Here is a 57,671-nt window from a genome sequence, read left to right as displayed (position 1 = left end):
CTTAGAAGCCTCCCTGTCCGCCTTTACATTCTCTGTAAAGGCTTTCAGCGATGTTTCGCCTTCGAAGCTGTCAGCGATCACCTTATGGACAAGCTCAGGAGCCTCCATCGCCACATTGATCGCCACCAGGGCGCCTCCGCTGCTGCCGATGATGTTGACATCCTTATATTGTTTCTCACGTAAAAAGGCAATGACCTGTTCTGCCTCGTAAAACCAGAGGTCTGCAGGGAATTCCTTAAGCCTGTCGGATTTTCCATGTCCGAGAAAATCCATCAAGATCACCTTGAAGCGTTTGGCATAATCCTCAGCGACCAGGGCAAACATATTTGAGGAGGCTGTATTGCCGTGAAGAAGCAGTAAAGGCGTACCTTCGCCAAGTTCCGTGTAGTAAATCCGTTTATTATCAAAATTAAAATAGCTCATGTTTAAGCCCTCCTTGAAATTGTGTTTCAGTTTCACCGGCAAGGCTTTTTACGCCCTGCGATCAGATCATCCTCATGTTATCCACCTCATCTCGTAATTATTTGAATCTATCTCATTAACTATAACACAGATCTGTTTCCCAGTCACTCCCAGCCGCACATTTCATTCAAAACCCTTGCATTTTCCTCCCGAGTCCTGTATAATACCACCATAATAAAGATTATACAAAAGTGAGGTGTGTTTTTGTTAATTGCAGCAGTGACCGCAGGAAGCAACTAAATAGTTGTAAAGGCAGGATAGTTTTCACGCTACCAGTCTGCCCATATGCCGTCATACTGACATAACAAACACATTCCAGGAACCGGAGCCATAGATCAGATCCGTTTTAACGATAACTTATGGAACCGCAGGAGCAGTATGCCCATGATGGGACGCTCCTGCGGTTTTTTATTGGAATAAATCAGACATTTATCATTGAGAGGAAAGAACAAAAATGAATCAATCACTTTATTTATTAGGATATCAGGAGATCATAGAACGATTAAAAAACCATGCGGTGACGGCTCAGGCAAAAGAGCGGTGCGCCGCATTAGAACCATATTTGTCGGAGACAGAGCTTAAGAAAAATATGAGGGAGACCACTCAGGCAAGACAGATGCTGGATCTTTTCGGAGTGCCTCCAATGCCGCTTATGGAACAGGTGGAACAGCATGTGGAGCGGGCGCTGGTGGGAGAACTGCTGCTTCCGGAGCAGATTGCCGAGGTGGGGTCATTCCTGGTGGGAGTGCGCCGGCTGAAGAGCTATCTTGATAAAGGCAGGAGCAGCCAGCTCGGAGTTGCCTTTTATGGGGAAAATATAAGTCTTCTAGAGGAATTGAGCGGTGAGATCGAACGCTGTATCCGTATCGATATGATTGACGATTATGCCTCCGCCGCCCTGCGTGATATCCGCAGGCAGATCCAGCTTCTGGGAGAAAAGGTGCGGGAGAAGGCAGAGCGGGCATTGAAAGCAAACCAGGCATATGTCAATGATTCTTTTGTGGTGAAACGCAGCGGAAGGTTGTGCATCCCGGTAAAAGCTGAATATAAGTCCAGGGTACAGGGGGCGGTGATCGACAAATCCTCCACCGGGTCTACCCTGTTTATTGAGCCGAAAGCGGTAGCAGAGCTTCAGGAGGCGTATGAGCTGTATAAGATTGAGGAGGACACGGAGGAGCGTCGGATACTCTATGGGCTGATGGAACAGATCGCAGAAGCGGAGGCGGAGCTTCGGGAAGATATCCGGGTTACCGTCATGTTGGATTTCGTTTTTGCAAAAGGGAAGCTCAGTCAGGAGTTGGATGCGGTGGAACCGGCGGTCAATCTGGAAAGGCGCATCTGCCTGAAGGGAGCCAGACACCCGATGTTGGATAAAGAGAGCGTGGTACCGCTGGATTTTGTGATCGGAGAGCCATTACATGGGAAGGGGCTGCAGGGAAATACCATCCGCGGCATGATCATCACCGGGCCTAACACCGGGGGCAAAACCGTAGTGTTAAAAACCGTGGCTTTACTCAGTGCGATGGCCTGTTCCGGCCTGCATATCCCGTGCGCAGAGGCAGATATCGCCATGAACAGCCAGATCTTGTGTGATATTGGAGATGGTCAGGATCTGCTCAACAACCTGTCAACCTTCTCTGCCCACATAAAGAATGTGCTGGAGATCTTGAAAAGGGTCACGCCTGAGAGCCTGGTGGTCATGGATGAGCTGGGCTCCGGGACAGATCCGGCGGAGGGCATGGGAATTGCCATTGCGATTCTGGAGGAACTGAGAAAAAGCGGGGCCTTATTTCTGGTGACGACCCATTATCCGGAAGTGAAGGAGTATGCCGGGCGCTATGAGGAGGTGGTCAATGCGCGGATGGGATTTGACCGGGAGAGCTTAAGGCCCCTGTACCGGCTGGAGATTGGCAGGGCGGGGGAGAGTTGTGCGCTCTATATCGCAAAACGTCTGGGGCTGCCGGTGAGGATGCTGAAAACCGCAGCGAAGGAAGCCTATGGCGAACCGTCGACTGCTATGGTGCGGGAGCTGGAGTTGGACCATCCTGACGAGGATATTAAAAAAGTCCGCACGCCGGGGATCCGCAGAAAGGCAGAGGTGCGGGCGGCCTGTCACGGGGAAGAATTTACACGGGGGGACAGTGTGACGGTACTGCCGGATGGCTGGATCGGGATTGTGGTGAAACCGGCTGATTCCCATGGGGACGTGCTGGTCCAGGTGAAGAAGGAGAAGATACTGGTGAGCCATAAAAGGTTAAAATTGAAAGTGGCTGCAACGGAACTTTATCCGGAGGACTATGACTTCTCTATTATCTTTGATTCGGTAGAGAACCGGAAGGCCAGGCATCAGATGGGGAAACATCATCAGGAAGGTTTGAGCGTCGAGGTTTCGGAGACTTGAAGGTATTGATCATCAAAAGTATTGATCTGGCGGCGGGCCGGGAAGCTGTTTCGAAGCTTCCCGGCCCGCCGCCGGATCAAGATTTATTTCCACACAGGATCGTGAAGCGTGATCTTCATCAGACATACCTGATCTCCCATTTTAATACTATTCAGCAACTTCACATCGACATTGCAGGCAAACGCTTTTTCAAAAAGCACTTTGCTGTATCCGGTAGTGCATTGGCACCATGTATCGGTTTCCAGTTTGTCCACCTCTGCAAGCATTGGACAGGGACAGAAATGAAACTGTAAAAAAAGTTCACCGTCCCTGCAAAAAAGCCCGGCAGCTTTTGCCTTCTCTGAACCTGCGAACTCTTCCAGGTTTGATGCAGCTGACTTAAGTTCCTTAACAAGGGCAAGCTTCTCATCCATTCCATAACCACACTGGCAGTTCATTCGTATTTTCTTCCTGGTATCAGGATCAAATCTGTTTTCCAGCCGGCTCATCGCAGATTTTACCCAATCGGCATTTGTTTCTGGATGAGTCTGGTCTTTGCCATAGACCACCTCCCTGGCAATGTCTACAGTGCTTTTTTTCCGGACAGATTCATAAATGGCGTTCTCCTGGATTTTTCGTATATCAAACATGGCTTCCTCCCTGGTCTTTATTTTTGATACGATCCATAACCTGATTATAGGAAAAAGCCATCCCGTTGACTTCTGAATTCTTGCTTTTATAAAATAGGGATGCATAAATCCATAACCACACTGTGGGTGTTCCAGTCGATCTGACGGTATAGATTTAATCCATACCGCTGCGCCATACGGTAACCGCTCTGAGGGAGCCATACACTGAAAAGTCCCTGCAGTGTCTCATAAATATCCCAGATCCTCCCGTCAAAATGATATACGGCACATTTGCCGCCTCTGATCCACATCACATTGCTCAGACCATAGTCCTGTTCCGCCGTCATGCAGATGTCGCAGATACATTGTGACAGGCCGGTGATCGCCGGGTCGTGAAAATAGCGTTCTATCAAAAGGGTCTGTTCCTGCTGGTGGGCTCTGTATTTTTCCAGAAACCCGCGCCAGTTTTTCTCAAGGTCTGCATAAGTTCCAATAAACCGCTCATAGATCACAAAAACATCATCAAGCTCCTGGATATCCAGATGGGCGGCATATTCGGCGGCTGTTTTGAACTGTACAACCCGCTCCGTGGTAAAGGGAACCGGCGTACTGTGCGTTGGGACCGTCTGTCTGAATCTGGAGGGAGATGTGTTATGATGTTTTTTGAATACGGAGCTGTAGTTGGAAGAGCTGTATCCGTAATCCAGGCCAATATCCGTGATGGACCTCTCCGGGTTCAACTTCATATCGACCGCGCTCTGGTCAATCTTACAGCGTTTTATAAACGCATAGATGGATTCGCCGGTTTCTTCCTTGAATAACCGACTGAAATAGTACTTTGATATATAAAAGTGGGCAGATATAGCATCGAGCGAAAGATCCTCATCCAAATGCTGCATTATATAATCAATACTTTGGTCAACAAGTTTTTTTCTGTCCATAGCTCTCCGTTCATCTGTTTGTATATCCAGGCAGGGTATGGGGCCTGATGCCAGCTGTTTTCATTGTAGATTTTTTAGTTTATGCTGTCAACACACAGATGCTGGATTCTATATGGTGGATACTCCGCGGTGGATATTCCCTGTCACGATGCTTGACAAGTGCGCCGCCCTGTTTTATACTGATGTAGTAAATAAAACGATTAAATGTGGTATGGAAAGACGTGAGGGGCGATATGGGGAAGATTATACTGACGACGGAAAGTGGATCGGATTTAACAAAAGAACTGTGTGAGAAACACCATATCCTGACGGTTCCTTTTGGTCTCAATTTTCCTGACCGGACGGTGGACGACGGGCAGATCCCGGTGCAGGAGATCTATGATTTTTATAAGGAGACCAGGAAGATCCCCAAGACCAACGCCGTAAGCCCATACCAGTATACGGCTTTCTTTCAGGCGGCAGCGGCGCAGAATCCCGGATGCGAGATCATCCACATCGGATATTCCTCGGCCTGTTCCTGTTCTTTCCAGAATGCAGTGCTGGGGGTACGGGACCTTCCGGATATCAAGGTGCACCTGATCGATTCTCTGAATGTGTCCGGCGGGCTTGGCAATCTGGTCCTGAAAGCGGCGGAGATCGCAGAGGACCATCCGGAGATGACAGCGGAAGAGCTGGTGGCTGAGATTGTACCTTATGTGAAAAAGGTTCATACCTCTTTCGTCCCGGATACCCTGGACTTTTTGTTGGCAGGAGGGCGGGTATCCAATGCGGCGGCGATCGGAGCTGCCATATTAAAGATCAAGCCCCGGATCGATATCATCGACGGAGAACTGATCGCAGTGAAGAAGTACCGGGGAAAGATGGAGAAGACGGCAGGCCGTTTTGTGGAGGATTTTCTGGAGGGGAAGGATTTTGATAAGCGGAAGATCTATCTGTTCTACGCGGAGGGAACAGATCCGGATATTATAAAAAAGCTTTATAAACATTTGGAAGATAAAGGCTTTGCAGAGATCGGGGTTGGAGTGCTGGGCTGTGTGATGACGGTCCATGGCGGGAAGGGCGCGATCGGGATATCTGCCATGGAAGCCTGACAACAGAGATCTGACATGCCTGGGATCACGGGTATGCCGGATCTCTGTCTGTATATAAAGCAGGTATATGGAGCGAAATATCATAAGACCCATGATGGGGAAATGGGCCAGCTTATAGATCAGGCCGCCGGGTTATAGCACACGCCGATAAACAGCGGCACGCCCGGGTCGGTGACAATGGCATAGAGAAAGGGGCGGTCCAGGGTCATCTCGATGATGTCAGCAGCCATGGAGCTGCCTGCGCCCATGGGAATCATAGTGTACGCGGAGGCCTCCACACCGTTCTCATCGATCCCGACGACGGTTTCCTGGATCACATCATGCATATACAAAGGTTCACTGGTGATCCCCGAAAAATCAGCCTTCTCCCTGTCGAAGCCGTCAGTGATCCCAAGGGATTTCAATACCGGTTTTAGTTCCATGGACGACGATATGCGGAATTTGGGAATCTTCCAGGATATGCGCCCGTAAGAATCAAACGCAGAGACCGAACCGAACATCTGCTGCATGGTTTCTTCTGAGGAAAGGAGGGACGGGATGTCTGTGCCTTCATCTGGAAGGATAAAGAACATGGTTCCGTTGCCTTTCAGATTGAGGGCTGCCCGGAGATATCCCTGACCCCGGTAATAGGAGCAGCTTCGGGTGTCTGTCATATAGGTGCAGGCAGTCTGCTGCCCGTCTGCCAGGCGGAAGGTTCCGTCTGTATTGTTCTCCTTCTTAAAATCCTGGACCCACTCACTGTGATAGCTGACTGTGTTGACGATACGCATCACCTCGTCATCATAGACCCTGATCGTTGGGGTGATGGACTGGTCTGTCTGGCTGGAGATCCAGCTGCCTATTAGGCCTCCTGTCTTCTCATCAGCAAAATTCACACGGAACACAGAGGCATAAAGCTGGTTTTCGGCAGCTCTCCGGTAGCCATCCAGAAGGGGCAGGCCGTTCTGAAGCCAGAGGGAGTTGGCGAGCTTAAGCCGGGAGCGCTCATCTGCCTGGTACATCTGCCGGTACATGCGTCCGCAGCCGTCCGCCAGCTGCCCCGGATCCTGGGCGCCGAGAAGGGCCATCAGCTGTTCTTTTGTATCACCCTCAGAACCCTGCGCTGCAAGGGATAATGCATAATAGAGGCTGACTGGAGAAAAGTTTTTGTTTTCTGCTCCGTCAGACAGGACTGCGGCGGTGGTCTTCATGGAAAAGTGATTGAAACCGGTGCGGAAGCTGTCGCTTAGAGCGTTGTCGGACCGAAGGGCGCGTCGGCTGCCCAGATCGTCATAGGAGACAGGATTCGGGTGGTGAGCGCTGACCTCGCATTGATAGTCTGAGCCTCCATCCTCAGACTGGTTTTCCGCCATGGCAAGGGCGGAGCCGGACAGTGACAGGGACGCAGCCAGCAGCCCTGCGAGTGCGGCCTGCATAGTTCTTCTCATGGGAATACCCCCTTTCTTTAATCTCATTTTAGCAGATCGGGATACAAAATGTATTGCTATTTTCTTAAATTATCCCTACGGATGACCGCTATTTGTTCTTGACAATTAATATGATCTTTGATAGCGTTAAACTGATCTGTACACAGTAGATCAGGAAACAGCGGACAGCAGCAGCGTCCGGACGGAGAGGGATGAGAATGATCATGAAGAAGCACATTGTATGTTTTGGGGATTCCAATACACATGGTTATAAAGCGGCTGATAATGGGCGTTATGATGAGAACGAGAGGTGGACGTGCCTGCTCCAGAAACGGCTGGGGGAGAAGTATCTTGTATTGGAGGAGGGCCTAAGCGGCAGGACCACCTGCTTTGACGATCCGGTCCATGAAGGATTGTCCGGGCTGGATTATATCTATCCCTGCCTGATGAGCCATGAGCCGGTGGATCTACTCATCATTATGCTGGGGACCAACGATACCAAGGAGCGGTTTGGGGTTTCTCCGGCCTGCATCGGACTGGGGCTGAAACGTCTGATCGCGAAGGCAGTATCCACAACAGATGCATGGACGGAGGGGGAGCCGCATATCCTTGTGGTAGCTCCAAAGAGCATTGACAGAGAATATGAGGATACTCCGGTTGCCCTGACCATGGGCCGGGGCTGTGCGGAAAAATCTGAGGGCCTGGCAGAAGAATATAAAAAAATCGCTGATCTGATGGGATGTGCATTTTTTGATGCCAATACCGTGGTGACGGAGAATAACCACATTGATCATATGCATTTGACAGAAGAAGGCCATGTACAGCTTGCTGACGCGCTGGCAGGGATTGTGCCGGGACTGGTAAAACAGTAACCGTTCAGGACGGCGGGAAACGGTAGAAAATCGTAAGGAAATTTCACATATTTTTCAAACTCCTTTAGCGGAATGTGTGATATACTTAGTGTCATTGAATGGAAAATTGAAATGAGGAGTCTGAAAATGAGATCATATAAAAAACAGATAGCTGTGCTGCTGGCAGGTATTTTTGCACTGTCTCAGCCCTTTGCAGGGATGGCGGCGGACAGCTATGGCTTTTCCGCCCGCGTTTACGGGCCGGGTGTTGAGAACCTGTCTGCGGGGGACCCATATGCCAGATACCAGTGGGGGCTGAAGAATGACGGAGAGCTTCAGTATGTGGAGATCGCCAACAAGTTCCGGGACAGCAACCCGGAGATGGCAAAGCGGATCGACCTGGCGAACCGTCTTGGCCTGCCGTCCCCGGTGGAGGGGCCGGATGCCTATGAGCTGGCGACGATCGATGCGAAGAAGGGGATCGATATCAATGTGCTCCCGGCGTGGAATCTTTACGATGAGAGCACACAGGAGCATCGCCAGGTGGTGGTTGCGGTGATCGATACCGGGATTGATATCGAGCATCCGGACCTGAAGGATTCGATCTGGGTCAATGAAGATGAGATCCCCGGTGATGGGATCGACAACGACGGGAACGGTTTTGTGGATGACGTGAACGGCTGGAACTTCTTTCACGAGGTCAACCAGGTCTATGTGGGAAGAGAGGATAACCACGGCACCCACGCCGCGGGAACCATCGCGGCCAGCCGCGGGAAGACCGGAGTTGCCGGGATCGCAGACAATAAATACGTCAAGATCATGCCGGTGAAGGCTCTTGGCACAGCCTATGGGCTGGGCGAGGAGGAGGCGGTGATCAATGCCATCCAATATGCGGAGGCGAACGGCGCATCCATCTGCAATCTGAGCTTTGGAACAACCGAGTATTACCCCCGCCTGGAACAGGTGATGCGGGACTCCAGAATGCTGTTTATCGTGGCGGCGGGCAACGGGGATAATACCGGGAAGGGACTTGACATTGATACCAGCCCGGATTATCCGTCCGGTTTTGAACTGGATAATGTGATATCCGTGGCGAACCTGATGTTTGACGGCAATCTGGAGGTCAGTTCCAACTATGGCGTGAAGAATGTGGATATTGCCGCGCCGGGAACTTACATCGTCAGCACTACCACCAACGGCGGTTACGGTTTTATGACCGGGACCTCCATGGCTGCGCCGATGGTGACTGGGGCCGCGGCGTTCCTCTACTCTTACCGTACGGACATATCCTTACAGGATGTAAAGCCGATCCTGCTTAATTCCGCCAGGAAGCTGGAGGGACTGGAGGGAAAGGTCCTGACCGGCGGTATGCTGGATGTCTATGCAGCGATCACTTATGGAAGGTGATAACAGAACAACGTATTTGGCAGGCCCTGATTCCGGAAGCTCCGGAAACGGGGCCTGTATTTTTGCCTGAGCTTATTAACTGTTAGAATGTAACAAGAATAGAAAAGAATTTTTATTTATTATTAAGAGTTGAAAATAATTTTTCAACATGTTATAGTGAAAGTAACATAAAACCAAATAATGAAGTAAAGGAGGATTTTTATGAACCAGGCAAATCAGGCGATCATGGATCGAATCAAAGGAGGGCTGATCGTATCCTGTCAGGCACTGAAGGAGGAGCCGCTGTACAGCTCATATATCATGTCAAGGATGGCGTATGCGGCTATGCTGGGCGGAGCAGTGGGCATCCGCGCCAACACGATCGTGGATATCACGGAGATCAAAAAGACCGTGAGCCTTCCGGTTATCGGTATTATCAAGGAAGTATACGGAGATTGTGACGTATATATCTCTCCGACCATGAAGGAGATTGATGCTTTGGTGGAGTGCGGTGTTTCCATTATAGCTACGGATGCAACGGATTCCGCAAAACGTCCCCGCCCGGACGGAAAGACTCTGGACGAATTTTTTGGAGAAGTGCGTGAGAAGTATCCGGACCAGCTTTTCATGGCGGACTGCTCCAGCTATGAGGAAGGGATGCATGCGGCTGAGATCGGGTTCGATCTGGTGGGAACGACCATGAACGGTTACACAGAGTATACCAAAGGCGTGCAGCTGCCCAATATCGAGCTGATGCGCAGGCTGTCGGCGGAGTGCGGCAGACCGGTGATCGCCGAGGGCGGCATCTGGCAGCCGGATCAGCTGAAAGCAGCTCTGGACGCAGGCGTCTGGGCGGCAGTCATCGGCGGGGCCATCACCCGTCCTATGGAGATTACCAAGCGTTTTGTAACAGCGATCAAATAAGAGGTGCAGGAAGTGGATAAAAAAATTGCAGCATTGGACATCGGCGGAACCTCCATCAAGTCCGGGATCTGGACCTGCGGGCAGGTACAACAGGTGCAGGAGCAGGATACCAACGCGAAAAACGGCGGATGTTATGTGATGGAGCGGGCGAAGGAGATCCTTCATCAATATCACGGTTTTGACGCGATCGGGATCAGTACGGCAGGCCAGGTGGATTCGGAAAAGGGTTGTATCCGGTATGCCAATGAGAATATCCCTGGTTATACCGGGATGCAGGTGCGGCAGATCCTGGAGCGTGAATTCTCCGTGCCGGTGGCCGTGGAAAATGATGTGAATGCCGCTGCAACCGGGGAAGCCAGGTTCGGGGCCGGAAAGGACCAGAAGGATTTTCTGTGCATCACCTACGGGACCGGGGTAGGCGGAGCGGTCGTGATGGACGGCGCGGTATATACAGGAAGCGCTTTTTCCGCAGGCGAGTTCGGCGGGATCGTGGTGCACCCGGAAGACAGGAAGGCAGGGCAGCCCTTCAGCGGATGCTACGAGAAATATGCGTCCACTACGGCGCTGGTTCGCATGGCAAGGGAGTATGACAGCTCCCTGGATACCGGGCGGAAGATATTTGCCAGGATCGAGGAGGCGGGAGTACAGGCTGTGGTGGACCGGTGGATCGAGGAGATCGTGCTTGGACTGGTCACAGTCATCCACATTTTCAACCCGTCCTGTATTGTCCTGGGCGGAGGGGTCATGGCTCAGCCATACATTATCAAACGCCTGCGGCAGAGGACAGAGCAGGAGATCATGGACAGCTTCCGGAATGTGCAGCTCCGCCCGGCGGAGCTTGGGAATCTGGCTGGTATCCTGGGAGCCGTACATCTGGCGTCTAAACGCCTAATTGACTGAAAAAAATTTCTTTTACCCCATATTGACAAAATATATTTTTCAACTTATAATCAAATCAGATAAGTAAAGACGTGTGGAATCCAGTTATTCTGCACGTCTTTTTTAGGACCGGGAAGGAAGAAGCCGGGAGATCTGAAGAATAAGGGGGAAAGCAAATGGAAGGGGATTTTTTAACAAAAGTAAGATCCACGTATAATCAGTTTACAAAGGCGGAAAAGAAGGTGGCGGATTATATTCTGCAGAATCCGCGGGAGGTTTTGTTCATGTCCATCACAGACATGGCGGAGGCGTGCGAGGTAGGGGACACCAGCGTGTTCCGCTTCTGCAAGACCATGGAGCTGAAAGGGTATCAGGAGTTTAAGATGATGCTGTCCTTAAGCCTGCGGAATGAGTCGGAGGAGAATAAGGGACTGACTGGCGATGTGAGCCTTAAGGACACTTTTTCCGAGGTGGCGCAGAAAGTGCTCAATACCAACATGAATGCGCTGACGGAGACCTATTCCCTGCTGGATGAAGCGGTTTTTTCCGCGGCGATCGACAGTCTCCATGAGGCGGAGCGGATCTACTTTTTTGGAGTAGGGGCCAGCTTACTGACAGCGATGAAGGCGATGAACAAGTTTTTACGGATAGAACCGAAAGTATACTGCGTACAGGATTCTCACATGCAGGCGATGGTGGCGTCCATGCTGGGGCCGAATGATACTGCGGTGTTATTTTCTTATTCCGGAGCCACCAAGGACACGATCCATGTGGCGGAGATGGCGAAGCAGTCGGGGGCGAAGATCATCTGCGTGACCCGGTTCGTAAAGTCGCCGCTCACTTCCTATGCGGATTACACCCTGCTGTGCGGAGCCAATGAGGGACCTCTGCAGGGAGGCTCCACCTCTGCGGAGATCAGCCAGATGTTCCTGGTGGATATGATGTATACCGAATATTACCGCCGTTATTATGACCATTGCAGCAAAAATAACGAAAAGACTTCCGGGTCTGTCATAGAGAAAATGTGCTAAACGAAAAAAGTTTCCAAAATATATAATTAAAGAAAATTTTTTTTATTCAAGATTGACAAAACGAATTTTCCAGTATATAATGAATTCAACAGCAAAGGCGTGCGAGATGATCAAAACAGGTTTTGATATTCCGGCGCCTTTCTTGCAAAAATGATTTCTTTATAAAGGAGGATTTGCGATGAAAAAAATGTTATCATTGGGACTGGCAGCAGCTATGGTGGCGACCACTCTGGCAGGATGCGGAGGAAGCAAACCGGCCGAGACTGCGGCTGCACCAGCAGCAGGTAATGAGGCGGCAGATACTACTGCGGCGCCTGCGGAAGCGCCGGCCGGCGATGTGACAGAGATCACCTGGTGGGCATTCCCTACATTCGGAGTGGATACCGGTTATGAGCAGGAAGTGGTTGACGCGTTCAACGCCGCTCACCCGGACATCAAGGTTAAGGTTGAGTACATAGACTTTACTTCCGGACCGGATAAGCTGACAGCTTCCCTTACTTCCGGAACGGCACCGGACATCCTGTTTGACGCACCGGGACGTATCATCGAGTTTGGCGAGGCCGGTTATCTGGTACCGCTGGACGATATGATGGAAGAGCTTAAGGGCGATCTTACCAGCCAGTCTCTTGTTGAGACCTGCGTAGGTTCCGACGGCACTGCCTGGATGTATCCGATCTCTTCTTCCCCGTTCTATATGGGCCTCAACAAGGAAGCCCTGGAGAAGGCAGACGCCCTTCAGTATGTCAATATGGAAGGCGACCGTACCTGGACTACCGAGAATTTTGTCAAGATGTGTGAAGCGCTCCGCGATGCAGCTCCGACCCAGGTTCCGGCTATCGTATACTGCGGCGGACAGGGCGGCGACCAGGGCACACGCGCTCTTGTAAACAACTTATATGATTCTTCTATCGTAGGTTCCGACGGAAAGTGGAACATCGATGAAAACGGCGTAAAAGCGCTCACCCTTTTAAAGAGCATGTACGACAGCAAGGCGATCGACGCCGGATTTGATATGGCAGCGGCTGATGAGCTGCAGAAGTTCCAGCAGGAGACCTGCGCAATGACCTTCTGCTTTGGTACCTCCAACGAAGTCACCTATGCATCTGAGGATTATACCCAGATCGCAGTTCCGTTCCCGTCTGAGAGCGGCAAGCCGTCCTTAGAGTACCTGGTCAATGGCTTCTGCGTATTTGACAATAAGTCCGATGCACGCGCTGCAGCTGCAAAAGAGTTTGTGAAGTTCATCTGCGACGATTCCGAGTGGGGTCCCAAGAGCGTTGTGAAGACCAATGCATTCCCGGTACGCGCTTCCTTTGGCGATCTGTATCCTGGAGACGAGCACAAAGCGATGCTGGCTTCCTGGAGCCAGTACTACGGACCGTATTACAATACCAAGGCAGGCTTTGCCGCCATGCGTCCGCTGTGGTTCAATATGCTTCAGCAGGTATTCAACGGCACCGACCCGCAGGCAGCGGCTGATGAGTTCAACGCATCTGCAAACAGCGCAAGCTAAGTCAGGCTGAATAAGCACAATTCTAGGCTCCCTTCCTCTGCCAGACGCGGGGGGAGGGAGTTCACTTTCAGAGTTAAAACCCGTGGACTTTAATTAAAAAGGAGTGAAATGATATGGCAGGTACAAGCAATTTCACGCAGAAGGGGAAACAGCCCGGGAAAACCAAGGCGCCTGCGCGCAGCCTGGTCCTCCAGAGAAGAGAAACCATCGTTTCTTACCTGTTTCTGCTTCCGGCGTTGTTCTTTTTCGTCGGGTTTGTGATCACGCCTATGGCAATGGGGGTGATCACCAGCTTTACAAATGCAAGCTTTGCGGATCCCAAAGGCACCTTTGTAGGATTTGCCAATTACATCCGGCTTTTCCAGGATAAGATCTTTTTAAAGTCGGCTGTGAATACGGTCATCATTGTGGCAGTGTCCGTGCCGGCGGTTACCGCATTTTCCCTGTGGGTGGGCACCGCCATTTACAAGATGCGCGCCAGTATCCGTTCCTTCTACCGCTGTGTATTCTACCTGCCGGTTGTCACCGGTTCCGTGGCAGTGGTGGTGGTATGGAAGTGGATGTTTGACAAATACGACGGTCTTTTAAACTATATTATCCGGAGCTTTGGCGGCCAGCCGCTTCCGTGGACGTCCAGCGAATCCATGGCTCTGTGGTGCATCATCCTGATCCTGTTCACCACCTCCATCGGTCAGCCCATCGTCCTTTATGTGGCGGCCCTGGGCAACGTGGATGCTTCCCTGGAGGAGGCGGCCAGAGTGGACGGCGCCAACGATTTCCAGGTATTCTGGAAGATCAAGTGGCCCTCGATCATGCCTACCACGCTGTATGTAGCAGTCATCACCACCATCAACAGCTTCCAGTGCTTTGCGCTGATCCAGCTTTTGACCTCCGGCGGACCCAACTACAGTACCAGCACGGTGATGTATCTGTTGTATGATATTGCGTTCAAGACGACCAAGGAGTTCGGCTATGCCAACGCCATGGGTGTGATCCTGGCGATCGTGATCGCGCTGTTCAGCGCCCTGCAGTTTAAGGTCATGAACGGCGGGACGACAGAATAGGAGGCGGACGATATGTTGAAAAAGAAATCAATGACACCGTATTTAATTATTTCATCCATCATCCTTGCGGCGCTGGCAGTGTTTTTCCTCTTTCCGCTGTACTGGATCGTCACCGGCTCCGTGAAGGAAAAAAGCGATATCATCATCAAGTCGGGTGAGATGGTCAAGTGGATCCCGACCACCGTTTCCTGGGATAACTTTGCCCGGCTTTTCAAGAGTAAGACGGAACTGTTCGGTATCGGGATGCCTATGGCGATCCGGTGGCTGTTCAACAGTGTATTTATTTCCGTGGTGGCCATGGGGCTCACCTGTGTGACGGCTTCTCTGGCGGGCTATGTCCTGGCTAAAAAGCGTTTCTGGGGAAAAGCCTTTGTATTCAGCCTGTTCGTGTGCGCCATGGCGCTGCCGAAGCAGGTTATCCTGATCCCGCTTATGAGAGAGATGTCCAACCTGGGGCTGCTTAAGTCTGTGTGGGGATCTATGTTTGCGGTGATCTTCCCCGTAGTGGGCTGGCCGTTCGGCGTATTCCTGATGAAGCAGTTCTCGGAGAATATCCCGGTCTCCCTGTTAGAGGCGGCCCGCATTGACGGCGCAGGGGAGCTGAGGACTTTTGTGGACGTGGCGTTCCCGATCATCAAACCGGGTTTTGGCGCGCTGGCGATCTTTACGTTCATCAACTCCTGGAATGAGTATCCGCTGCAGCTGGTCATGCTGACGCAGAATGAGGCGAAGACCATCTCTCTTGGTATTGCCAGTAAGCTGAGCGAGATGTCCAACGACTTTGGCCTGATCATGGCGGGAGCGGCGCTTGCATCCATCCCGATCATCACAGTTTTCCTCTGTTTCCAGCGGTATTTTACGCAGGGCATCACCATGGGGGCTGTAAAGGGATAAAGCCCGGCATTCTGGTTTAACCCTTTAGCTTAATGAAGCTTGACAAAACGGGAACATATGCTACAATTAATAGGTAACTGTTGTTTTCGTGCGTAAAAATATAATGGAGGCAAGTATGAAGAAAATTTTTAAAAGCATAGTTGCAGTGAGTATGGTCGCTGCACTGGCTGGGTGTAGCAGTACTACTACACCAGCACCTGTAACCACCGCAGCTCCGGCAGCAGACGCGACTACCGCAGCTCCGGCTGACGATGCAAAGGACGCTGAAGAGACTGAGGCTCCGGCAGCTGACGCTGCAGAGGCAGGGGATTATCACATCGGTATCGTAACCGGTTCTGTTTCCCAGTCCGAGGATGACCGCCGCGGCGCTGAGGCTTTCCAGGCTCAGTACGGCGAGGATATGGTCAAGCTGGCTATCTACCCGGATAACTTTACCGAGGAGTTAGAGACCACCATCCAGACAATCGTAAACCTTTCCGATGACCCGCTGATGAAGGCGATCATCGTTAACCAGTCTGTACCGGGAACCACCGAGGCTTTCCGTAAGATCAAAGAGAGCCGCCCGGACATCTTATGTATCGCCGGTGAGGGCCATGAGGACCTTCCGGAGATCGGAAGCGCAGCTGACTTAGTCTGCAACAACGACTTCGTAGCACGTGGCTACCTGATCATCCGCACCGCTCACGAGCTGGGCTGCGATACTTTTGTACATATTTCCTTCCCGCGCCATATGGCTTATGAGACCATGAGCCGCCGTGTTGCTGTTATGAAGGAAGCCTGCAAGGAGTTTGGCATGGAGTTCGTTCTTGAGACTGCTCCCGACCCGACCTCTGACGTAGGTGTTGCCGGAGCTCAGGCTTATATCCTTGAGAAGGTTCCGGAGTGGGTTGACAAGTACGGCACCAAGGCTGCTTACTTCTGTACCAACGATGCTCATACCGAGCCGCTGTTAAAGCAGCTTCTTGAGTATGGCGGTTACTTCATCGAGGCTGACCTTCCGTCTCCGTTAATGGGTTATCCGGGAGCACTGGGTATCGACCTGACCGCAGAGGCAGGCGATTTCGAGAAGATCCTTGCTAAGGTTGAGTCTTCCATCAACGAAAGAGGCGGCGCAGATCACTTTGGTACATGGGCATACTCCTATGGCTACACGACCACAGCCGGACTGGCACAGCACGCTATGAACGTTTTGAACGGCGAGAGCGAGCTGGATGATATCGACGATATCGCGAAAGCATATCAGGTATATTCTCCGAAGGCTGAGTGGAATGGTTCCAACTACACCAACGTAGAGACCGGCGTTAAGTTAGACAACGTGTTCCTGGTATATCAGGATACCTATATCATGGGCGATCCTGGCCACTTCATGGGTTCCACAAAGATCGAGGTTCCTGAGAAATACTTTACCATTAAGTAAAAAGACGCTTATACTAAATCATAATTTTAGAGGACAATGGGGGGAGAGCACTCTCCTCCTATTGTTTTACGTGGGGCATAACGATGACGAATAATAACACTCCTTTGTTGGAGATGCGGAATATCAAAAAAGATTTCTTCGGCAACCAGGTCCTGACGGACATCAATTTCACACTGGAAGCCGGTGAAGTACTGGGTCTGGTCGGAGAGAACGGCGCAGGCAAGAGTACTCTTATGAAGCTCCTTTTCGGTATGGACGTGATCAGGGAAACCGGCGGTTATGGCGGAGATGTACTGATCAATGGGGAAAAAGTCAATTTCCAGACACCGTTCGATGCGCTGGAAGCGGGAATCGGCATGGTGCATCAGGAGTTTTCCCTGATCCCGGGGTTTACCGCTACGGAAAATATCCTGCTCAACCGGGAGCCGATGAAAAAGAATGTAATCTCTGAGATCTTCGGGGACAGGTTAAATACACTGGATTATAAAGCAATGGCTGAGCGGTCTGAGAAGGCCATAGACAAGATGGGCGTTAAGATTGACGCGGATATGGTCATCAGTGATATGCCGGTCGGGCATAAGCAGTTTACTGAGATTGCGCGCGAGCTGAGCAAGGATCAGCTGAAACTGCTGATTCTTGATGAGCCCACGGCAGTTCTGACAGAGAAAGAAGCAGAGGCTCTGCTGGATTCCATCCGCGGCATGGCAGCCAAAGGCATTGCCGTGATTTTCATCACTCATCGTCTGCATGAGATACTGACTGTCTGTGACAAGGTTGTCATCATGCGTGATGGATATGTGGTAAAGGACGTTCCTGCAAAGGAGACGGATGTGCCGGATATCACAAGATGGATGGTAGGACGGAGCATCCAGTCTGCCGAAAGAGCAGATGTGAAGATCGACCCGGAAGCCAGGACCATCATGTCCATCAAGAATCTCTGGGTAGACATGCCTGGTGAGACGGTACGCAATGTCAATCTGGATATCAAAGAGGGCGAGATCCTTGGGATCGGCGGCCTGGCCGGACAGGGGAAGCTTGGTATCCCCAACGGTGTTATGGGACTGTACAGCGCCGGCGGCGTTGTGGAATTTGATGGAAAAGAGATCCCTCTCAACAATCCGAGGAAGTGCCTGGATGCATCACTGGCTTTCGTTTCCGAGGACCGGAGAGGCGTAGGCCTGCTGCTTGACGAGACTCTGGAGTGGAATGTTGCGTTTACCGCCATGCAGATCCAGGGTAAGTTCTTAAAGCAGTATCTGGGCGGCCTTGTTTCCTGGAGAGACGAGAAGGCGATCCGCGAGATCACCCAAAAATACATTGACGAGCTTATGATAAAATGTACCAGCTCCCAGCAGAAAGCCAGGGAACTGTCCGGCGGTAACCAGCAGAAGATCTGTCTGGCGAAGGCCTTTGCTCTTGAACCGAAGTTTTTGTTTGTTTCCGAGCCGACGCGGGGAATCGACGTCGGGGCCAAATCACTGGTTTTGGACTCCCTTAAGAAGTTCAACAGAGAATCTGGCGTTACGGTTGTTATGATTTCGTCGGAACTGGAAGAACTGCGGACTACCTGTGACCGCATCGCGATCGTTTCCGGAGGTAAGATTGCCGGGATCCTGCCGGCTACCGAATCTTCGGAAGAGTTCGGCCTGCTGATGGTCAGCCAGGTTAAATAGGGGGGAGACAGCATGGGAAAAATAGATTACAAAGTGAAAATTAAGGAATTCATTGCTGACTTTGGCCTGCCGAGACTGATCATCGCCGGTTTCCTTCTGGCAATGTTTATCCTGGCGCCGATCGTCGGGGCGGATCTCCCTACACAGATCAGCAATGTTATTAACCGTTTCAGCTGGAATGCGGTTCTGGTACTGGCTATGGTACCGATGGTACACTCCGGCTGCGGACTGAATTTCGGACTTCCGCTCGGTATTATCTCAGGCCTTCTGGGTGCGACCTTATCCATCCAGTTTGGTTTCAGCGGTCCGATGAGCTTTTTTATGGCGATTCTGATCTCCACACCGTTTGCCATCTTTTTCGGAGGCGGTTACGGCTGGCTGCTCAACAAGATCAAGGGCGGAGAGATGATGATCGCTACTTATGTGGGATTCTCGTCGGTTTCCTTTATGTGTATGATGTGGCTTCTGCTGCCGTACAACAGTCCTACCATGGTCTGGGGCCTGGCAGGCAAGGGACTTCGTACCACGATCTCACTGGAAGGCTTTTATGACAAGGCGCTGGCGAGCTTTTTACAGATCAATATCGGGAATCTTTCGATTCCGGTGGGAAGCCTTTTGTTCTTTGCCTTCCTTGCCTTTTTGATGTGGGCATTCCTGCACACAAAGACTGGAACGGCTATGACGGCAGTAGGGTCCAATCCGGACTTTGCCCGGGCATCCGGCATCAATATCGACCGGACCAGGATCATTTCCGTTGTGATGTCCACCTGGCTTGCCGCAGTCGGTATCCTGATCTATGAACAGGGCTTTGGCTTTATCCAGCTTTACATGGCGCCGTTTTATATGGCGCTTCCGGCGGTGTCAGCGATCCTGATCGGCGGCGCTTCCGTCAATAAGGCGTCCATTACCAACGTGATCATCGGTACCTTCCTGTTCCAGGGCATGGTGACCATGACTCCGACGGTAATGAATTCCATGATTCATATGGACATGAGCGAGGTTATCCGTATCATCGTATCGAATGGTATGATCCTCTATGCTTTGACCAGGAAGACGGAGGGAGCAAAATGAGTACAAAAAAGAAAAAGAATGGCGGCAGTCCCCTTGGATTGATCAGGAACAACTCTGTGCCGTTGATGTTTATTATTATCTGCGTGGTATGTATTCCGTTATCCGGTTTTTCGCCGGCATATCTGCTCAACGAGATCATGACCAGACTGGGAAGAAATGCCTTCCTGATCTTAAGCCTGTTGATCCCGATCATGGCCGGCATGGGCCTGAACTTTGGTATGACGCTGGGGGCCATGGCAGGACAGATCGGTCTGATCTTCGTAGCTGACTGGCAGATCTGGGGTATACCGGGAATGATCCTTGCGATGATCATCTCGATCCCGATCTCCATCCTGCTGGGTGTATTCTGCGGAAAGATGCTGAACATGGCAAAAGGCCGGGAGATGATCACCAGTTATATCATCGCCTTTTTCATGGACGGTGTTTATCAGATGGTTGTGCTGTATATGATGGGGCCGGTGATCCCGATCAAGCACTCCAATATCAAGCTTCCCCGTGGATACGGCATTCGTAACACGGTAAGCCTCTTAAATATGAGACAGTCTCTGGATAATCTGATGGCTGTCCGTATCGGCGGCGTTAAGATACCGGTGCTGACGCTGATCGTGATCGCTCTCTTGTGCCTGTTTATCGTATGGTTCCGCAAGACCAAGCTGGGCCAGGATATGCGAGCAGTAGGCCAGGATATGGATGTGGCAGGCGATGCCGGTATCAAGGTAGAGCGGACCAGGATCATTGCGATCGTTATGTCAACGGTCTGTGCCGGGATCGGTATGGTGCTCTATCTCCAGAATATGGGTAATATCTCCACCTACGCTTCCCATAAGCAGATCGGTATGTTCTGTATCGCTGCTCTGCTGGTAGGCGGTGCGTCGGTTGACAAGGCCTCCATCGGCAATGTGTTTGTGGGAGCTGTCCTGTTCCATCTGATGTTCATCGTGGCGCCGTCCGCGGGAGCGAAGATCACAGGAGATTCCATGATCGGTGAGTATTTCCGCGTGTTCATCTCTTACGGCGTTATCACCCTTGCCCTCGTCATGTATGAGACGAAGAAACGGCGGGCAAAGGGCAAGGCCGGAGAGGACTTAAGGACTGCGCAGAGTGAGGAGGCAGAAAATTGAAAAACAAACGTACTTTTCTGTTCCGGGCGGGAACCATCCTGCTGCTGCTCCTGATTGCAGGCGTTATGATGGTGATTGGCCGCGGGCATACAGTTTATTTTGACAATAAGGCGATCGAATACAATGGACAGACCTACGAGACTCCCTACCGGATCGATGTATATGTGGATGGGGAGCGGGTTGCAAGGCTTCGCGATGATGAGCGCGGCATGGCGACCAACATTGGTCAGAAGATGGACATTATGCTTACCATCACCCAGGAGAAGGGCGGCAGTGAAGCATCCTACAATGTGACCTTTGCACTGCCCTACAATATGGACGGTGTCGCTATCAATCTGCCGGGATATATGGCGGGTCTGCCGGAAGAGGCGTATCTGTCTGAATTCGTACCTGCACCGGATCCCACAGAGGAGGAAACAGAGTCGGGCGATGAGCTTTCAACCGATGAGTTTACCGGGCTGGGAGATATTTAAGAAACGATTTTATGTCATGTAGCCATGTAACAAGAATGGTTTATAAAACTGAGCATACAAAAAAGGAGGCAGGTGATCCGATCACCTGTCTCCTTTTTGCAGGAAGCGCGCCGCCAGGCGGCGCGCATTGATGCTTTCCGTGTTACTGTCCGCGCTTTTTCTTCATTTCTTCAAGCAATCGTTCAAACTCCTCCGAATCCCCGGACTGCTGCAGTCTCTGACGACGGCGTTCCCTGCGGCGTGCAAGGGCTTCCGCCTCTTTCTTCCGGCTGTAACTGATCCAGGCAACACCGCCGGCTGCAAGGCCGACCAGGAGGATCACCAGCAGCGCTATAAGCACTGGGGCGAGGGACCGGCTCCCTGTATGTTTCAGCGCATCATCTGATGAACTGGGCGTTGAGTCTGGATTTGCCGTGTCCGAAGGATCCTCTGGAGGGACATCTGCCAGAGTGCCGTTCACCTGAACTCCATCCTTTGCCAGCAGATATGCTGTTCCGATGGTCCGTTCATCGTAAGTGTACTTAAGGAGCGCCACTGCGTTGTCCGGATGATGTGCAGGAAGCTCCTCCAGGGATAAGTCGGCATCTGCGAAGGAAGCGTTCTTCGGCAGGGTAAGCACCCTGCCGGGCTCGATCACAAGATCGGAGGCCTTGAACTGTCCGGTATCCAGGCTGAGTGTCTCATCACCAGTCACATAGCGGGATTCGTTGTCGGCAATATTCAGGTTCTGGAAACTGCGGAAGCCGAAGTCAAGCAGCTCCTTTCCATCCAGGAAATACTGGCGGGTCTGACCCTGCTGTCCTTTCAGGATGACGGAAATGATCTTCCGGCCATCGCTTTCCGCATAAGTCACCAGTGTATTTCCCGCTTTTAACAGATATCCGGTCTTTCCTGCCACAGCCGCCGGGAAATAGAAGGGGCTGGAGGGATCGTCCGTATAGAGGAGACGGTGCTCCGTCCGGAAGGAAACCCCGTCCGGGTTGTTGGTGGTAGGTGCGATCGTATGGGTAAGGGTGGAATTGATCTTTAAAAGCGTCTCATTTTTGTAAGCGGCCTGGGCGATCAGCGCCATGTCATAGGCGGACACATACTGGGTATCGCCGTTCAGCCCGGAAGGATTGTCAAAATGACTTTCCACGCAGCCTAACTCCTCCAGCTTCGCGTTCATCATATCCACAAATTCAGGGATGCTTCCCGCCACATGTTCGGCAAGGGCATTGGCAGCCTGGTTCACGGAGATGAGGAGCAGGGAATAGAGGCAGTCCTCCACCGACATCTGGTCTCCGGCAACAAGGCTTAACTTGTTTCCACTGTCGGATTCCACGCTCATCATGGCAGTTTCGGAGAAGGTGACAGTCTCATCTAAACTGCTGTGCTCCAGCACGATCAGAGCGGTGAGGATCTTGGTGATGCTTGCGGGCGGATAAGTCTCATGGATACCCTGGCCGAACAGGACTGCGCCTGATTCCGCATCCATGACTATACCTGCCTCGGCCTGGATCCCCGTATCCGCAGGCCAGGTGGGTTTTGCCCAGGCAGTGATTATAAAAAGCTGGCAGGCCAGCAGGATGCACAATATCTGTTTTATCTTTTGCTTCAATATTAAAACCTCCCAATCTCAGACAAAATTCACACATGTTTTATCATACCTTATATGATTTGAATATTCAAGAAAATATTATTGAAATTACCCCTTCCCTTCTTCTATGTTTTGTAGTATGATATTACAGGACACTAGATATAGATTATTTTAGTGCTTACATAGACAACATATAGTATACGCTAAAGGGAGTGGAAACAAAATGGAAGTAAAAACAAATGTTATCAAAAGAAATGGGAAAGAAGTATCCTTTGATGTATCCAAAATCGTAAACGCAATCAGGAAGGCGAATCTGAGCGTGGAGCGGATTCACCAGATGAATGAGGATCAGATAAATGCAGTGGCAGAGACGATCGCAAAAATGGTAGACGAAGCGACGCATGCAGTCAACGTGGAAGATATCCAGGATATGGTAGAGACGGGTATCATGGAGATGCGCGGTTATGAGGTGGCACAGAAGTATGTGCGTTACCGCTATAAAAGGGAATTGACCCGTAAATCCAACACTACGGATAACGGCATCCTTTCTCTGCTGGAGCATATCAATGAAGAGGTAAAGCAGGAGAATTCCAACAAGAACCCGGTGATCAATTCCACTCAGCGTGACTATATGGCAGGTGAGGTCAGCAAGGACTTAAGCCGGCGTGTGCTGCTGCCGGAGGAGATCGTCCAGGCCCACGAGGCGGGGATCATCCATTTCCATGATACGGACTATTATGCGCAGAAGGAGCACAACTGCGACCTGATCAACCTGGAGGACATGCTGCAGAACGGTACGGTCATCAGCGAGACCATGATCGAGAAGCCGCACAGCTTTTTTACCGCCTGCAATGTGACCACTCAGATTGTTGCGCAGGTAGCCAGCAACCAATATGGCGGTCAGTCCTTTACTCTTTCCCATTTGGCGCCGTTTGTGGATATCAGCAGGCAGAAGATCCGTAAGAGCGTGATCGCAGAGCGTGAGGAGTGTGGTGAGAGCCTGGATGAGGCGATTGTCAGCAAGGTGGTGGAGCGCCGCCTGAAAGAGGAGATCAGGAGCGGCATCCAGACCATACAGTACCAGCTCATCACTCTGATGACCTGTAATGGCCAGGCGCCGTTCGTTACGGTGTTTATGTATCTGGATGAAGTCCCCAAGGGACGTACCAGGGAGGATCTGGCCCTGATCATCGAGGAAGTGATGCTCCAGAGGATGCAGGGAGTGAAGAATGAGAAGGGCGTATGGATCACTCCTGCATTTCCCAAGCTGATCTATGTGCTGGATGAGGACAATATCACCGAGGACGCCCCGTACTGGTATCTGACAGAGCTGGCGGCAAAATGTACGGCAAAGCGCATGGTGCCCGATTATATTTCTGCAAAGATCATGAAGGAACTGAAGCGCGGAAATGTATATACCTGCATGGGCTGCCGTTCCTTCCTGACTGTGGAGGATTCCCAGCGGAATCCGGACGGAAGCCACAAGTTTTACGGCCGGTTCAACCAGGGAGTGGTGACCATCAACCTGGTGGATGTGGCCTGTTCCTCCGACGGGAATATGGAACGGTTCTGGGATATTCTGGATGAGCGTCTGGAGCTGTGCCACCGGGGACTCCGCTGCAGGCACGAGCGTCTGTTGGGTACGATATCGGATGTGGCGCCGATCCTCTGGCAGAATGGGGCGCTGGCGAGACTGAAAAAAGGAGAGACCATCGATAAGCTTTTGTTTAACGGTTATTCAACGATCTCTCTGGGCTATGCCGGCCTTCATGAGATGTGCATGCGGATGACCGGGAAATCCCACACCGATCCGGAAGGAAAAGAGTTTGCGTTAAAGGTGATGCAGCGGCTTAACGATAAGTGTGCTGAGTGGAAGGCTGCCGAGAATATCAGCTATTCTGTGTACGGTACGCCGATGGAATCCACCACATATAAGTTCGCTAAATGCCTTCAGAAGCGTTTTGGCATCATCGAGGGTGTGACAGACAAGAACTATATCACCAACAGCTACCATGTGCATGTATCGGAGGAGATCGATGCATTTGAGAAGCTGAAATTTGAGTCTGAATTCCAGAAGCTCTCCCCGGGCGGAGCCATCAGCTATGTGGAAGTACCGAATATGCAGAACAATATTCCGGCGGTACTGTCAGTGATGCAGTTTATTTACAATAATATCATGTATGCGGAGCTGAATACCAAGAGTGATTTCTGTGAGTGCTGTGGCTATGACGGTGAGATCAGGATCGTAGAAGACGAATCCGGCAAGCTGGTGTGGGAGTGTCCCAACTGCGGCAACCGCGATCAGGACCGGATGTCTGTAGCCCGCAGGACCTGCGGTTATATTGGAACCCAGTTTTGGAACCAGGGAAGGACCCAGGAGATCCGGGACCGGGTGCTCCATCTGTGATCGGAAATATACAATCAAAAGCAGCAATGTAAAAGATGCGGCAAAACTGGCTTTCGCTGGTTTTGCCGCATCTTGTCTTATGTATTTTAGCTTGAAACAGAAGTCGTTATGCAAGTTCTGCCATATTTACGGGTGTATGGTCTTTTTTGCAGAGGTATTCCTCAAAATCAACGGCGGGCATTGGCTTTGCGTAATAATAGCCCTGTACGTAACAGCAGCCGATGCTCTTTAAATATTCCATCTGCTCACGAGTTTCAACTCCTTCTGCGATGGTGACCAGATTCAGCCATTTGGACAGGCTGACGATAAAATTCAAGATGCTCCGGTTTTGGTCGGTGGCTTTTTGCTGGATAAAATGCATATCCATCTTCAGTACATCGATAGGAAGTTCGCTGAGCATATTCAGGGATGAGTATCCGGAACCAAAGTCATCCATCTCGATCTTGAAGCCCATCTCCCGCAGCTGGTGTATGATATCGATGATCTGCTGCGGATTGTCTGTGTAGGCAGATTCGGTGATCTCCAGATGAAGCAGGTTATGGTCGATGTTATGACTGTCTGCAATGCGGCAGATCCGGTCTGCCAGGTCCGGAATATCAAAATTCGCCCGCGAAAGGTTAACGGATATGGGAACTACAGGAAGCCCCTTGTCCAGCCATGTACGCAGGTTACTGCAGGTCTTGTCCCACACATAGGAATCCAGCTTGCTGATAAAGCTGTTCCGCTCAAACAGAGGAATGAACTCACCTGGTGACATAAAGCCAAACTGTGGATGGTTCCACCGTACCAGGGCCTCTCCGCCGGTGACGTCTCCGGTAAATATCTCATGCTTGGGCTGAAAATACACTTCAAACTGATGTTCCAGCAGAGCCTGTTCCATGCTGTCCAGGATCTGTTGTTCGCGCAGGATGGCGAGCCGCAGGGAATCATCATACCGGGCAAGGTATTTGCCGTACTGGTTCTTGATCCGGCGGAGTGCCAAAAGCGCCCGGTCGCACATCACGGAAACCGGAAGATGGCGGTTCACATTCTCGTAAATCCCATATTTGATGATCAGGTTGGGAACGGGGCAGTCAGGATAACCGTTTTCTATCTGCTGCTGGACGATCTCTTCAAAATTGTTCTCCCTGTGCTCTACCAGGAATGCGAAAACATCACCGCGGATGCGTGCGCAGATATCGTTGCTGCCCAGATGCTTCCGGATCAGATCCGCCACATAGCGGAGCAGTTCGTCTCCCATCCCTTCGCCTGAACGTTCGTTGACCAGCTTGAAATTCTCAATGTCGCTGCATATGATATCGTATTCTTTGTCTGGATCCTGTTCCAGGATACGCATTACGCGCTGATAGAAAAATTCTCTGCTGTAAAGACCGGTCAGCTGGTCATATTCCAGCATGTTCAGCATGGCAGAGGATTCCCTCAAGTGGATGATGCTGGCGATCCTGTGCCGGACTACTTCCGGGTTGTAGGGCTTTGTCACAAAATCAGATGCGCCGTTTGCAAGGCAGCGGATCTCGTCCTCATCACTGTCTTTTGAAGTGGTGATGATCACGGGGACCGCAGACATGATAGGATCCTTTTTTACATGGTCCAGAAATTCATAGCCATCCATAACAGGCATGGTCAGATCAAGGAGGATCAGTGAAATATCTTCCTTACAGGAGCGCAGCAGATTCAGGCCCTCAAGCCCGTTGACGGCCTGCAGCAGATCGTAATCCTGTTCCAGGATATTGCAGAGGATGATTCGGTTGATCTCCTGATCTTCTACGATCAGGATTTTTCTTTTACGTGCCATAATTTACCTCGGGATACGTGTTAAGCAATATAAAAAGCCCTACGGAAGTAAGACCTGCTGTCTAAAATGATGTACTATAATCTTATTATATCGGGGTATGTCCAGATTGTCAATTTACATTTCTGGCAAAAAATGCCAAATTTCTGAAAAATTTGTAATTGATGTTGAGATTGTTTGAAAAATTCAGGAGATTGAAAGAGGAAATTAATTGTAATTGTTTTTTGGGCATGATAAGATACAAATGGGATGGAACTTGAAAAATTGAGAGCTCGTGGTCTTAAGGAGGATGAATCTATGTGGACGCGTGAAGAACTGAAAAGCAGGGCAAAAGACTGCCTGCGCAAATACTACTGGATGGCATTTCTTGTGAGTCTGATCGCATCACTGTTAGGCGGAGGGATGTCAGGCGGAGCGGGAGCAGGCGGAAAAGTGAATTTTAGCCGGAGCAGCGGCACCACATCAGAGTTTCAGGGCGATGTGGGAAGTCTGTTGGGAAATACGAATCAGGGCATGGTGATGGCGGTCATTGCTATTGTGCTCGTGGTTATCGTTGTTATGCTTATATTTGGAACCCTTTGGAGTGCCTTCATGGGAAATGTGGTGGAGGTAGGCTGCTGCCGCTACTTCATGGAGAGCCGGGCATCCGGCCAGTCCGCAGGGCTGGGACGGCTGTTCTGGTGCTTTGAGCGCGGCAAGTATTTAAATGTAGTAAAGGTCATGTTTTTGAAGAACCTGTTTATTTTCCTGTGGACCCTGGTACTGATCATTCCTGGTATCATCAAAACATATGAGTATGCTATGGTACCTTATATCCTTTCGGAGAACCCCAATATGGATTACCGGGATGCCCTGGCGTTGAGCCGTCAGATGATGGATGGCGAGAAGTTCAATCTGTTTGTGCTGCAGTGGTCCTTTATTGGATGGGAGCTGTTGGGTATGCTTTTATGTGGTATTGGCATACTTTTTGTGGTCCCCTATGAGAACGCTACGTTTGCAGAGCTGTACGCCGTTCTGCGTAAAAGACCGGCTGCATCAGGAGCCGTCCTCCCAGGCTATGGCCCGGAACAGGAGACTGTATATACGGATTATACAATGTATTGATGCAGGAAAAATGTAGAAATGCCTCATGAGATATGTGTTTTTTTCGATGATTCCTTGCAACCGTATGGGTTTAATGATATACTGTGAACACTTGGCGAGGTACTTTCGAGCCTGGCGAGAACGGATACAACCACGGAGCAAGACTGCAGGGAAGGGACGTTTTATGTCTTTGAATAATGAATATGCCATCCAGGTACAGGATGTAAGCAAAGTATACAGATTATATGAGAAACCCATCGACCGGCTGAAGGAGTCGTTAAGCCTGTCCCACAAGAACTACCACAGGGACTTTTTTGCGCTGAGCGGCATCTCTTTCCAGGTGAAGAAGGGCGAGACCGTGGGCATTATCGGGACCAATGGTTCCGGTAAGTCCACCATATTAAAGATCATTACGGGGGTTCTGACCCCGACGGACGGAAGTGTCCGTGTAAGCGGAGTCATCTCCGCCCTTTTGGAGCTGGGAGCCGGCTTCAACATGGATTATACCGGAATTGAGAATGTCTATATGAATGGAACCATGATGGGATTTTCCCGCAGCCAGATGGAACAGAAGCTGCCGGACATCCTGGAGTTTGCCGATATCGGGGATTTTGTCTATCAGCCGGTAAAGACGTATTCCAGCGGTATGTTCGTGCGGCTTGCTTTTGCGCTCGCGATCAACGTGGAGCCGGAGATCCTGATCGTGGATGAGGCCCTCTCGGTGGGGGACGTGTTCTTCCAGGCGAAGTGTTACCGCCGCATGGAGGAGATCCGCAAGAACGGCACGACGATCCTGATGGTAACCCATGATATGGGGAGCGTCATCAAATACTGCGACCGGGTCGTTCTTTTGAATAAAGGCCATTTCGTGGCTGAGGGAGCGCCGGGCAAGATGGTGGATCTGTATAAGAAGATCCTGGCAAACCAGATGGACGCCTTAGAGGAAGAACTGGAGGAGATGAACGATTTTTCCGGCGGGTTGACGGATGGCGGGGCAAATCCGGCCAGAGAGACCGCGGGGACGGGAGCAGATCCCCACTCAGGAAAGCCATCGCATCAGCGTCATGACGGTCTGATGAAGGACAGGCTCACCATCAACCCGAACCGCACAGAGTACGGGAACGGCAAGGCGGAGATTTATGATCTGGGACTGTTTGACGGGCAGGGCAATCTGACGAATCTTTTACTAAAGGGTGAGGAATTTACCATAAAAGAGAAGATCCGCTTTCACGAGGATGTCCAGGCGCCGATCTTCACTTACACGATCAAGGATAAAAAAGGTGCTGATTTGACCGGCACCAATACCATGTTTGAGGGCGCTGATATCAAGCCGGTAAAGCGCGGGGATGAATATGAAGTGAGCTTCCGGCAGAAAATGACCCTGCAGGGCGGCGAATATCTGCTGTCCATGAGCTGTACGGGCTTTGAGCAGGGAGAGCACACGGTCTACCACCGGCTTTATGATGTGGCGAATATCACGGTGATATCCAACAAGAACACGGTTGGTGTGTATGATATGGAATCTCAGGTGGAGGCACGGCTGAATTCAGACGGTAAGGTTTAGGAAAAGGACGAGAACCATGAGGAAGATAGACGACGAGATACAGATGCTTTTAAAAGAGCACAGGGGGAATATCCGGGAGATCCTGGCGGACAATGAACGCCTGGATCTCCTCTATGCCCTCTCCAGCCAGAGGGAAATGCTGCTGGAATGGTATGATTTTGATCCGGAGGGAGAACTTCTGCAGGTAGGTGCCGATTATGGAGCCATGACCGGACTGTACCGGACCAGCGTTAGTCAGGTGACTGTGCTGGACGCAGATGCAGACGCCTTAAGGACTGTAGAAATGCGTTATCCCGGTGCGCCCAATATCCGGTATGAGAAGGATACCCTGACAGGATATGCCGAGAGGATGACTGCTGCCGCGGGCCGGGCCTATGATTATGTGGTCCTGGCAGGCAGTCTTGAGGCTCCTTACGAGGACAACATCCAGGCAGCGAAGAAGCTGCTTAAGCCGGATGGGGTCCTGATCGTGGCTTCTGCCAATGCACTTGGCATGAAGTACCTGGCGGGGACCAGGATTGAGGACAATGCCCTGACGAAGAAACATCTGACGGAGCTTTTGACAGAAAACGGACAGGGCCATTTTAAATACTATTATCCGATGCCGGACTACCGGGTGCCTGTCAGCATCTATTCAGACCGCTATCTGCCCAAAAAGGGCGATCTGACCAAAGTGACGCCGGCGTATGACTATCCGCCCTATCACATGATGGATATGGGAGAGAAGTTCGACGCAGTGTGCGAGGCGGATGCATTTGATCTGTATGCCAACTCTTATCTGGTCTTTTGGAGCAGGAATCGTACAAAGATCAAAAGCAGAGATGAGCGGATCTTTATAAAATATAATAAGACAAGGCGGGAACAGTTTCAGATCAAAACCTGTATCTGCGAATATCTGGCGCCGAAAGATCCGGATGAAGAGAAGCGGATCCGGGAGCAGAAGACGGGAGAGGCTTATGAGCTGACCTGGAAGCGTTATGTAGAAAAAGCGGCGCTCAGCCTGGACGGGATCCAGCATATATGGTCGTTCAAGGAAAAGTATGAGAAGCTTTCAGCCCAGCACCGGACCCTTAAGGCGGCGGAGCCGGATTACCGCGAGGACCGGAATTCCGCTTTTTTCCCATACCTTGTGGGAGAAACTCAGGCGGAGAGGCTGGGGGAGCAGATACAGGGCGGACAGCTGCCTGTAGCAGTGCTGCGCACAGCCATGGATCAGATCTATGACATCGGACCGGAATACCGCAGTCCGTTCGTCCGCACCGCGGAATTTGACGAAGTATTTGGGGAGGCACTGTCTGAGGCGGAGTTTGAGATCCTTGGCAGCGATACCACCTGTATGGTATCCAATATTGACGCATTGTTTGAAAATATGCTGATGACAGAGGACGGCATCTATTGTCTGGACTATGAGTGGGTGTTTTTATTTCCGGTGCCGGAGCATTTTGTGAAATACAGGATCCTGTATTATTTTTATGAGCAGTACAGCAGCGTTATGAGACAGCTGGGGCTTCCGGATATTCTGGCTGCGTTTGATATTACGGCGGAGATGGCGGATGTGTACAGGAAAATGGAGATTAATTTCCAGAATTATGTGCACGGGGAGAACCAGCAGATCTACCTGGGCAATTACATGGTCTATTCCAGGGGAATCATGGAGATCCGGCAGACGGAGAGCGATTTATCCCGCGCACGGGAGCGGATCGAGCAGATGAAGATCCACAGCAGGGAAAAGGATGTGACGATCCGTAAGATCACGGAAGTCCAGCGCCTGACCAACAACCATGTGACGAATCTGGAGGCGATCATCCGGGATCTGCGCCATGAGATCGACGAGATGGGGAAGACCCTTACGTATCTGAATGGTCATGAAGCGCTGCTTTTTAAAGCCAGAAGGAAGTTGGGGGATTCCTTTAACCGCAAGTACCCGAAGGGTTCTCTGGAGCGGAAGAAGCTGTCCTATAAAAAAGAATACCTGCTGCATCCGGTCCGCTCCTCAAGATTCTACTCCACGCCGGAGGGAAAGAATCTCAGGGATGGCGATTTCCATATTGGGGAGATCTATAAGCGGCACGGAAAGCTTAAGTTTGAACAGGCGGAGGAGCCAAAGGTTTCCATTGTGATCCCGGTATATAACCAGATCCACTATACCTATGCCTGCCTGCTGTCGATCCTGGAGCATACGAAGGACGTTTCCTACGAGGTCATTATCGCGGACGACGTATCGACGGATGCTACCGAGCATTTGTCTGAATATGCGGAAGGGCTGGTTATCTGCCGCAATACGACCAACCAGGGGTTTCTGCGCAACTGCAATAATGCGGCGCGCCATGCCCGTGGAAAATATGTGATGTTTTTGAACAATGACACCCAGGTGACGGAAGGCTGGCTCAGTTCGCTGGTAAAGCTCATGGAATCCGATCCGTCTATCGGGATGGTCGGTTCCAAGCTGGTGTATCCGGACGGAAGGCTTCAGGAGGCGGGCGGCATCATCTGGAGCGACGGCAGCGGCTGGAATTATGGGCGTCTGGACGACCCGGACAAGCCGGAATATAACTATGTGAAGGATGTGGACTATATTTCCGGTGCGGCGATCCTTCTGTCCAACGACCTGTGGAAACAGATCGGCGGGTTTGACACGCGGTTTGCCCCGGCATACTGTGAGGATTCGGATCTTGCTTTTGAGGTGCGAAAAGCCGGATACCGGGTGGTGTTCCAGCCGCTCTCCAAGGTCATCCATTTCGAAGGTATTTCCAACGGCACTGACGTAGAGGGCACGGGCCTGAAACGCTATCAGGCGGTGAACAGTAAGAAACTCAAGGAGAAGTGGGCGGAAGAATTCGCAAAGCAGTGTGAAAATGACGGCAATCCTGATCCGTTCCGGGCCAGAGAGCGCAGTATGGGCAAAAAGATCATTCTGGTGGTGGACCATTATGTGCCTACTTACGATAAGGATGCAGGCTCCAAGACCACATTCCAGTATTTGAAGATGTTTTTGAAAAAAGGCTATGTGGTGAAATTCCTGGGTGATAATTTCATGCATGAGGAGCCGTATACTACCGAACTGCTCCAGATGGGGATCGAGGTGCTGTACGGGCCGGAATATCAGGTGAAGATCTGGGACTGGCTGCGGGATCACGGGGATGACATTGCGGTGGCTTATTTGAACCGCCCCCATATTGCATCCAAGTATATTGATTATATTCTGGACAATACGGATACAAAGGTGATCTACTATGGACATGACCTGCATTTCCTGCGGGAGAGCCGGGAGTACCAGATCACAGGAGACTTGAAGACCAAGGAGGATGCGGAGTACTGGAAGTCTGTGGAGCTGACACTGATGAGCAAGGCGGCGGTCTCCTATTATCCGTCCTATATTGAGCGGGATGCGGTCAAAGAGATCGATCCGACGATCCATGTAAAGGATATTACAGCTTATGTTTTTGATGAATTTAAGACGGACATCCAGGAGGACTTTGCAAAGAGGGAAGGACTGCTGTTTGTAGGCGGCTTCGCCCATCCGCCGAATGCGGACGCAGTGTTATGGTTTGCCAAGGACATCTATCCGCTCATCCGTCAGCAGATGGAAGCGGCAGGACGCCGTGCGCCGGAATTCTATGTGGTTGGTTCCAAGGTGACTGATGAGATCAAGGCGTTAGAACAGCCGGGCAGAGGGATTGTCATCAAGGGCTTTGTGTCGGAGGAAGAGCTGGAACAGCTTTATGCCACCTGTAAGATCGTGGTGGTACCGCTGCGCTATGGCGCCGGAGTGAAAGGCAAGGTGGTGGAGGCCATCTACAACGGCGCGCCGATCGTGACGACCTCGATCGGGGCCGAGGGTATCCCCCAGGTGGAGGATGTGCTGCTGGTGGAGGATACGCCGGAGCAGTTCGCAGAGACAGTGGTGCGGCTTTATCAGGATGATGAGGCGTGCAGGGAGCTGTGCGGGAGGACCCAGAAGTATATCAGGCAGCATTTTAGTATGGATGCGGCATGGAGAGTGGTGGAGGAAGACTTCCAATAGGATATTGAAAATGGATTTTGTTCAGGCTTTTATAAGTCTGCTCAAAATCCATTTTTTGTATATCCTATAAAATGTACATCTGAAAAAATATAAGTCGTGTATTGTTTTGCCTTCCGGTATCCGTTATAATAGAAATACGAATAAGATTACTGCCGCTGCCATATCGGGAAGGTGGGAGTATGACAGTAAAAAAACCATTTTGTGATCTACAGTTTCCAGATGCATTTATGTTCGCAGCGGCTATGGAGGATGAAGAAGTCTGCCGCGGAGTTTTGGAACGGATTTTGGGGATACCGATTAAAGCGGTAAAAGTCAGAGGAGAAGCGACCATGTTTGTGAACCCGGATTTCCGGGGAGTACGTTTGGACGTTTATGCAGATGATGAAGCGGGAAATGTGTTTGATGTGGAGATGCAGACCACGGATAAACGGAATCTTCCCAAGCGGAGCCGGTTTTACCAGGGCCAGATGGACATGGCAACCCTGAAGCCAGGAGCAGATTTCAATGAGCTTCCTAAAAGCTTTATTATCTTTATCTGCAATTTTGATCCATTTGGGCATGGGCGTTATCAATATACCTGTGTCACCCATTGCAAGGAGACTGGAGAAGAGCTTGGAGACGAGGCATACAAGATCTTTTTGAACACAAAAGGCCAAAATGATGACGAAGAATCGCCGGAACTGATCCGTTTTTTGAAGTATGTGGAGGGCGCTTCTTCTGCCACAGAATATCAGCTGGATGAACTGATCCATAAAATCGAGACAAGGATTGCGGATATCAAGCGAAGCCGGGGAATGGAGGTGAGGTATATGCTGTTCAGTGAAATGCTCAGCGATGAGCGGAAGGAAGGCCTGGAGGAAGGTCTGAAAGCAGGTTTCCAGGAAGGCAGAGACAGCCTCTTAAGGCTTATGGATCTGATGGAAGCCGGGGGAGATACGGACAAGATTCCTCTCCTTCGAAAGGATGCCGGGCTTCTACAAAAAATGTATGACAAATATCATATCGGGGTTTGATTCTTCAGGCTTCGCTGCCGCCGGTTTCTATGCTGGCGGCAGAAATCAAAGATATGTCGGGAATTAATCTTTACTCTTTTAATTCCAACTGGTTAAAAAAACAGCAAAATATGATTTATGACTAAAAAGATAAAGCGGGGGCAGTGGTTTTATTCGTTAGCGTTAAAATGATTACTATTTTATGAAGATAGTAGCATTCTATCCGGAAAAATGATATAATCCAACATGATTATGGGCATTTTTGCCCTGGTAGACGGCAGGCAGAAAAGCATGGCCGGTACAGGAGGAAATGATGCAGGCGATTTTACTGGCAGGGGGCCTGGGGACGAGGCTCCGGAGCGTGGTGAGTGACCGGCCGAAGCCGATGGCTCTGATCGAGAACAAACCATTTATGGAATACGTAGTGCATGAACTGTCGCGGCATGGCGTGACGGATATTATTTTTGCAGTTGGATATAAAGGCTCTATGGTGGAAGAATATTTTGGAGACGGAAGCCGGTTTGCGGCATCTTCACCGGAGCATCGGGCTGCGGGTGATTCTGCGGCAGCCGTATCGGGCTCTGATTTGCAGACAGGTATGCATCTTTGCATCCATTATGCCTACGAGGAGGAGCTTTTGGGCACTGCGGGCGCTATCAAAAATGCGGGCAGGTTTATAACGGATGACAGGTTTTTCGTGCTGAATGCAGATACATTCTATCAGATCGATTACAGCCGCCTGACCAGGATGCAGCAGGAGGAAGACCTGGCGATGGCCCTGGTCCTGCGGCAGGTTGCGGATATCTCCCGGTACGGGGAGGCGGTGCTGGATCAAGACGGCAGGCTGACCGGGTTTAACGAAAAGACTACGGCGGCACGGCCGGGTACGATCAACGGCGGTGTGTATCTGATGACGCGGGAGTTGCTAATGGATATCCCGGAGGGGAAGGTTTCCCTTGAAAATGACATGATCCCAAAGTGGCTGAAAGAGGGCCGCAGGCTGGGGGGTTTTGTGAATGATGGTTATTTTATTGATATTGGAATACCGGAGGATTACTTTAAATTCATTGAGGACGTGAAGAAAGGAGTTGTCATATGGTGATCAGAGGACGGGCGCCGCTGCGGGTCAGCTTTGGCGGAGGCGGGACGGATGTGCCGCCGTTTTGTGTGGAGCAGGGCGGAGCCATCATTGGCAGCACGATCAATAAATATGCTTACTGTTCGATCGTTCCGAGAGAGGATGATGAGATCATCGTCCACTCTCTGGATTTTGATATGACGGTGAAATACAATACAAAAGAGAATTACGTCTATGACGGCAGGCTGGATCTGGTGACGGCAGCACTCAAAGCGATGGATATCCATCAGGGCTGCGAGGTGTATTTACAGTGCGACGCGCCTCCAGGTTCCGGCCTTGGGACGTCGTCCACGGTGATGGTGGCGCTTTTGATCGCCATGGCCCGCTGGAAGGGCGTGGAGATGGATGGATACCGTCTGGCGGATCTTGCCTATCAGGTGGAGCGGGAGGATCTAAAGATTGACGGAGGCTATCAGGACCAGTATGCGGCCACCTTTGGCGGGTTCAATTTTATTGAATTTCATGGGCGCAACAATGTGGTGGTGAACCCGCTGCGCATTAAAAAGGATATTATCCATGAGTTACAATATAACCTGCTTCTGTGTTATACGGGCAATATCCACGTGTCTGCAAACATCATCAAGGACCAGGTGTCAAACTATGAGAAGAAGGATGCCTTTGACGCTATGTGCGAGGTGAAAGCCCTTGCCTATGCGCTGAAGGATGAGCTGCTGAAAGGGAATCTTCACAGCTTCGGCAAGCTTTTGGACTACGGCTGGCAGAGCAAGAAGCGGATGAGCAGCAAGATCACCAATCCGCAGATCGATGAGCTTTATGATGAAGCATTAAAGGCCGGAGCCCTGGGCGGGAAGCTGCTGGGGGCGGGCGGAGGCGGTTATCTTCTGATGTACTGTCCCTACAATGTAAAGCATAAGGTGGCTGCCAGGATGGAAGCCGTGGGCGGTCAGCTCACAGACTGGAATTTTGAGCTTCGGGGCGCCCAGTCCTGGATCGCGGATGAGAACCGATGGGATTATGGCAGCGTGAAGGTGCACATGCCGAATGGAGATTACCAGTTTGAGGTATGATAGAATCAGGCAGAATGGAGCGTCAGAATGGAAAAAGTGATATTTTTGGACCGGGACGGGACGCTGAATGAAGAAGTCAATTACCTGCACCGGAAAGAAGATCTAAAGATATTGGACGGCGTGCCGGAAGCGCTGCGTATGCTCAAAGAGCACGGTTATAAGCTGGTGGTGGTGACCAACCAGGCGGGAGTGGCCCGCGGATATTATGCGGAGGCAGATGTAGAAGAACTGCATCGGTATATGAATGGGCTGTTAAAGCCGCTGGGAGCGGAGATAGATGCATTTTATTACTGCCCCCACCATCCGGAGCATGGGATTGGGAAATATAAGGCGGTCTGCCGCTGCCGGAAACCGGAAACAGGGATGTTTGAGATGGCAGAGCAGGAATTTGAGGTGGATAAAGCTGCATCCTGGATGATCGGGGACAAGCTGATCGACGTCCAGGCCGGAAAGAATTATGGAGTGAAGACCGTTCTGGTGGGAACCGGATATGGAGCAGAGATCCACGCGGGGCTGAAGGCGGAATCGGTCATCCCGGAAAAAGAAGGAGCAATGCCCTATGATATTTACGCCGAAACACTTGCTGACGCCGCCAGAGCGATTGCTGGAGCCTGAGATCATAGCGGGTAAGATAAAGAAGGATAAGGCTGGAAAAGAAAGGCAGGATACGAAGATGGATATGATGCTGAAACTGGAGCAGAGAAAGATACTGGAGGAACTGACGGAACGCTATCCGGAGCTGGAGGCGGTGCGCACCCCTATCCTGGAAGCATATCAGCTGTTGGAAAACTGTTATATGCGCGGCGGTAAGCTGCTGATTGCAGGAAACGGCGGGAGCTGTGCGGATGCGGAGCATATGGTGGGAGAGCTGATGAAGGGATTTGTAAAGCGCCGCCGTCTGCCGGGGTCACTGCGTTTAAAGCTGCAGGAATGTGACGCGGAGCACGGGGCAGACCTGGCGGAATGTCTTCAGGGAGGGCTGATGGCGATCGCCCTGACCGGGCATCCGGGATTGTCTACGGCATTTTCCAATGATGTGGATGCGGACATGGTGTTTGCGCAGCAGCTCTGTGGATATGGTGTGGCCGGGGATGTGTTCCTGGGGATATCTACCTCCGGCAACTCGAAGAATGTGGATTATGCGGTGACGGTGGCGAAGGCGAAGGACATTAAGGTCATCGGACTGACCGGAAGGGACGGCGGTAAGCTGGGACAGCGCGCGGATGCGGCGATCATTGTGCCGGAGACGGAGACTTACAAGATCCAGGAGCTGCACCTGCCGGTTTATCATGCTTTGTGCCTGATGCTGGAGGAGCGGTTTTTTGCGGATTGAGAATGATTGACAGAGATGAGACAGAGATAAAAGGAGTTGCCGATGATTAGCCATACATTTGCGGTCTGCGCATATAAGGATTCCCCTTATCTTGAGGCATGTATCAAATCTTTAAAACGCCAGTCAGTACCGGCCGATATCATTTTGTGCACCTCTACTCCGAGCCGGTACATCCAGGCCCTGGCGGACGTGTTCGACCTGCCGCTCTATGTGCGGGAGGGGGAAAGTGATATCCAGGAGGACTGGAATTTTGCTTATGAAAAGGCGAAGGGCAGGCTTGTTACCATTGCCCACCAGGACGACTGCTACCATAAGGATTATGCAAGACAGGTCCAGGAGTGCTGGGAGAAGTACCCGGATACTACGGTATTTACCACGGACTGTTCGATCCTTAAAGGAGACGAACCCAAGAAGCCGGGGCTGGTCCAGTTTGTAAAGCTTGTTCTGCGGCTTCCGCTGCGGTTGCGGAAAATCGCGGACAGGACCTGGGTGAAGCGGGCGGCGCTTATTTTCGGCAATCCGGTCATTTGTCCGTCCTGCACATACGACAAAGCTGCTTTGGGGGAGCCTTTGTTTGATTCCCCTTACAAGTTTGCCCTGGATTGGGATACCATGTGGAAGCTGGCGGCACGTCCCGGCAGGTTTGTCTGTGTGGAGCATCCGCTGATCCGCTACCGGATCCACGACGGCGCAACCACAAAAGTCTGCATTGAGAACCACCTGAGGGCGGAGGATGAGGCAGCCATGTATGGCAAGATCTGGCCTGAGCCGGTGGTGAGGGTCCTGATGTGGTTTTATCGGAAAGCCTATGGCGCTTATGGGTCATGACATGTGAGCATCCGGGATCAGTCTTAAAAATACAGAAACAGATATAGGAGAAACAAAAGTCAATGGAGAAACAGATGGAATATACAAAAAACAAGCGGGATGACATGATGCGGCATGGCTGGGCAAACCGTTTCCTCGAGTGGAAAACGGACTTGATCGTGCTGCTCTGCCTGACCGGATTCGCCTTTTTCATCAACCGCCATATGGAGATCAAAGGGCTTTACATGGATGATCTGTACCAATGGTCCTGCTATTTTGACCAGTCCTTTTTCCCGGCGGTATTTACCATGGGAGGCACCCGGTTCCGCGTTCTTTACAACCTGGTCTCCTGGATCCAGATGAAACTGTTTGGGCCGCATGTGGGCTGGTATGTTCCGTTCAATATCCTGTTGAATTCCGGGATCGCTTTCACGCTCTACCGGATGGCGCGCAGGTTCAGCCGCTCTGTCTATGTGGGAGTGATGATAAGCATTATATGGCTGGCTTCCCGGATGTCCTTTTACCAGATCGGACAGGCCTTGGGGTTGATGGAATCTATGGCCTTGTGGCTGGCGATCGGGATACTGTATCTGCTGTATGGATATCTAAATGAGCAGGATGGAAAGGAAAACCGCAGGTTTTACCTGGCTTCTGTGATGTACGTGGCGATCTGTTTTGTCCATGAGCGGTATATGGCGCTGCTCCCGTTGTTCTTTATGGTACTGTTATTTAGGAGGGCGAAGGAGTGGAAGCTGTGGCTGGCTCCTCTGGGCGGATTTGCATTTGTGCAGCTTCTGAGGCTGGTCAGTATCGGCACGGTTTCCCCGGCAGGGACCGGAGGCACGGACGTGGCGGATACGCTTTCCATTGGTTCGGTGCTTCATTTCGCCATGAGCCAGATCGCTTACCTGTTTGGGATCAATGCGGGACCTGAGCATCTGAATGGCCAGAATTTCCGGGAAGCGCCTATGTCGGTGATGCTGCTGATCGCGGTGGCAGATCTGATGCTGGTCCTTCTGGTGGTCGCATTTTTTATTAGGCTGGTGCAGCGCAGGAAGAGATGTATCGGGTATTTAAAAACATCCGTGCTGTTTATTTTCTTTATTGGTGCGTGTATTGCAAGTTCCAGCGTTACCATCCGTGTGGAAATGCGGTGGGTCTATGTGTCCTACGCAGCCGCGCTTTTGTTTTTGGCATGGATCTACGGGGTACTGACAGAGGGAATGGCGTACAAGGGCAGATGGATGCAGGCAGTGCCGTATTTGAGCATGATCACGGTGTATGTACTTCTGATGCTTCCGGTGGAGCATTACTACCGGGGACAGTTTTCGAACCTTTACTACTGGACGGACCAGGAGCGGTACAACTCCCTTGCAGAGGAAACTTACGGTCAGTACGGCGTGGGGATCTTTGGAAAGACTATCTATATCGTAGGGCATCAGTTTGAGATGGATGACGATACGGAAGATACATTTTTCAGGGTGTTTGACAGGTTGAACCGCCCGGACAGCACCAGGGTCGTGCACATTGAAGATGTGCGGGACATCGGGCTGGTGACGGATGATATGCTGGTGATCCAGGAGGACCCGGAGAATAACCGGTTCCAGGATGTGACCCATGTGGTCAAGACGTTCAAGTGCCGTCCGATCTATGGATTTTATGATGACGGGTGGCTGGATGAGCGCGCCAAGGTACAGGTTATGGCGGGAAGCACGGGACAGATCAATATGACGTTCAATTATCCGCGGGATCTGCAAAAAGACCAGTGGCTGACAGTTTATGTGAATGATGAACCGCAGATTTATTTGAATTTTGATGAGAATACAAAAACTGCATCCATACAGGCAGATCCTTATGAGCCTGTGACCCTGCGGTTCGAGAGCAATTTTTATGTACCAAATGCCCTGGAGAAGCGGGGCGTAACGCGGCTGGCGGTTCTTTTCAGCATGACGGCGGATTAGTGACAAGCACGGAGGAAAAAATATGAAGGTAGTGATTTTGGCAGGAGGCCTGGGAACGAGGATCAGTGAGGAGAGCCATTTGAAGCCAAAGCCGATGATCGAGATCGGAGGCCGCCCGATCCTGTGGCATATCATGAAATATTATTCGGAGTTTGGGTTCCACGACTTTGTGATCTGTCTGGGCTACAAGCAGTATGTGGTGAAAGAGTTTTTTGCAGATTACTTCCTTCACACTTCGGATGTGACCTTTGATCTGGCAAACAACCGGATGGAGGTACACAACAATTATTCGGAGCCGTGGAAGGTGACATTGGTGGATACAGGGCTTCATACTATGACCGGCGGCAGGGTAAAACGGATCCAGCCCTATATCGGCGACGAGCCGTTCATGCTTACCTACGGCGACGGCGTGTGCAATGTGGACCTGGATGCGCTCTTGAAATTCCATCAGGATCATGGGAAAACGGCCACGATCACTACGGTAAATATCGGGCAGCAGAAGGGCGTGCTGGACATTGGCGAGGATCATGTGATCCACTCCTTTAGGGAGAAATCCACCTCGGACGGTGCCGTGATCAACGGCGGTTTCATGGTGATGAACCCGGAGGTGTTCGGGTATTTAAAAGACGACACCACCGTGTTCGAGCAGGAGCCGATGCAGCGGCTGGCGTCAGAGGGCCAGCTTATGTCTTTTTATCACGGCGGGTTCTGGCAGTGTATGGATACCCAGCGTGAGATGAACAAGCTGGAAGAGCTGTGGCAGTCCGGTAAGGCGCCCTGGAAGATCTGGGAGTGACCGGGAGAACTGTAATCAGGATGCGGTCAGCATCGCCGATGGGAGAATGAACATGTACAATTTAGAAAAATGCAGGGAATTTTATAAAGGAAAGCGGGTCCTGGTGACCGGCCATACGGGGTTTAAGGGGGCGTGGCTTTGCCGCATCCTGACTCTGGCGGGAGCGGAGGTGACTGGCTATGCGCTGGAGGCGCCTACGGACCCATCGCTGTTCGGGATCGCAGGTCTGGAAGATACGATGGATTCTGTGATCGGAGATATCCGTGATCTGGAACAGTTAAAGCAGGTGTTTGCGCGGGTGCAGCCGGAGATCGTCATCCATTTGGCGGCTCAGCCAATTGTGCGGGACTCCTATAAGGACCCGGTGTATACCTATGAGACCAATGTGATGGGGACGGTGAATCTTTTAGAGAGTGTGCGTCTGACGGATTCTGTGAAGTCGCTCCTCAATGTGACCACCGACAAGGTTTATGAGAACCGGGAGTGGGAGTATGGCTACCGGGAGTGTGATCCCCTTGACGGGTACGATCCTTACTCCAACAGCAAATCCTGTTCGGAACTGGTGACCCACAGTTATCAAAAGTCCTTTTTGGGAGACGGGCGCTGTGCTGTCTCCACTGCACGGGCAGGCAATGTGATCGGCGGCGGAGATTTTGCCAATGACCGGATCATTCCGGACTGTGTCCGGGCCATGGCGGCAGGCAAAACCATTGTGGTGCGCAACCCCTATTCTACCAGGCCATACCAGCATGTGCTGGAGCCGTTGTTCGCCTATCTGCATATTTTGCAGAAGCAGTATGAGGACAGCGCATTTCAGGGATATTACAATGTGGGGCCGGACGACTGCGACTGTGTCAATACAGGAGAGCTGGTGACGCTGTTCTGTGAATTGTGGGGCGGCGGAGCTTCCTGGCTGGACCAGCATGACGGCGGCCCTCATGAGGCGAATTTTTTAAAGCTGGACTGCTCGAAGATCAAGCGCGTGTTCGGCTGGCAGCCGCGGTGGCATATCCGCGGGGCGGTGGAAAAGACGATCGAATGGTCGAAAGCTTATCTGGAGGGTGCGGACATGCTCCAGGTGATGGATCAGCAGATCCGGGAATTCTGAGGAAATTCAGGACCATTGAGCCGGAGAAAGTGAGCCGGAGCGATCGACCAGAACGAGCGGACCATAAAGTATAGGTTAAAGATAGGAGAGAAGCATGGCAAAAACACAGGACGAGGCCCGTCAGGAGATCCTGGGGCTGGTTGCAGAATACTGCGAAAATTATCATATAAAGAGTAAGAAAACTTATGAGGAAGGAGACCGGATCCCATATGCATCCCGCGTCTACGATGCGGATGAGATGGTGAACCTGGTGGACAGCGCCCTTGAATTCTGGCTGACTTCCGGGCGGTATACAGATGAGTTTGAAAAGAAGCTTGGGGAGTACCTTGGAGTGAAATATTGCTCTCTGGTAAACTCTGGCTCCTCGGCCAATTTAAACGCATTTATGGCGCTCACGTCTCCGCTTTTGGGTGAGAGGCAGGTCCGGCGCGGGGATGAAGTGATCACTGTGGCGGCTGGCTTCCCGACGACGGTAACTCCTGTGATCCAGTACGGCGCGGTACCGGTTTTCGTGGATGTGACAATCCCTCAGTACAATGTGGATGTGACCCAGCTGGAGGAAGCGTACTCCGACCGGACAAAGGCCGTGATGATCGCCCATACCCTGGGGAATCCGTTTGATCTAAAAGCAGTTAAGGAGTTCTGTGACAGGTATGGGCTGTGGCTGATCGAGGACAACTGCGACGCTCTGGGCAGCAGGTATACCATAGACGGAGTGGAGAAATTCACGGGTACGGTGGGAGACATCGGTACTTCCAGCTTTTACCCTCCACACCACATGACCATGGGCGAGGGCGGCGCGGTCTATACCAATAATCCGCTGCTTCACAAGATCATCCGTTCCTTCCGCGACTGGGGCCGGGACTGTATCTGCCCGTCGGGCAGGGATAACCTCTGCGGGCACCGTTTTGACCGCCAGTACGGGGAACTGCCCCTGGGTTATGACCATAAGTATGTGTACTCTCATTTTGGGTACAATCTGAAGGCCACGGATCTGCAGGCTGCCATCGGCTGCGCCCAGCTTCAAAAATTCCCTGGCTTCGTAGAGCGCCGCCGTCATAACTTTGACCGTTTGTGGGCGGCTTTAAAGGACACCCAGGACAAACTGATCCTGCCGGAGCCATGTGAGAATTCCAGGCCCAGCTGGTTTGGTTTCCTGATCACCGGTAAAGAAGGGACAGACCGGAACTCGGTGGTGCAGTATGTGGAAAGTAAAGGCGTTCAGACCAGGATGCTGTTTGCGGGCAACTTAACACGCCATCCCTGTTTTGACCAGATGCGGGCAGACCAGACCGGATACCGGGTGGTGGGCGATCTGCATGTGGCGGACCGGATCATGCGGGACACCTTCTGGGTAGGCGTTTACCCCGGAATGACGGATGAGATGATCGACTATATGGCGAAGACGATCCGCGAGGCGGTCGGGCTGTAAGACAGGGCCGTGCAGCAGGGCAAGGCTGCAGAAAAGAGGTAGCTATGCAGTATGATTTGACAAAGGTCCATGAGACCAATCTAAAAATCCTCAAGGAAATAGACAGGATCTGCAGGAAGTATAAGATTAAATATATGCTGGATGCGGGTACTCTTTTGGGAGCGGTCCGCCACCAGGGCTTCATACCGTGGGATGATGATGCGGATGTGGCGTTTACCAGAAGTAATTATGAGGCGTTCCTTAAGGTGGTGAAGCGGGAGCTGCCGGATACGATGGAGCTTCTAATGCCGTGGGATTTCCGGGGAGGAAAGAACTTCTATGACTTTACCGCGAGGATCATCTACAAAAACAGCCGTACCCATGATGATACGCCCGAGATGCAGTTTTACGAGGGTAAGCTGAACCACCTTTGGGTGGATCTGTTCACCATCGATGAACTGCCGGAGAAAAAGAACGCAGCGGCTTTGACGCTCTTGCTCCACAAGATGGTCTACGGTATGGCGATGGGACATCGGTATCATCTGGATTTTGGGAAATACAGTCTGTTCCACAAGCTGGCGGTCGGCGGCATGTCTGCGGTGGGCAGGTTTGTCCCCATGAAGGCGCTCTTTAAGATGCAGCGCCTGGTGGCGCTGAAGGACCGGCGGGGGCGCAGCGGGCTGCGGTATTACAGCAATTACCAGCCGGACTTTTTGTATGTGACTCTGAAACGGCAGTGGTGCGAGGAGATCGTGGATCTGGATTTCTGTGATACGAAGCTGATGGCCTCCAAACACTGGCATGAAGTGCTGACCTGGATCTACGGGGACTACATGACCCTGCCGCCCAAAGAGAAACGGGTGCCGGCTCACTCTACCATAGAGATCCAGGTGTACGATGAGGATGTGCAGTGAGCATGGATGTTTGCTCTTGCTCATGGCTGTAAGATATTTTACGGTTACAGATAAAGACAGAAGGATGGAACAGATATGAGACGATTGCTTTCCGTAGTGGTGTCCGTGTATAATGAAGAACAGGCGCTTCCTCTGTTCTACCAGACGGCGTCTCCAATTCTGCAGGCGCTGGAGTGGGACTACGAGCTTTTGTTTGTAAATGACGGGAGTTGTGATGGGAGCCTTGGCATCTTGAGAGAGCTGGCGGGACGGGATGAAAAGGTGAAGGTTGTGGCATTTTCACGGAATTTCGGCCATGAGGCGGCCATGATCGCGGGCATTGATCACTCCAAAGGGGATGCGGTGGTCTGTATGGATGCAGACTTACAGCATCCGCCGGAATGCCTGCCGGATATTGTTCGGCTGATGGAGGAAGGCTACGGCGTCGTCAGTATGGTGCGCACCCGGAATGCTTCGGCGGGGTTTGTGAAGAATATCACTTCCGCCGGGTTCTACAAGGTGATCAATACCCTGTCGGATGTGAAGTTTGAGGCAAATGCCTCGGATTTCTTTGCCATATCCAGGCAGGCGGCAGATGTACTCCGTGCTAATTACCGTGAAAAGGTACGGTTTCTGCGCGGTTATGTGCAGAATATCGGATTCAAACGGACGACCTTGGAGTACGAGGCGCAGGACCGGGTGGCGGGGGAGAGCAAATACAGCATCCGCAAGCTGTTTGCGTTTTCCATGAACACGATCATGTGTTTTTCCAATCTTCCGCTGAAGCTGGGGATCTACGCCGGTATTTTTGCAGCCCTTTTGGGAGTGGCGGTGATGATCTATACCCTTTTCACCAGGCAGGGGGCGCCCAGCGGGTATGCGACGATCGTGATCCTGATCTGCTTTATGTTTGCGATCCTGTTTGTGATCGTGGGGATCATTGGGGAGTATATTGCGATTCTGTTCAGCGAGCTGAAGGACCGGCCGATCTATGTGGTGGAGGAGACGAGGAATGTGGAGCGGTAAGCTGCCGGTAATGAAATAAAATAATGACAGCAGGTTATCCGCAGGATATGGACAAAAGTCAATCCTGCGGATATTTTTTGTCAAAAAAGGCGAGAGTACTCTCTTGATATTATATCACTCTGGTGATACAATAAAGGCAAAGCGAATGGAGATTGAGAAAATGGATAAGCTAATCACAGTGTATCATGGATCAGAAAAAATTGTAGAACAGCCGATTTTTGGTGAAGGAAAAAAGAATAACGATTTTGGACTTGGATTTTATTGTACTGCAAGCGAGGAACTTGTAAAGGAGTGGGCGGTATCTTCCCTGCGTGACGGCTTTTCTAATCGTTATACGCTCAATACCGAATACCTGAACATTTTAAATTTGAACAGCTCTGATTACACAATACTTAACTGGATTGCTGTTTTGGTGGAGCATCGCTTGTTTTCTATTAAAATGCCTGTGGCCAGACGCGCAAAAAGATATTTGATTGACAACTTCAGTGTGAATGTCAATGCATTCGATTTGATTATGGGATATCGTGCGGATGATTCCTATTTTGATTATGCGGAGTCGTTTCTAAATAATGGGATTTCAGTGGAGCAGCTTGCCGGAGCCATGAAGCTTGGAAAATTGGGCGAGCAAATCGTTGTTAAATCAAAGTTTGCTTTTTCAAATTTAAAATACGAGGGTTTTAATGTCGCCGAGAAAGACAGGTATTATGTTCTTCGCAAAGCCAGAGATGATAAAGCAAATCAGCTTTATGTAAAGATGCTTGAGGAGGAAAGTGATGGTCTGTATATTCAGGATATTATGAGAGGAGGCATTAAAAATGATGACCCACGCATACCAAGAAATATATCTGAATAATGCACAGTCGGCTCTGGGGGATGCCTTTGATTATGCTGTGAATACCTGCGGCATTCCCGGAAACGATTTTGTAAAACTGTTTACTGTAAGTTCTGTATGTAAGCGATTGGAAAATGGTGAGCCTGCTTATCTTGCGGGAAAAAGCGGGATTGAAATTGTAAGAGAAATCATTTCAGAAACGAAAGGGCAGTTACTTCAGACAGAACCGCAGGAACATTACGGACGATCAAAGGAGTATTGGATTGGTTGGGCTGTGGCTTATTATCAATGGTATTCAGGCAGAAAGTACAGTGATATTTTTAAGGGTATTGATTTTGAAGATCTGCAAAAAATGTACTATACGCTTCACGAAGCGGATATAACAAAATTCGTTGATATCGTGGATACACGGATAAAGGATTTTTTTTCTGAAACAAATTTAAAGCGCATCCGCACAGCTTATGGATTTACGCAGGCAGAATTGGCTAAGCGTTCCGGCGTCAGCCTTCGTTCTGTTCAGATGTATGAACAGAGAAACAAAGACATTAACAAGGCAAGTGCTGATACGTTGTATCGGTTGGCAAGGGTTCTTGGCTGTACAATGGAAGATTTGATTGAAAAATAAATACGGTATGAGGGTGCTGGAGGGCAATGGCCATGGGGTGAGTAATGAAATAAAATAATGACAGCGGGTTACCCGCAGGATATGGGCAAAAGTCAATCCTGCGGATATGTTGGTACTATTACAACAGAAACAAATCATCAGTTCCCTTTCAAATATTCATTCGCATCCTTAAAGAAACTGGCCAGGATCAAAATAATAATGATCCCGATCGGAAACGCCGCAATGATCGATACCGTCTGCAGATTCGTCATAGAGTTCTTCGAGAAGATCAGCGCGATCGGCAGCAGGATCAGGAAGATAGCCCAGAACAGCTTCACGCGCTTATCCGGGTTCACGGCATTGCCCAGCTCCTTGTAGGAGTAGGAGGACGCCACCAGGGTGATGGAGTCGAAGGACGTGGAATAAAAGGTGATCATGCAGAGCACCAAAAGGATCAGCACAAAGCTTGACAGCGGGAGGTACTCCAGCATGGAGATGATCGCAGTGTACTGATCACCGGTCTGGGTGTAAGGAGTCAGGATATCCAGCCGTCCGTGGGTCTGCAGGCCCAGTCCGTAGTTCCCCAGGATGATGAAGGAGGTAAACGTACCTGCAAGGCCAAAGAAGTATCCGCCCAGGATCGTCTGCTTCACCGTCCGCCCTTTGCTGATGGCCCCGATGAAGAATGGAGCAGCCACGCACCAGACCATCCAGTATGCCCAATAGAAGATCGTCCAGTTCTGCGGGAAGGAAGAGGTGCGCAGCGCATCCGTCCAGGTGGACAGCCCGATAAAGTTCTGGGTTAAGTTACCTAATGCAGTGATACCTGTCTCAATAATGTAGCGGCTCTCCCCGCCGAAGAAAAACACATAGGCCAGCAGCGTAAAAAACAGGTAGGTACAGCAGGCAGCCGAGCGTTGGATGCCCTTCATGCCGAAGTATACGGAGACCGTGTAAATGCAGCATACGATCACCAGGATCAGGATCGTCAACATCGTGGTCTGCGGAATGCCGGTCACGCGGCTGATCGCCAGGGAGAGCAGAGGCGTGGCGAGGGAAAATGTGGTGGCAGTGCCTGCAAGCAGCGCCACTACAGCGATCAGATCTATGATCTTCCCGGCCCATCCGTCCACACGCTTTCCCAAAAGGGCGCGGCAGGATTCGGAATATTTCTGCTTGTCACGCTTACGTACATGGAGCATGAAGCCGAAGGCCACGGACAGGACAAGGTAGAAGCCCCAGGGAATCGGCCCCCAGTGGAACAGCGGGAAGGTGGATGCCCAGTCCTGGATGCCGCCCATATCCTCAATATGCGGTTCCGCAGCATACAGCATCCATTCACAGCAGGAGTAGAACAGGATGTCGGCTGCAAGTCCGGCAGTAAACATCATGGAGCCCCAGCGGAAGTTGGAGTATTCCGGCTTCTCCATATCGCCCAGCTTTATTTTGCCAAAGCGAGAAAATGCCATGTACAGGGAGCAGATAAAAACGCCCAGGCCGATCAGGAGGTAGTAGCTCCCCATCTGGTTGCCCAGGAAATACCGGATCGATCCCAGAACCTGGGAAGACTGTTCCGGTTTTGTAACGAACCATGTACATAAGACGAGAATACAGCAAAACGGGACCAGCATGGTAAACCAGTCCAGTTGTTTTAACAGGGATTTCTCAGAAGCCTGATCTTTCATAATTGTTACCTCCTCAAGCACAGATGAATGCAGCACATGTTGTTCAAAAATATTTAAAAATAAATCATATTGAACATAATACCATTCAGGACGCGAAAATGCAAGCATAATTTATTGCAAATTTCTGACGATTTTATGATTCCCCTACCCAGGGGCAATGATCTCTGGTAAAATAAGCAGGAAACGGGATATAATGAGATCTGTCATAAGGGAGAGTGGAGCCAGGAATATGGAAAAGAATATAAAAACGAGAGGCAGGAGCAGGCGCGGAAAGCAAAGGAAACCGTGGATCGCCATGATTTTGGCGGCTGCGGTCCTGATCATAGGGCTGGTTACGGCGGCCGCAGTCATCATTGGTTTTGGGGCAGAAAAAGAGATCAGGACAGAAGGAGAAAAGGACAGGCAGGATGAAAAGCCGGTGTTTGGCGGCGCAGAGCTTACCATGCTGAAGTCCCAGAGCAAGGGGCAGATGATGTCCTTTCTTCTGGAGACAAAGGAAGGGAGCCTGATCGTTATTGACGGCGGGCGCTGGGACGACGGGGATTACCTTGTGGAGCAGATCAAAAAACGCGGCGGGCACGTGAGCGCATGGCTGCTGACCCATACCCACACAGACCATGTGGGCGCGCTGATCAAGATCCTGCAGAACGAGGAGGACGGTGAGGGCGCCGGGATCCAGATTGATAACTTCTATTATAATTTTGCATCGACAGAGTGGTATGCGCTCCATGACCAGGAGGAACTGGGGACTGCAGATACGATCATAAAGCTTTTGAATGCCCAGGATCCTGAAAAACTGCATGTGGTGGGAAAAGGCGACGTGATCTCTGTGGATGATGTGGATATCACAGTGGTGAACGACCGGTATGAGCCGGATGAAGATCATATAGGTGATAACGACGGCAATGATGCAGGCCTTGCGTACCGCGCGGTGGTGAATAACCGGTCCATCCTGTTTTTGGGGGATCTGGGAGAGGTCAGAGGTCAGATGCTGCTGGATGATGTGGGTGCGGATGGACTTAGATCCGACATGGTCCAGATGGCGCACCATGGTCAGAACGGCGTGGGAGAGGCAGTGTACCAGGCGGTTGATCCGTCGGTCTGTCTGTGGCCGACTCCGCAGTGGCTGTGGGATAATGAAGGAGACCGCTTTAAGACACCGGAGACAAAGGCGTGGGTCCAGAAGCTGGATGTAAAAAAACATTACTGCACCAAGGATGGAGACCAGGTTATCCGATAAGACAGAGTAGTTAAAAAGCATATAAAAAGCATCTAAAAAGCCAAAAGCGGGTCCGCAGCAATTCGTGCGGGTCCGTTTTTGGCTTGATGCGCGGGAGCGTCGCCTGATCACAGCGCAGGTCTGCTGACCCTGAAGTCAGTCCGTGACAGAAAGACCGCTGTGGTAGGAGTAACTGCCCAGCTCGTCCAGAAGGCGGCTGAAGTCCTGTTCCTTCATAGGCTCATTCCTGGTAATGTCTGCATTGATGATGGCGTATACGTTGCAGCATTTTAACAGCGCCTGGCGGAACAGATCCGGGAAGGAAGCCTTGGATGCAAGGCGGCGGTCCCAGGGATTGCACCAGATCTCGTGGTCCAGGTTCAGGCACTTCCGCGGGTCGCTCACCTCATCGGTCACCAGCTTGGTGGAGGCGATGGGATTTCTCAAAAACAGGTTTTCAACAAAAGCGATACGGCTGCGCTTTTTCCCTGAGGGGTCTGCCAGGGTGCGGCAGCCGAAGCGCATAGCCAGGATGGAACGGTGCATCATCCTGGGGGTAACCTGGAAATTGTTGCTGTAGGTGATCGGGTAATACACTTCGTTGATGCATTCCGACAAAAAGCGGGAGATAAACTGAGTCTCCATGCCATTTAAGCAGATCGTAGCCGCCTGGTTGAACTGGGACGGCTTTTTCTTTTTGTACTTCATAAGGAGCAGCGCATCAATGTCGTTCTCCAAGGCAGCGTGAAGACCGTGGGTGTGGTTGCTGGGATTCTTGACGTCATACCCGATCCTGCCGTACACATACGGATGGCAGATGGAATCCCCAATATAATGTCCTAAGTACCCGCAGAAATAGGCAAGGCCCTCCTCCCGCTGCTGGCGGGAGCTGATCTGGCTTAGGCGGCGCAGATAGCACTCGAAGAAATCCCGGATATGATGCTCATGCATATAAGAGCCCACATTCCGGTAGTCCTGATGGCGCAATATCGGGATATTGTAGAAGAACATATCCGGTCCCTGGAGTCCCAGTTGGTAAAGCCAGCGGTATTTGGCAATGATGTATTTGAGCTGATTGTTCGGCAGGTCGTTGTAGGCTTTCATTCCCAGTATATAATGTGTTGTAAATCCAGGCATAAAAACACCTCTTTCCTGTATTTTCTTTAACTATCATACCATATTTAAGTCTAAAATGCGAGGGCACAAAAAAGAAAGTCTCTATGAATATTTTGGGAGAAATCGCAATCAGGAGCTCTGGGTAAGCATAGTTGACGGCAGCGCCAGCATAGGATAGAACGGACACGGTATGCGCGGAAGGGCGGTAGGAAGATGCAGGAAATGGCACAGACGCTTCATTTTATTGTGTGGGGGCCATGGACCATGGTGTTGTTTTTGGGGACCGGGCTTTGGTTTACAGTAAAATCAGGAGGATTCCAGATACGGCGGATAGGATACTGGTGGAGGATGACCGCAGGAAGCCTGTGGGCGGATGATGGCGGAGACAGCCAGGAGGGGAGCCACCGCATTACCCCGTTTCAATCCGCCTGCACAGCGTTGGCTGCGACTATCGGGACCGGAAATATTGTGGGGGTAGCTACGGCGTTGACTGCAGGCGGCCCGGGTGCTCTGTTCTGGATGTGGATCTCGGCCCTGATCGGTATGGCGACTGCCTATGCAGAGACCAGTATCGGACAGAAATACCGGTACCGCAAACCTGACGGCCATTGGATGTGCGGGCCGATGGTCTATATGGAACGGGGGCTTGGATGCCGCCCGCTGGGGGTCCTCTACGCATTTTTTGCCGTATGCTCATCTCTGGGCATGGGTAGTATGGTACAGTCTAATTCCATGAGCGGCACTCTGGAGTTCGGCGCCGGTATCCCTCCGCTTGTCAGTGCGGTTTTGGTCACGGCGGTCACCGGAGCAGTGATCTTAGGCGGAATCAGCCGGATCTCCAGGGTGTCAGAACGGCTGATGCCGGTGTCGGCAGGAATCTATGTGGTATTTTCTCTTGTTGTCATCTTGTCTGGCTGGAACGTGCTGCCCCGGGTCATAGCGGCGGTGTTTGAAGGGGCGTTTACACCGTCAGCCGCAGGCGGCGGGGTGGCCGGGTTCCTTTTAAGCCGCAGCGTCCGCTATGGCATGTCTAGAGGCGTATTTTCCAATGAAGCGGGACTGGGGAGCATGGCGGTGCTTCACGGTGCGGCGGAGGATACCACGCCGGAACGGCAGGGCATGTGGGCCATGTTTGAAGTGTTTTTTGACACGATCATCATCTGCACCCTCACTGCGCTTGTGATCCTCTGCGTCCAGTTTGGAAATGGAGGGCTGCCCCAGGGCAGCGACGGGGCCGGTCTTACGGCATATTGTTTTTCTCTTAGTCTGGGATCTGTAGGGGAATGGCTGGTATCAGGCGCAATGGTAGTATTTGCATTTGCCACCATTATCGCCTGGTATTATCTGGGCAGGCAGACGGCCTGCTATCTGGCGGAGCGGATTTTCCAGAGAGGGGATCCGGGGCGGAATGTGGAAGGGCTTGTGAAGAAAAGCATGAGGCTGTATACGGCCCTGTACCTGGCGGCAGTATTTTCTGGCTGTATCTGCCGCCTGGATGTGGTGTGGATGATCTCGGATATTTGGAATGGCCTGATGGCCTATCCGAACCTGCTGACGCTTTGGATCCTGTCCGGGGAGGTGAGGTTCCCCAGGTGAGTGAGACTATGCAGGGGAATGAGGCCTCGGACAATTTCTCTAAAAGCTGGGGATTCTGCAGTTCGTTGCAGTTGCGGATGGCAGATACGGTGCGTTCTGTTCATTGCATTCTTCTTCGATGGAGAGAAGGATGGACGTAAAGAAGGGGGCGGAGTACTTTTCTGAGGTCTGGCGCAGGATGCAGCCAAAGAGTACGCCGGACTGGGAAGGGGACAGACGGAAGAGACCAGGTTGGAAAATGGCTGTGAGACAAAAAATGACGGTAAATGACTCAAGAAAACATCTTGACAAGCCCTCTAAAACACAATATACTAAAATTCAATAAGAGGGAGTAGCTTGGCATTCATTGCTGTGCGTTGTCGTCATCACGGTCAATCACCTGAACGGTGAGTAAAAACAACCCGGCACGTATATAATAAGCGAGACTTTTATTGTGTCCTTGAGATACAATAAAAGCCTCGCTTTTGTTGTGCCATAGGGAAATACTATAAGAGATGAGGGAAAGAGTATGAGTATTACAACGGTTGTGTTACTGCTTTTGGGATTTGTGCTGCTGATCAAGGGCGCGGATTATTTCGTGGAGGCCAGTTCTTCCATTGCCAAGGTGCTGCGGGTTCCCAGCATTATCATCGGGCTGACGATCGTGGCCTTCGGGACCAGCGCGCCGGAGCTGGCGGTCAGTACGACGGCGTCCCTGGTAGGGAACAATGAGATCGCCGTGGGAAATGTGATCGGCTCCAATATTTTCAATCTTCTGGTGGTGCTGGGCGCCTGCGGCGCGATCCGCCCCTTTGCGGTGCGGCTGCGCTGGGATTTTGCCGCATCGATCCTGGTGGCTGTGGCCCTGCTCCTGATGATCGTGCGGGATCAGTTTGTGAGCCGTCCGGAGGCGTTTATCCTGCTCGGCATGTTTGTGGTATTCCTGGTCCTGACGGTGCGGGACGCGCTTATCAACCGGGTGGAAGCTCAGGAAGAATTTAAGGCTTTGCCGCCGCTTAGGTGCGCCGTCTATATCGTTGGCGGAATTGCGGCGATCGTATGGGGAGGCGACCTGGTAGTTAAAAGCGCCAGCGAAATTGCTCTGGCTTTTGGTCTCAGCCAGACGCTGGTGGGACTGACCGTGGTGGCCCTGGGAACTTCCCTGCCGGAGCTGGTCACCTCTGTTGTGGCCTCCCGCAAAGGCGAAAACGGCCTGGCCCTGGGCAATGTGATCGGCTCCAATATTTTTAATATCCTGATGGTCCTGGCGCTGTCGGCAGCGGTTTCTCCGATCGCAGTCAACCGTATGGCGATCATTGATGCAGCATGCCTGATCGCATTCAGCGTGATCACCTGGTTTTTAGCCCGCAGCAAGCAGCGGATCAGCCGTTTAGAGGGCGGGGTTATGCTTCTTATGTATACGTTATATCTGGTTTACATCTGCATAAGATAAGAATAGACAAAAAAGGAGCCTCTCCACAGTGGAGAAGCTCTTTTGCAATTTATAAAAGAGGTAATAAAAGGGAGGAGAGCTGATAACCTGGGTTACCAGCTCGAGTATTATGAAAAAAATCTTATAAGCGTTTCATAAACAACTTTGCGTCTTCGTTGTTTATGTTTATAGTATAGGGAACAATCATGAAGAAATCATGTTCATTGTGTAAAAGGTTTTTGAATGATTTGTGAACAGAATGTGAATGGGTAAAACATGTCTATCCCTATCCCTCTGGTTCCGTATCTGTTATCCGGCCGAAAATAGAATAAAATTTTTATTTGCACTTGAAAAAACAAGAGAGACCGGCGATACTTTTCCGGTCTCCCTCGTTTTGGGAATATCTTACATAGTTCCTGCCGGCTGTGGCAGCCGACAGATACCTTTTATGGAGGTATCCAAAGTTAAATGTTAATGATGCCCATCATAATGCCGGCTATGAGGCAGATGATGCTGACCACCCAAATATAGAAGAAGCAGTTTTTGATGTGATCTTTTAATTCCACGCCTGCAAGACCTACGCCAAGGAAGGTTGCCGGTACCACCGGACTGATAAATGTCGCAAAGTTTTTACATACGACCATGGCAATACCAGTCTGGATCGGGTCAACGCCGAACTGGTTGCCTACTTCGATCAGGATCGGCAGCAGACCGTAGAAGAAGGAGTCGGTGTTGAAGATCAGTGCACACGGTACTGAGAGGATGCCGATAATGATCGGAAGGTATCTTCCCAGTGAGGCAGGTATGAAGGAAGCAAGGACGATTGCCATCTGGTCCATGATACCGCTGTCGCCCAGCACACCTAAAAATACGCCTGCAGCGAGAATCGTGGTCGCCATCATCAGTGCAGGCGCCGCATGGGAATTGATGATCTTCTTTTGCAGCTTTGCGCCCGGATAGTTTACCACCAGGGCAAGAACACAGCCCAGCATGAACAGGAAATAAGCGGGCATTGGAACGAAGACCAGCGCGATGATAACTGTAAGGGTGAGCACCACGTTAAAAGCAAACAGCTTGGGACGGGCGAGCTCGTTTTTCTGATCTTCGCTGATGGTTTCTTCGTCGCCTTCGCCGTAGTCTACCACGCGGGTGCTGTTTAAGCCTGCTCCCGCTTTCTTTTCAGAAATACCGCAGAGCACGGCTGTTACAAGTGAAATCACGATTCCGACAATCTGCATTGGAATCAGTGCAACCCACAGGTCATTCGCTTCAATACCAAGGACCGATGCGGTTCTCATGGTCGGACCGCCCCATGGAAGCAGGTTCATAACGCCCATTGCGGTGACGCAGATCATCATCAGGGTAGTGGGTTTCATTTTCAGCTTTTTGTAAATAGGAAGCATGGCCGGAATGGTGATCAGGAAGGTGGAAGCTCCGCCGCCGTCCAGATGACCGATGATCGCGATGACGCAGGTCATTACACAGACGCCGATCACGTTGCTGCCCACACGCTTCATCAATGCATTGATGATCTTGTCAAACATGCCCACATCGGTCATAATGCCGAAGAACAGCACGGAGAAGATAAACAGCGCCGCGGTGGAGTGTACGTCTTTTACACCCGCGCTAATAAATTTGCCCACCTCGCTGACGGAAAAACTTCCGGTTATGATCAGGAGGGCGGCGGTTCCGGTTGTGACTCCCACGAATGCCAGGGACGGCACTGTCACGTTCTTTAAAAGCAGGACGATGATCAGGATGATCGTGGCAAAGCCAAGTAAAGCAAGCATTGTTTCATTCATATCACATTTCTCCCCTTTGTTATATTTGAATGACTAAAGTATAACAGGGGAACCTTAAACGCCCATGCCGCGTTCATTAATAATCATTAAGGATAGCCTTAAAATATATTTATCTCCCGGAGCGCCTCCAGGACGGAGGTGACGGAAACCGGCTTTTCCACATATCCGCTGATGAGGTTTTTCTGTTTTGCCTCCAACAGGTCCTTGCGGATCTTGTCGGTCATGACCAGCGTGACCATTTCCGGGTATTTCATGCGGAGGGACATGCAGAAGTCCACGGCGCGGGTGCCGGACATGTAGTGGTCGATGAGGAGCACATCAAAAGGTCCGGATTCAAGGGCCGCTAACGTTTCCCCAATGTTGACCGCGCCGGTAACGGAGATATTTACCTTTTTAAAATCCCGCTCCAGCAGCCGCAGGACCTTGGGATTGTCATCGGCGGCAAGTATATTTTTGTGGAGCGGCTGGGGGACGTGATCCTCCGCGTTATTTTCCGACCGCCGTTCCAGCAGGGGCAGGAACAGGTGGAATACGCTGCCGTTGCCCGGTTCGCTCTCGGCATATAGAAAGCCTTTGTGAGACAAAATGATCTGTTCCACAAGGGAGAGCCCCAGCCCTGTTCCCAACCCGGCCCCTTTGGTGGTGAAAAACGGGTCAAATATCTGCTCCAGGATCTCCGGGCTCATACCGCAGCCTGTATCCATGAAATCCAGCCGGATATAGCGTTCCCAGGTGTCAGGAAGGGGTGGGATATGCGGTGAATTCACAAGAGCTTCCCGGCAGACCACAGCGCCCCGGACCGTAATGATGCCCTCGTTCCGGTCGATCGCGTGAATAGCGTTGACGCAGATATTTAAAATAGCCTGATTGAGCTGTGTTTCATTACCTAAAATCCATTCCTGGCGGAAATCGGTTTCGTCCTGCAGGTGGACGTTGGCAGGGCAGACGGAGCGGACCATTTTCAGGGAGCGCCCTAAAAGCTGCTTCAGGGAAATCTCCTTATATGCGGTTTCCATATTTTTGCGGCTTAGCGAAGAAAGCTGATGGATGATTTCTTTGGCTTTTGCGGCGGCTTCGAAGATTTCGTTTGCTTCATCGTAGTACTCAGAATCCTCCGGGAATTCCGCCATCAGCAGGTCGGCGTAGCCCATAATGGGGGTCAGCAGATTGTTGAATTCATGAGCAATGCCGCCGGTCATGATACCCATGATCTGAAGCCGCTGCTGGTGGGCGATGATCTCTTCGCTTTTCTGGGTCT

The 57,671-nt window shown here is 51.2% G+C and carries 47 protein-coding genes (2 of these 47 running past the window's edge); 37 read left to right on the top strand and 10 right to left on the bottom strand.

The window, feature by feature from the left end; genetic code table 11:
- Positions 1-423 carry the 5' portion of an alpha/beta fold hydrolase gene (locus AB1I67_RS00980; RefSeq protein WP_367027953.1) on the bottom strand. The gene continues 339 nt to the left of window position 1, outside the view, so only the first 423 of its 762 coding nucleotides appear in the window; the start codon lies at positions 421-423; its stop codon lies beyond the left edge, outside the window.
- A 493-nt stretch (positions 424-916) separates the two neighbouring features.
- On the opposite strand from AB1I67_RS00980, the gene AB1I67_RS00975 reads away from it, so the two are divergent.
- Positions 917-2,863 (top strand): DNA mismatch repair protein MutS, encoded by a 1,947-nt coding sequence (locus AB1I67_RS00975; RefSeq protein WP_367027952.1) that lies wholly within the window; start codon positions 917-919, stop codon positions 2,861-2,863.
- Positions 2,864-2,946: 83 nt separating this feature from the next.
- On the opposite strand, the gene AB1I67_RS00970 is transcribed toward AB1I67_RS00975, so the two are convergent.
- Together AB1I67_RS00970 and AB1I67_RS00965 are read right to left on the bottom strand one after the other, a co-directional pair.
- Positions 2,947-3,492, bottom strand: a complete 546-nt coding sequence (locus tag AB1I67_RS00970; protein WP_367027951.1) for a DUF6144 family protein — start codon at positions 3,490-3,492, stop codon at positions 2,947-2,949.
- Between the two features lie 86 nt (positions 3,493-3,578).
- Positions 3,579-4,412: an AraC family transcriptional regulator gene (locus AB1I67_RS00965; protein ID WP_367027950.1), complete on the bottom strand. Its 834-nt coding sequence runs from the start codon at positions 4,410-4,412 to the stop codon at positions 3,579-3,581.
- Positions 4,413-4,645: 233 nt separating this feature from the next.
- Here AB1I67_RS00965 and AB1I67_RS00960 point away from each other — a divergent pair, with 233 nt between their 5' ends.
- A complete protein-coding gene (locus AB1I67_RS00960; protein ID WP_367027949.1) occupies positions 4,646-5,503 on the top strand; it encodes a DegV family protein in 858 nt (285 codons plus the stop codon).
- Between the two features lie 119 nt (positions 5,504-5,622).
- On the opposite strand, the gene AB1I67_RS00955 is transcribed toward AB1I67_RS00960, so the two are convergent.
- Entirely contained in the window at positions 5,623-6,930 is a 1,308-nt protein-coding gene (locus tag AB1I67_RS00955; protein WP_367027948.1) for a serpin family protein, read from the bottom strand.
- A gap of 197 nt (positions 6,931-7,127) precedes the next feature.
- Here AB1I67_RS00955 and AB1I67_RS00950 point away from each other — a divergent pair, with 197 nt between their 5' ends.
- The 13 genes from AB1I67_RS00950 to AB1I67_RS00890 all read left to right on the top strand — a co-directional run bounded on the left by AB1I67_RS00950 (position 7,128) and on the right by AB1I67_RS00890 (position 21,206).
- A complete protein-coding gene (locus AB1I67_RS00950; protein ID WP_367027947.1) occupies positions 7,128-7,781 on the top strand; it encodes an SGNH/GDSL hydrolase family protein in 654 nt (217 codons plus the stop codon).
- A 126-nt stretch (positions 7,782-7,907) separates the two neighbouring features.
- Complete coding sequence (locus tag AB1I67_RS00945) at positions 7,908-9,167, top strand: S8 family peptidase (protein WP_367027946.1); 1,260 nt, start codon at positions 7,908-7,910, stop codon at positions 9,165-9,167.
- A gap of 201 nt (positions 9,168-9,368) precedes the next feature.
- Positions 9,369-10,070, top strand: a complete 702-nt coding sequence (locus AB1I67_RS00940; RefSeq protein ID WP_367027945.1) for an N-acetylmannosamine-6-phosphate 2-epimerase — start codon at positions 9,369-9,371, stop codon at positions 10,068-10,070.
- 12 nt (positions 10,071-10,082) lie between these two features.
- A complete protein-coding gene (locus AB1I67_RS00935; protein WP_367027944.1) occupies positions 10,083-10,970 on the top strand; it encodes an ROK family protein in 888 nt (295 codons plus the stop codon).
- 155 nt (positions 10,971-11,125) lie between these two features.
- The gene (locus tag AB1I67_RS00930) at positions 11,126-11,980 is read left to right on the top strand and encodes a MurR/RpiR family transcriptional regulator (protein ID WP_367027943.1); all 855 of its coding nucleotides are present in this window, start codon (positions 11,126-11,128) and stop codon (positions 11,978-11,980) included.
- Positions 11,981-12,158: 178 nt separating this feature from the next.
- Positions 12,159-13,493: an extracellular solute-binding protein gene (locus tag AB1I67_RS00925; protein ID WP_367027942.1), complete on the top strand. Its 1,335-nt coding sequence runs from the start codon at positions 12,159-12,161 to the stop codon at positions 13,491-13,493.
- Positions 13,494-13,606: 113 nt separating this feature from the next.
- Positions 13,607-14,557, top strand: a complete 951-nt coding sequence (locus AB1I67_RS00920) for a sugar ABC transporter permease (protein WP_367027941.1) — start codon at positions 13,607-13,609, stop codon at positions 14,555-14,557.
- Positions 14,558-14,569: 12 nt separating this feature from the next.
- Positions 14,570-15,451: a carbohydrate ABC transporter permease gene (locus AB1I67_RS00915; protein WP_367027940.1), complete on the top strand. Its 882-nt coding sequence runs from the start codon at positions 14,570-14,572 to the stop codon at positions 15,449-15,451.
- A gap of 115 nt (positions 15,452-15,566) precedes the next feature.
- Positions 15,567-16,868 carry a DUF3798 domain-containing protein gene (locus AB1I67_RS00910; protein WP_367027939.1) on the top strand — a complete coding sequence of 434 codons (1,302 nt, stop codon included), beginning with the start codon at positions 15,567-15,569 and terminating at the stop codon, positions 16,866-16,868.
- 83 nt (positions 16,869-16,951) lie between these two features.
- On the top strand, positions 16,952-18,541 hold the full coding sequence (locus AB1I67_RS00905; RefSeq protein WP_367027938.1) for a sugar ABC transporter ATP-binding protein: 1,590 nt from the start codon (positions 16,952-16,954) through the stop codon (positions 18,539-18,541).
- A gap of 12 nt (positions 18,542-18,553) precedes the next feature.
- Positions 18,554-19,612, top strand: coding sequence for an ABC transporter permease (locus tag AB1I67_RS00900; RefSeq protein ID WP_367027937.1), 1,059 nt, complete (start codon positions 18,554-18,556; stop codon positions 19,610-19,612).
- Positions 19,609-20,733 (top strand): ABC transporter permease, encoded by a 1,125-nt coding sequence (locus AB1I67_RS00895; RefSeq protein ID WP_367027936.1) that lies wholly within the window; start codon positions 19,609-19,611, stop codon positions 20,731-20,733. The genes AB1I67_RS00900 and AB1I67_RS00895 overlap by 4 nt, the downstream gene beginning before the upstream one ends.
- Positions 20,730-21,206, top strand: coding sequence for a DUF6672 family protein (locus tag AB1I67_RS00890; RefSeq protein ID WP_367027935.1), 477 nt, complete (start codon positions 20,730-20,732; stop codon positions 21,204-21,206). The genes AB1I67_RS00895 and AB1I67_RS00890 overlap by 4 nt, the downstream gene beginning before the upstream one ends.
- 142 nt (positions 21,207-21,348) lie before the next feature.
- On the opposite strand, the gene AB1I67_RS00885 is transcribed toward AB1I67_RS00890, so the two are convergent.
- Positions 21,349-22,806 carry a D-alanyl-D-alanine carboxypeptidase family protein gene (locus tag AB1I67_RS00885; protein ID WP_367027934.1) on the bottom strand — a complete coding sequence of 486 codons (1,458 nt, stop codon included), beginning with the start codon at positions 22,804-22,806 and terminating at the stop codon, positions 21,349-21,351.
- A 202-nt stretch (positions 22,807-23,008) separates the two neighbouring features.
- Here AB1I67_RS00885 and nrdD point away from each other — a divergent pair, with 202 nt between their 5' ends.
- Complete coding sequence (nrdD, locus tag AB1I67_RS00880) at positions 23,009-25,192, top strand: anaerobic ribonucleoside-triphosphate reductase (RefSeq protein WP_367027933.1); 2,184 nt, start codon at positions 23,009-23,011, stop codon at positions 25,190-25,192.
- A gap of 106 nt (positions 25,193-25,298) precedes the next feature.
- Here nrdD and AB1I67_RS00875 read toward each other — a convergent pair whose 3' ends face one another.
- Positions 25,299-26,987 (bottom strand): EAL domain-containing protein, encoded by a 1,689-nt coding sequence (locus tag AB1I67_RS00875; RefSeq protein ID WP_367027932.1) that lies wholly within the window; start codon positions 26,985-26,987, stop codon positions 25,299-25,301.
- 294 nt (positions 26,988-27,281) lie between these two features.
- On the opposite strand from AB1I67_RS00875, the gene AB1I67_RS00870 reads away from it, so the two are divergent.
- From AB1I67_RS00870 to AB1I67_RS00790, 17 genes are all read left to right on the top strand, one after another.
- Positions 27,282-28,088, top strand: coding sequence for a DUF975 family protein (locus AB1I67_RS00870; RefSeq protein WP_367027931.1), 807 nt, complete (start codon positions 27,282-27,284; stop codon positions 28,086-28,088).
- A gap of 163 nt (positions 28,089-28,251) precedes the next feature.
- Entirely contained in the window at positions 28,252-29,631 is a 1,380-nt protein-coding gene (locus AB1I67_RS00865; protein WP_367027930.1) for an ABC transporter ATP-binding protein, read from the top strand.
- A 16-nt stretch (positions 29,632-29,647) separates the two neighbouring features.
- Entirely contained in the window at positions 29,648-33,655 is a 4,008-nt protein-coding gene (locus AB1I67_RS00860) for a glycosyltransferase (RefSeq protein ID WP_367027929.1), read from the top strand.
- Positions 33,656-33,834: 179 nt separating this feature from the next.
- Entirely contained in the window at positions 33,835-34,668 is an 834-nt protein-coding gene (locus tag AB1I67_RS00855) for an Rpn family recombination-promoting nuclease/putative transposase (protein WP_367027928.1), read from the top strand.
- Positions 34,669-34,957: 289 nt separating this feature from the next.
- A complete protein-coding gene (locus tag AB1I67_RS00850) occupies positions 34,958-35,749 on the top strand; it encodes a nucleotidyltransferase family protein (protein WP_367027927.1) in 792 nt (263 codons plus the stop codon).
- Positions 35,743-36,813 (top strand): GHMP kinase, encoded by a 1,071-nt coding sequence (locus tag AB1I67_RS00845; RefSeq protein WP_367027926.1) that lies wholly within the window; start codon positions 35,743-35,745, stop codon positions 36,811-36,813. The genes AB1I67_RS00850 and AB1I67_RS00845 overlap by 7 nt, the downstream gene beginning before the upstream one ends.
- A 27-nt stretch (positions 36,814-36,840) precedes the next feature.
- Positions 36,841-37,428: a D-glycero-beta-D-manno-heptose 1,7-bisphosphate 7-phosphatase gene (gene gmhB / locus AB1I67_RS00840; protein WP_367027925.1), complete on the top strand. Its 588-nt coding sequence runs from the start codon at positions 36,841-36,843 to the stop codon at positions 37,426-37,428.
- Positions 37,429-37,495: 67 nt separating this feature from the next.
- Positions 37,496-38,146 carry an SIS domain-containing protein gene (locus AB1I67_RS00835; RefSeq protein WP_367029129.1) on the top strand — a complete coding sequence of 217 codons (651 nt, stop codon included), beginning with the start codon at positions 37,496-37,498 and terminating at the stop codon, positions 38,144-38,146.
- Between the two features lie 42 nt (positions 38,147-38,188).
- Positions 38,189-38,974, top strand: coding sequence for a glycosyltransferase family A protein (locus AB1I67_RS00830; RefSeq protein ID WP_367027924.1), 786 nt, complete (start codon positions 38,189-38,191; stop codon positions 38,972-38,974).
- A 62-nt stretch (positions 38,975-39,036) separates the two neighbouring features.
- On the top strand, positions 39,037-40,914 hold the full coding sequence (locus AB1I67_RS00825; protein ID WP_367027923.1) for a hypothetical protein: 1,878 nt from the start codon (positions 39,037-39,039) through the stop codon (positions 40,912-40,914).
- A 22-nt stretch (positions 40,915-40,936) separates the two neighbouring features.
- Positions 40,937-41,710, top strand: coding sequence for a glucose-1-phosphate cytidylyltransferase (rfbF, locus tag AB1I67_RS00820; RefSeq protein ID WP_367027922.1), 774 nt, complete (start codon positions 40,937-40,939; stop codon positions 41,708-41,710).
- 52 nt (positions 41,711-41,762) lie between these two features.
- A complete protein-coding gene (gene rfbG / locus AB1I67_RS00815) occupies positions 41,763-42,818 on the top strand; it encodes a CDP-glucose 4,6-dehydratase (RefSeq protein ID WP_367027921.1) in 1,056 nt (351 codons plus the stop codon).
- A gap of 94 nt (positions 42,819-42,912) precedes the next feature.
- A complete protein-coding gene (rfbH, locus tag AB1I67_RS00810) occupies positions 42,913-44,250 on the top strand; it encodes a lipopolysaccharide biosynthesis protein RfbH (protein WP_367027920.1) in 1,338 nt (445 codons plus the stop codon).
- 44 nt (positions 44,251-44,294) lie between these two features.
- Positions 44,295-45,143, top strand: a complete 849-nt coding sequence (locus tag AB1I67_RS00805) for a LicD family protein (protein ID WP_367027919.1) — start codon at positions 44,295-44,297, stop codon at positions 45,141-45,143.
- A 75-nt stretch (positions 45,144-45,218) separates the two neighbouring features.
- Positions 45,219-46,148 carry a glycosyltransferase family 2 protein gene (locus tag AB1I67_RS00800; protein ID WP_367027918.1) on the top strand — a complete coding sequence of 310 codons (930 nt, stop codon included), beginning with the start codon at positions 45,219-45,221 and terminating at the stop codon, positions 46,146-46,148.
- 160 nt (positions 46,149-46,308) lie between these two features.
- Positions 46,309-47,001, top strand: a complete 693-nt coding sequence (locus AB1I67_RS00795; RefSeq protein ID WP_367027917.1) for a DUF3990 domain-containing protein — start codon at positions 46,309-46,311, stop codon at positions 46,999-47,001.
- A complete protein-coding gene (locus AB1I67_RS00790; protein WP_367027916.1) occupies positions 46,964-47,605 on the top strand; it encodes a helix-turn-helix transcriptional regulator in 642 nt (213 codons plus the stop codon). The genes AB1I67_RS00795 and AB1I67_RS00790 overlap by 38 nt, the downstream gene beginning before the upstream one ends.
- A gap of 137 nt (positions 47,606-47,742) precedes the next feature.
- Here the strand turns inward: AB1I67_RS00790 and AB1I67_RS00785 are convergent, their stop codons facing one another.
- On the bottom strand, positions 47,743-49,269 hold the full coding sequence (locus AB1I67_RS00785; RefSeq protein WP_367027915.1) for a BCCT family transporter: 1,527 nt from the start codon (positions 49,267-49,269) through the stop codon (positions 47,743-47,745).
- A 229-nt stretch (positions 49,270-49,498) separates the two neighbouring features.
- On the opposite strand from AB1I67_RS00785, the gene AB1I67_RS00780 reads away from it, so the two are divergent.
- Complete coding sequence (locus tag AB1I67_RS00780) at positions 49,499-50,509, top strand: MBL fold metallo-hydrolase (protein WP_367027914.1); 1,011 nt, start codon at positions 49,499-49,501, stop codon at positions 50,507-50,509.
- A 135-nt stretch (positions 50,510-50,644) separates the two neighbouring features.
- Here the strand turns inward: AB1I67_RS00780 and AB1I67_RS00775 are convergent, their stop codons facing one another.
- The gene (locus AB1I67_RS00775; RefSeq protein WP_367027913.1) at positions 50,645-51,625 is read right to left on the bottom strand and encodes a zinc dependent phospholipase C family protein; all 981 of its coding nucleotides are present in this window, start codon (positions 51,623-51,625) and stop codon (positions 50,645-50,647) included.
- Positions 51,626-51,826: 201 nt separating this feature from the next.
- Between AB1I67_RS00775 and AB1I67_RS00770 the strand changes: the two genes are divergently transcribed.
- The 3 genes from AB1I67_RS00770 (at position 51,827) to AB1I67_RS00760 (ending at position 54,632) form a co-directional block, all read left to right on the top strand.
- On the top strand, positions 51,827-53,200 hold the full coding sequence (locus AB1I67_RS00770) for a sodium:alanine symporter family protein (protein WP_367027912.1): 1,374 nt from the start codon (positions 51,827-51,829) through the stop codon (positions 53,198-53,200).
- A 130-nt stretch (positions 53,201-53,330) separates the two neighbouring features.
- Positions 53,331-53,525 (top strand): hypothetical protein, encoded by a 195-nt coding sequence (locus AB1I67_RS00765; RefSeq protein WP_367027911.1) that lies wholly within the window; start codon positions 53,331-53,333, stop codon positions 53,523-53,525.
- Between the two features lie 183 nt (positions 53,526-53,708).
- On the top strand, positions 53,709-54,632 hold the full coding sequence (locus AB1I67_RS00760; RefSeq protein WP_367027910.1) for a calcium/sodium antiporter: 924 nt from the start codon (positions 53,709-53,711) through the stop codon (positions 54,630-54,632).
- 443 nt (positions 54,633-55,075) lie between these two features.
- Here AB1I67_RS00760 and AB1I67_RS00755 read toward each other — a convergent pair whose 3' ends face one another.
- Positions 55,076-56,413, bottom strand: a complete 1,338-nt coding sequence (locus tag AB1I67_RS00755) for a citrate:proton symporter (RefSeq protein WP_367027909.1) — start codon at positions 56,411-56,413, stop codon at positions 55,076-55,078.
- 98 nt (positions 56,414-56,511) lie between these two features.
- Positions 56,512-57,671 carry the 3' portion of an ATP-binding protein gene (locus AB1I67_RS00750; protein ID WP_367027908.1) on the bottom strand. It continues 1,012 nt past the right edge of the window, so the window shows 1,160 of its 2,172 coding nt (coding positions 1,013-2,172); its start codon lies beyond the right edge, outside the window; its stop codon occupies positions 56,512-56,514.

Origin of the sequence: Clostridium sp. AN503, from assembly GCF_040719375.1 — a bacterium.
Classification (GTDB): Bacteria; Bacillota; Clostridia; order Lachnospirales; family Lachnospiraceae; genus Brotaphodocola.
Note: the sequence above shows the minus strand (reverse complement) of the source record. Positions and strands in the feature narration are given on the sequence as shown.

What these genes read in the sequence shown, in the direction of transcription:
- AB1I67_RS00860 (WP_367027929.1), top strand. Translation starts at nt 29,648, where the DNA reads ATGAGGAAGATAGACGACGAGATACAGATGCTTTTAAAAGAGCACAGG.
- rfbG (WP_367027921.1), top strand. Translation starts at nt 41,763, where the DNA reads ATGTACAATTTAGAAAAATGCAGGGAATTTTATAAAGGAAAGCGGGTC.
- AB1I67_RS00825 (WP_367027923.1), top strand. Translation starts at nt 39,037, where the DNA reads ATGGAGAAACAGATGGAATATACAAAAAACAAGCGGGATGACATGATG.
- AB1I67_RS00780 (WP_367027914.1), top strand. Translation starts at nt 49,499, where the DNA reads ATGGAAAAGAATATAAAAACGAGAGGCAGGAGCAGGCGCGGAAAGCAA.
- AB1I67_RS00770 (WP_367027912.1), top strand. Translation starts at nt 51,827, where the DNA reads ATGGCACAGACGCTTCATTTTATTGTGTGGGGGCCATGGACCATGGTG.
- gmhB (WP_367027925.1), top strand. Translation starts at nt 36,841, where the DNA reads ATGGAAAAAGTGATATTTTTGGACCGGGACGGGACGCTGAATGAAGAA.
- AB1I67_RS00790 (WP_367027916.1), top strand. Translation starts at nt 46,964, where the DNA reads ATGATGACCCACGCATACCAAGAAATATATCTGAATAATGCACAGTCG.
- AB1I67_RS00955 (WP_367027948.1), bottom strand. Translation starts at nt 6,930, where the DNA reads ATGAGAAGAACTATGCAGGCCGCACTCGCAGGGCTGCTGGCTGCGTCC.
- AB1I67_RS00875 (WP_367027932.1), bottom strand. Translation starts at nt 26,987, where the DNA reads ATGGCACGTAAAAGAAAAATCCTGATCGTAGAAGATCAGGAGATCAAC.
- AB1I67_RS00925 (WP_367027942.1), top strand. Translation starts at nt 12,159, where the DNA reads ATGAAAAAAATGTTATCATTGGGACTGGCAGCAGCTATGGTGGCGACC.
- AB1I67_RS00930 (WP_367027943.1), top strand. Translation starts at nt 11,126, where the DNA reads ATGGAAGGGGATTTTTTAACAAAAGTAAGATCCACGTATAATCAGTTT.
- AB1I67_RS00800 (WP_367027918.1), top strand. Translation starts at nt 45,219, where the DNA reads ATGAGACGATTGCTTTCCGTAGTGGTGTCCGTGTATAATGAAGAACAG.
- AB1I67_RS00755 (WP_367027909.1), bottom strand. Translation starts at nt 56,413, where the DNA reads ATGAATGAAACAATGCTTGCTTTACTTGGCTTTGCCACGATCATCCTG.
- AB1I67_RS00865 (WP_367027930.1), top strand. Translation starts at nt 28,252, where the DNA reads ATGTCTTTGAATAATGAATATGCCATCCAGGTACAGGATGTAAGCAAA.
- AB1I67_RS00855 (WP_367027928.1), top strand. Translation starts at nt 33,835, where the DNA reads ATGACAGTAAAAAAACCATTTTGTGATCTACAGTTTCCAGATGCATTT.
- AB1I67_RS00785 (WP_367027915.1), bottom strand. Translation starts at nt 49,269, where the DNA reads ATGAAAGATCAGGCTTCTGAGAAATCCCTGTTAAAACAACTGGACTGG.
- AB1I67_RS00920 (WP_367027941.1), top strand. Translation starts at nt 13,607, where the DNA reads ATGGCAGGTACAAGCAATTTCACGCAGAAGGGGAAACAGCCCGGGAAA.
- AB1I67_RS00900 (WP_367027937.1), top strand. Translation starts at nt 18,554, where the DNA reads ATGGGAAAAATAGATTACAAAGTGAAAATTAAGGAATTCATTGCTGAC.
- AB1I67_RS00805 (WP_367027919.1), top strand. Translation starts at nt 44,295, where the DNA reads ATGCAGTATGATTTGACAAAGGTCCATGAGACCAATCTAAAAATCCTC.
- AB1I67_RS00850 (WP_367027927.1), top strand. Translation starts at nt 34,958, where the DNA reads ATGATGCAGGCGATTTTACTGGCAGGGGGCCTGGGGACGAGGCTCCGG.
- AB1I67_RS00965 (WP_367027950.1), bottom strand. Translation starts at nt 4,412, where the DNA reads ATGGACAGAAAAAAACTTGTTGACCAAAGTATTGATTATATAATGCAG.
- AB1I67_RS00775 (WP_367027913.1), bottom strand. Translation starts at nt 51,625, where the DNA reads ATGCCTGGATTTACAACACATTATATACTGGGAATGAAAGCCTACAAC.
- AB1I67_RS00895 (WP_367027936.1), top strand. Translation starts at nt 19,609, where the DNA reads ATGAGTACAAAAAAGAAAAAGAATGGCGGCAGTCCCCTTGGATTGATC.
- AB1I67_RS00765 (WP_367027911.1), top strand. Translation starts at nt 53,331, where the DNA reads ATGGACGTAAAGAAGGGGGCGGAGTACTTTTCTGAGGTCTGGCGCAGG.
- AB1I67_RS00905 (WP_367027938.1), top strand. Translation starts at nt 16,952, where the DNA reads ATGACGAATAATAACACTCCTTTGTTGGAGATGCGGAATATCAAAAAA.
- AB1I67_RS00835 (WP_367029129.1), top strand. Translation starts at nt 37,496, where the DNA reads ATGCTGAAACTGGAGCAGAGAAAGATACTGGAGGAACTGACGGAACGC.
- AB1I67_RS00915 (WP_367027940.1), top strand. Translation starts at nt 14,570, where the DNA reads ATGTTGAAAAAGAAATCAATGACACCGTATTTAATTATTTCATCCATC.
- AB1I67_RS00845 (WP_367027926.1), top strand. Translation starts at nt 35,743, where the DNA reads ATGGTGATCAGAGGACGGGCGCCGCTGCGGGTCAGCTTTGGCGGAGGC.
- AB1I67_RS00830 (WP_367027924.1), top strand. Translation starts at nt 38,189, where the DNA reads ATGATTAGCCATACATTTGCGGTCTGCGCATATAAGGATTCCCCTTAT.
- AB1I67_RS00910 (WP_367027939.1), top strand. Translation starts at nt 15,567, where the DNA reads ATGAAGAAAATTTTTAAAAGCATAGTTGCAGTGAGTATGGTCGCTGCA.
- rfbF (WP_367027922.1), top strand. Translation starts at nt 40,937, where the DNA reads ATGAAGGTAGTGATTTTGGCAGGAGGCCTGGGAACGAGGATCAGTGAG.
- AB1I67_RS00970 (WP_367027951.1), bottom strand. Translation starts at nt 3,492, where the DNA reads ATGTTTGATATACGAAAAATCCAGGAGAACGCCATTTATGAATCTGTC.
- AB1I67_RS00795 (WP_367027917.1), top strand. Translation starts at nt 46,309, where the DNA reads ATGGATAAGCTAATCACAGTGTATCATGGATCAGAAAAAATTGTAGAA.
- nrdD (WP_367027933.1), top strand. Translation starts at nt 23,009, where the DNA reads ATGGAAGTAAAAACAAATGTTATCAAAAGAAATGGGAAAGAAGTATCC.
- AB1I67_RS00945 (WP_367027946.1), top strand. Translation starts at nt 7,908, where the DNA reads ATGAGATCATATAAAAAACAGATAGCTGTGCTGCTGGCAGGTATTTTT.
- AB1I67_RS00975 (WP_367027952.1), top strand. Translation starts at nt 917, where the DNA reads ATGAATCAATCACTTTATTTATTAGGATATCAGGAGATCATAGAACGA.
- AB1I67_RS00870 (WP_367027931.1), top strand. Translation starts at nt 27,282, where the DNA reads ATGTGGACGCGTGAAGAACTGAAAAGCAGGGCAAAAGACTGCCTGCGC.
- AB1I67_RS00960 (WP_367027949.1), top strand. Translation starts at nt 4,646, where the DNA reads ATGGGGAAGATTATACTGACGACGGAAAGTGGATCGGATTTAACAAAA.
- rfbH (WP_367027920.1), top strand. Translation starts at nt 42,913, where the DNA reads ATGGCAAAAACACAGGACGAGGCCCGTCAGGAGATCCTGGGGCTGGTT.
- AB1I67_RS00760 (WP_367027910.1), top strand. Translation starts at nt 53,709, where the DNA reads ATGAGTATTACAACGGTTGTGTTACTGCTTTTGGGATTTGTGCTGCTG.
- AB1I67_RS00940 (WP_367027945.1), top strand. Translation starts at nt 9,369, where the DNA reads ATGAACCAGGCAAATCAGGCGATCATGGATCGAATCAAAGGAGGGCTG.
- AB1I67_RS00950 (WP_367027947.1), top strand. Translation starts at nt 7,128, where the DNA reads ATGATCATGAAGAAGCACATTGTATGTTTTGGGGATTCCAATACACAT.